This is a genomic window from Billgrantia endophytica (assembly GCF_002879615.1).
GTDB classification, from domain to species: domain Bacteria; phylum Pseudomonadota; class Gammaproteobacteria; order Pseudomonadales; family Halomonadaceae; genus Halomonas; species Halomonas endophytica.
Genome location: NZ_PNRF01000037.1, coordinates 56,864 through 113,911 on the forward strand (window position 1 = coordinate 56,864; position 57,048 = coordinate 113,911).

The 57,048-nt window shown below is 64.5% G+C and carries 52 protein-coding genes (2 of these 52 only partly in view); 18 read left to right on the forward strand and 34 right to left on the reverse strand.

The window, feature by feature from the left end:
* The 4 genes from C1H69_RS17680 to C1H69_RS17695 form a co-directional block, all read right to left on the reverse strand.
* A protein-coding gene (locus C1H69_RS17680) for an ArsR/SmtB family transcription factor (protein WP_102654699.1) crosses the window boundary here: on the reverse strand, positions 1–199 show its 5' portion. It extends 161 nt beyond the left edge of the window; only the first 199 of its 360 coding nucleotides appear in the window; the start codon lies at positions 197–199; its stop codon lies beyond the left edge, outside the window.
* Between the two features lie 166 nt (positions 200–365).
* Positions 366–557 carry a YgaP family membrane protein gene (locus C1H69_RS17685; protein WP_102654700.1) on the reverse strand — a complete coding sequence of 64 codons (192 nt, stop codon included), beginning with the start codon at positions 555–557 and terminating at the stop codon, positions 366–368.
* Positions 558–582: 25 nt separating this feature from the next.
* Positions 583–1,056 (reverse strand): DsrE family protein, encoded by a 474-nt coding sequence (locus C1H69_RS17690; protein WP_240609992.1) that lies wholly within the window; start codon positions 1,054–1,056, stop codon positions 583–585.
* 248 nt (positions 1,057–1,304) lie between these two features.
* The gene (locus C1H69_RS17695) at positions 1,305–2,171 is read right to left on the reverse strand and encodes an MBL fold metallo-hydrolase (RefSeq protein ID WP_102654701.1); all 867 of its coding nucleotides are present in this window, start codon (positions 2,169–2,171) and stop codon (positions 1,305–1,307) included.
* 312 nt (positions 2,172–2,483) lie between these two features.
* Here C1H69_RS17695 and C1H69_RS17700 point away from each other — a divergent pair, with 312 nt between their 5' ends.
* On the forward strand, positions 2,484–3,185 hold the full coding sequence (locus C1H69_RS17700; protein ID WP_102654702.1) for a hypothetical protein: 702 nt from the start codon (positions 2,484–2,486) through the stop codon (positions 3,183–3,185).
* A gap of 18 nt (positions 3,186–3,203) precedes the next feature.
* On the opposite strand, the gene C1H69_RS17705 is transcribed toward C1H69_RS17700, so the two are convergent.
* The 6 genes from C1H69_RS17705 to C1H69_RS17730 all read right to left on the reverse strand — a co-directional run bounded on the left by C1H69_RS17705 (position 3,204) and on the right by C1H69_RS17730 (position 12,294).
* Positions 3,204–4,613 (reverse strand): MBL fold metallo-hydrolase RNA specificity domain-containing protein, encoded by a 1,410-nt coding sequence (locus tag C1H69_RS17705; RefSeq protein ID WP_102654703.1) that lies wholly within the window; start codon positions 4,611–4,613, stop codon positions 3,204–3,206.
* Between the two features lie 119 nt (positions 4,614–4,732).
* Complete coding sequence (locus C1H69_RS17710; protein ID WP_338066185.1) at positions 4,733–5,602, reverse strand: HAD-IIB family hydrolase; 870 nt, start codon at positions 5,600–5,602, stop codon at positions 4,733–4,735.
* A 309-nt stretch (positions 5,603–5,911) separates the two neighbouring features.
* On the reverse strand, positions 5,912–7,177 hold the full coding sequence (gene glyA, locus C1H69_RS17715; protein WP_102654705.1) for a serine hydroxymethyltransferase: 1,266 nt from the start codon (positions 7,175–7,177) through the stop codon (positions 5,912–5,914).
* 268 nt (positions 7,178–7,445) lie between these two features.
* Positions 7,446–8,861: a hypothetical protein gene (locus C1H69_RS17720; protein ID WP_102654706.1), complete on the reverse strand. Its 1,416-nt coding sequence runs from the start codon at positions 8,859–8,861 to the stop codon at positions 7,446–7,448.
* Between the two features lie 86 nt (positions 8,862–8,947).
* Entirely contained in the window at positions 8,948–11,563 is a 2,616-nt protein-coding gene (locus C1H69_RS17725) for an ABC transporter permease (RefSeq protein WP_102654707.1), read from the reverse strand.
* Positions 11,560–12,294 (reverse strand): ABC transporter ATP-binding protein, encoded by a 735-nt coding sequence (locus C1H69_RS17730; RefSeq protein ID WP_102654708.1) that lies wholly within the window; start codon positions 12,292–12,294, stop codon positions 11,560–11,562. Before C1H69_RS17730 ends, C1H69_RS17725 begins: the two co-directional genes overlap by 4 nt.
* A gap of 85 nt (positions 12,295–12,379) precedes the next feature.
* Here C1H69_RS17730 and C1H69_RS17735 point away from each other — a divergent pair, with 85 nt between their 5' ends.
* Positions 12,380–13,009, forward strand: a complete 630-nt coding sequence (locus C1H69_RS17735; protein ID WP_102654912.1) for an arylesterase — start codon at positions 12,380–12,382, stop codon at positions 13,007–13,009.
* Here the strand turns inward: C1H69_RS17735 and C1H69_RS17740 are convergent.
* Positions 12,996–13,889, reverse strand: coding sequence for a DMT family transporter (locus C1H69_RS17740; RefSeq protein WP_102654709.1), 894 nt, complete (start codon positions 13,887–13,889; stop codon positions 12,996–12,998). The two genes, C1H69_RS17735 and C1H69_RS17740, sit on opposite strands and share 14 nt — an antisense overlap.
* Before the next feature lie 11 nt (positions 13,890–13,900).
* Entirely contained in the window at positions 13,901–14,170 is a 270-nt protein-coding gene (locus C1H69_RS17745; RefSeq protein ID WP_102654710.1) for an Rdx family protein, read from the reverse strand.
* A gap of 56 nt (positions 14,171–14,226) precedes the next feature.
* Between C1H69_RS17745 and C1H69_RS17750 the strand changes: the two genes are divergently transcribed.
* The 3 genes from C1H69_RS17750 to ettA all read left to right on the forward strand — a co-directional run bounded on the left by C1H69_RS17750 (position 14,227) and on the right by ettA (position 17,736).
* On the forward strand, positions 14,227–15,543 hold the full coding sequence (locus C1H69_RS17750; protein ID WP_102654711.1) for an MFS transporter: 1,317 nt from the start codon (positions 14,227–14,229) through the stop codon (positions 15,541–15,543).
* A gap of 206 nt (positions 15,544–15,749) precedes the next feature.
* Positions 15,750–15,965, forward strand: a complete 216-nt coding sequence (locus C1H69_RS17755) for a PA3496 family putative envelope integrity protein (protein ID WP_102654712.1) — start codon at positions 15,750–15,752, stop codon at positions 15,963–15,965.
* A 109-nt stretch (positions 15,966–16,074) separates the two neighbouring features.
* Entirely contained in the window at positions 16,075–17,736 is a 1,662-nt protein-coding gene (gene ettA / locus C1H69_RS17760; RefSeq protein ID WP_102654713.1) for an energy-dependent translational throttle protein EttA, read from the forward strand.
* 91 nt (positions 17,737–17,827) lie between these two features.
* Here the strand turns inward: ettA and C1H69_RS17765 are convergent, their stop codons facing one another.
* The 14 genes from C1H69_RS17765 to C1H69_RS17830 form a co-directional block, all read right to left on the reverse strand.
* The gene (locus C1H69_RS17765; protein ID WP_102654714.1) at positions 17,828–17,986 is read right to left on the reverse strand and encodes a DUF1328 domain-containing protein; all 159 of its coding nucleotides are present in this window, start codon (positions 17,984–17,986) and stop codon (positions 17,828–17,830) included.
* A gap of 159 nt (positions 17,987–18,145) precedes the next feature.
* Complete coding sequence (lpxL, locus tag C1H69_RS17770) at positions 18,146–19,060, reverse strand: LpxL/LpxP family Kdo(2)-lipid IV(A) lauroyl/palmitoleoyl acyltransferase (protein ID WP_102654715.1); 915 nt, start codon at positions 19,058–19,060, stop codon at positions 18,146–18,148.
* A gap of 63 nt (positions 19,061–19,123) precedes the next feature.
* Entirely contained in the window at positions 19,124–20,242 is a 1,119-nt protein-coding gene (gene alr, locus C1H69_RS17775; RefSeq protein WP_102654716.1) for an alanine racemase, read from the reverse strand.
* A 103-nt stretch (positions 20,243–20,345) separates the two neighbouring features.
* The gene (locus tag C1H69_RS17780) at positions 20,346–21,797 is read right to left on the reverse strand and encodes a TolC family outer membrane protein (protein ID WP_102654717.1); all 1,452 of its coding nucleotides are present in this window, start codon (positions 21,795–21,797) and stop codon (positions 20,346–20,348) included.
* 137 nt (positions 21,798–21,934) lie between these two features.
* Positions 21,935–22,915 (reverse strand): RNA polymerase sigma factor RpoS, encoded by a 981-nt coding sequence (gene rpoS, locus C1H69_RS17785; protein WP_102654718.1) that lies wholly within the window; start codon positions 22,913–22,915, stop codon positions 21,935–21,937.
* Positions 22,916–23,045: 130 nt separating this feature from the next.
* On the reverse strand, positions 23,046–24,122 hold the full coding sequence (locus C1H69_RS17790; RefSeq protein ID WP_102654719.1) for a peptidoglycan DD-metalloendopeptidase family protein: 1,077 nt from the start codon (positions 24,120–24,122) through the stop codon (positions 23,046–23,048).
* Complete coding sequence (locus C1H69_RS17795) at positions 24,115–25,089, reverse strand: DUF368 domain-containing protein (RefSeq protein WP_205738541.1); 975 nt, start codon at positions 25,087–25,089, stop codon at positions 24,115–24,117. The genes C1H69_RS17790 and C1H69_RS17795 overlap by 8 nt, the downstream gene beginning before the upstream one ends.
* Before the next feature lie 8 nt (positions 25,090–25,097).
* Complete coding sequence (locus tag C1H69_RS17800; protein WP_102654721.1) at positions 25,098–25,778, reverse strand: protein-L-isoaspartate(D-aspartate) O-methyltransferase; 681 nt, start codon at positions 25,776–25,778, stop codon at positions 25,098–25,100.
* Complete coding sequence (gene surE, locus C1H69_RS17805; protein ID WP_102654722.1) at positions 25,765–26,511, reverse strand: 5'/3'-nucleotidase SurE; 747 nt, start codon at positions 26,509–26,511, stop codon at positions 25,765–25,767. Before surE ends, C1H69_RS17800 begins: the two co-directional genes overlap by 14 nt.
* 27 nt (positions 26,512–26,538) lie before the next feature.
* Positions 26,539–27,627 carry a tRNA pseudouridine(13) synthase TruD gene (truD, locus tag C1H69_RS17810; protein ID WP_102654723.1) on the reverse strand — a complete coding sequence of 363 codons (1,089 nt, stop codon included), beginning with the start codon at positions 27,625–27,627 and terminating at the stop codon, positions 26,539–26,541.
* Positions 27,624–28,130, reverse strand: coding sequence for a 2-C-methyl-D-erythritol 2,4-cyclodiphosphate synthase (gene ispF, locus C1H69_RS17815; protein ID WP_102654724.1), 507 nt, complete (start codon positions 28,128–28,130; stop codon positions 27,624–27,626). Before ispF ends, truD begins: the two co-directional genes overlap by 4 nt.
* Before the next feature lies 1 nt (position 28,131).
* Positions 28,132–28,869 (reverse strand): 2-C-methyl-D-erythritol 4-phosphate cytidylyltransferase, encoded by a 738-nt coding sequence (ispD, locus tag C1H69_RS17820; RefSeq protein WP_102654725.1) that lies wholly within the window; start codon positions 28,867–28,869, stop codon positions 28,132–28,134.
* Positions 28,862–29,221, reverse strand: coding sequence for a cell division protein FtsB (gene ftsB, locus C1H69_RS17825; RefSeq protein WP_102654913.1), 360 nt, complete (start codon positions 29,219–29,221; stop codon positions 28,862–28,864). The genes ispD and ftsB overlap by 8 nt, the downstream gene beginning before the upstream one ends.
* A 56-nt stretch (positions 29,222–29,277) precedes the next feature.
* Positions 29,278–30,411, reverse strand: coding sequence for a GNAT family N-acetyltransferase (locus C1H69_RS17830; protein ID WP_102654726.1), 1,134 nt, complete (start codon positions 30,409–30,411; stop codon positions 29,278–29,280).
* A gap of 302 nt (positions 30,412–30,713) precedes the next feature.
* Here C1H69_RS17830 and edd point away from each other — a divergent pair, with 302 nt between their 5' ends.
* Genes edd through C1H69_RS17845 form a run of 3 tightly spaced genes read left to right on the forward strand, consistent with a single transcriptional unit; the run spans position 30,714 to position 34,541 of the window.
* A complete protein-coding gene (gene edd, locus C1H69_RS17835; RefSeq protein ID WP_102654727.1) occupies positions 30,714–32,603 on the forward strand; it encodes a phosphogluconate dehydratase in 1,890 nt (629 codons plus the stop codon).
* A complete protein-coding gene (glk, locus tag C1H69_RS17840; protein ID WP_102654728.1) occupies positions 32,600–33,568 on the forward strand; it encodes a glucokinase in 969 nt (322 codons plus the stop codon). Before edd ends, glk begins: the two co-directional genes overlap by 4 nt.
* A 13-nt stretch (positions 33,569–33,581) precedes the next feature.
* The gene (locus tag C1H69_RS17845; RefSeq protein ID WP_102654729.1) at positions 33,582–34,541 is read left to right on the forward strand and encodes an aldose epimerase family protein; all 960 of its coding nucleotides are present in this window, start codon (positions 33,582–33,584) and stop codon (positions 34,539–34,541) included.
* Positions 34,542–34,569: 28 nt separating this feature from the next.
* Here C1H69_RS17845 and C1H69_RS17850 read toward each other — a convergent pair whose 3' ends face one another.
* Genes C1H69_RS17850 through zwf form a run of 3 tightly spaced genes read right to left on the reverse strand, consistent with a single transcriptional unit; the run spans position 34,570 to position 37,440 of the window.
* Complete coding sequence (locus C1H69_RS17850) at positions 34,570–35,232, reverse strand: bifunctional 4-hydroxy-2-oxoglutarate aldolase/2-dehydro-3-deoxy-phosphogluconate aldolase (protein ID WP_102654730.1); 663 nt, start codon at positions 35,230–35,232, stop codon at positions 34,570–34,572.
* A gap of 20 nt (positions 35,233–35,252) precedes the next feature.
* On the reverse strand, positions 35,253–35,930 hold the full coding sequence (gene pgl, locus C1H69_RS17855; protein ID WP_102654731.1) for a 6-phosphogluconolactonase: 678 nt from the start codon (positions 35,928–35,930) through the stop codon (positions 35,253–35,255).
* A gap of 1 nt (position 35,931) precedes the next feature.
* On the reverse strand, positions 35,932–37,440 hold the full coding sequence (gene zwf, locus C1H69_RS17860; RefSeq protein WP_102654732.1) for a glucose-6-phosphate dehydrogenase: 1,509 nt from the start codon (positions 37,438–37,440) through the stop codon (positions 35,932–35,934).
* 222 nt (positions 37,441–37,662) lie between these two features.
* Here zwf and C1H69_RS17865 point away from each other — a divergent pair, with 222 nt between their 5' ends.
* The 4 genes from C1H69_RS17865 to C1H69_RS17880 all read left to right on the forward strand — a co-directional run bounded on the left by C1H69_RS17865 (position 37,663) and on the right by C1H69_RS17880 (position 41,797).
* On the forward strand, positions 37,663–38,517 hold the full coding sequence (locus tag C1H69_RS17865; protein ID WP_102654733.1) for a MurR/RpiR family transcriptional regulator: 855 nt from the start codon (positions 37,663–37,665) through the stop codon (positions 38,515–38,517).
* 123 nt (positions 38,518–38,640) lie between these two features.
* Positions 38,641–39,498, forward strand: a complete 858-nt coding sequence (locus C1H69_RS17870; protein ID WP_102654734.1) for a putative selenate ABC transporter substrate-binding protein — start codon at positions 38,641–38,643, stop codon at positions 39,496–39,498.
* Positions 39,498–40,283, forward strand: coding sequence for an ATP-binding cassette domain-containing protein (locus C1H69_RS17875; protein ID WP_102654735.1), 786 nt, complete (start codon positions 39,498–39,500; stop codon positions 40,281–40,283). The genes C1H69_RS17870 and C1H69_RS17875 overlap by 1 nt, the downstream gene beginning before the upstream one ends.
* The gene (locus tag C1H69_RS17880) at positions 40,280–41,797 is read left to right on the forward strand and encodes a PhnE/PtxC family ABC transporter permease (protein WP_102654736.1); all 1,518 of its coding nucleotides are present in this window, start codon (positions 40,280–40,282) and stop codon (positions 41,795–41,797) included. Before C1H69_RS17875 ends, C1H69_RS17880 begins: the two co-directional genes overlap by 4 nt.
* Before the next feature lie 41 nt (positions 41,798–41,838).
* Here the strand turns inward: C1H69_RS17880 and C1H69_RS17885 are convergent, their stop codons facing one another.
* The 3 genes from C1H69_RS17885 to C1H69_RS17895 form a co-directional block, all read right to left on the reverse strand.
* On the reverse strand, positions 41,839–42,213 hold the full coding sequence (locus tag C1H69_RS17885; protein WP_102654737.1) for a RidA family protein: 375 nt from the start codon (positions 42,211–42,213) through the stop codon (positions 41,839–41,841).
* Between the two features lie 284 nt (positions 42,214–42,497).
* Positions 42,498–43,301 (reverse strand): slipin family protein, encoded by an 804-nt coding sequence (locus C1H69_RS17890; RefSeq protein ID WP_102654738.1) that lies wholly within the window; start codon positions 43,299–43,301, stop codon positions 42,498–42,500.
* A 55-nt stretch (positions 43,302–43,356) separates the two neighbouring features.
* Positions 43,357–44,859, reverse strand: a complete 1,503-nt coding sequence (locus tag C1H69_RS17895; RefSeq protein WP_102654739.1) for an NfeD family protein — start codon at positions 44,857–44,859, stop codon at positions 43,357–43,359.
* Between the two features lie 294 nt (positions 44,860–45,153).
* Here C1H69_RS17895 and C1H69_RS17900 point away from each other — a divergent pair, with 294 nt between their 5' ends.
* The 3 genes from C1H69_RS17900 to C1H69_RS17910 are packed head-to-tail and all read left to right on the forward strand — an operon-like array spanning position 45,154 to position 48,730.
* The gene (locus tag C1H69_RS17900) at positions 45,154–46,368 is read left to right on the forward strand and encodes an ABC transporter substrate-binding protein (protein WP_102654740.1); all 1,215 of its coding nucleotides are present in this window, start codon (positions 45,154–45,156) and stop codon (positions 46,366–46,368) included.
* A 35-nt stretch (positions 46,369–46,403) separates the two neighbouring features.
* Positions 46,404–48,098 carry an ABC transporter permease gene (locus C1H69_RS17905; RefSeq protein WP_102654741.1) on the forward strand — a complete coding sequence of 565 codons (1,695 nt, stop codon included), beginning with the start codon at positions 46,404–46,406 and terminating at the stop codon, positions 48,096–48,098.
* Positions 48,095–48,730: an ATP-binding cassette domain-containing protein gene (locus C1H69_RS17910; protein ID WP_205738536.1), complete on the forward strand. Its 636-nt coding sequence runs from the start codon at positions 48,095–48,097 to the stop codon at positions 48,728–48,730. The genes C1H69_RS17905 and C1H69_RS17910 overlap by 4 nt, the downstream gene beginning before the upstream one ends.
* Positions 48,731–48,789: 59 nt before the next feature.
* Here the strand turns inward: C1H69_RS17910 and C1H69_RS17915 are convergent, their stop codons facing one another.
* Both C1H69_RS17915 and C1H69_RS17920 read right to left on the reverse strand, forming a co-directional pair.
* A complete protein-coding gene (locus C1H69_RS17915; protein ID WP_102654742.1) occupies positions 48,790–50,184 on the reverse strand; it encodes a hypothetical protein in 1,395 nt (464 codons plus the stop codon).
* A gap of 87 nt (positions 50,185–50,271) precedes the next feature.
* Positions 50,272–51,261 carry an SDR family oxidoreductase gene (locus C1H69_RS17920; protein ID WP_102654743.1) on the reverse strand — a complete coding sequence of 330 codons (990 nt, stop codon included), beginning with the start codon at positions 51,259–51,261 and terminating at the stop codon, positions 50,272–50,274.
* A 607-nt stretch (positions 51,262–51,868) separates the two neighbouring features.
* Between C1H69_RS17920 and glgA the strand changes: the two genes are divergently transcribed.
* The 3 genes in view from glgA to malQ are tightly spaced (each overlapping or abutting the next) and all read left to right on the forward strand, a layout consistent with a single transcriptional unit that may run on beyond the window.
* Positions 51,869–53,476, forward strand: a complete 1,608-nt coding sequence (glgA, locus tag C1H69_RS17925) for a glycogen synthase GlgA (RefSeq protein ID WP_102654744.1) — start codon at positions 51,869–51,871, stop codon at positions 53,474–53,476.
* Positions 53,473–55,287 (forward strand): malto-oligosyltrehalose trehalohydrolase, encoded by a 1,815-nt coding sequence (gene treZ / locus C1H69_RS17930; protein ID WP_102654745.1) that lies wholly within the window; start codon positions 53,473–53,475, stop codon positions 55,285–55,287. Before glgA ends, treZ begins: the two co-directional genes overlap by 4 nt.
* Positions 55,284–57,048: the 5' portion of a 4-alpha-glucanotransferase gene (malQ, locus tag C1H69_RS17935; RefSeq protein ID WP_102654746.1), read on the forward strand. The gene runs 353 nt beyond the window's last position; 1,765 of the gene's 2,118 nt are visible here — the first part of the coding sequence; it begins with the start codon at positions 55,284–55,286; its stop codon lies beyond the right edge, outside the window. Before treZ ends, malQ begins: the two co-directional genes overlap by 4 nt.

The window sequence follows — 57,048 nt, forward strand, 5'->3', positions numbered from 1 at the left end:
GCAGCACACCAAGCTGCTGGGAAAGGCTGGGTTGATGAATCCCCAGCCGCGCCTCCAGGTCGCTGACACAGAGTTCCTCCTGGCTGAGTTGGCACAGCAGCAGCAGGCGATCCTCATGGGCCAGAGCGCGCAGCAGCCCGGTGGCCGCAGCGGCGGCGTCACGCATTTCGTTGATATCCAGTTGCGAGGTATCCGGCATGGGTCGGGCTCCTTTGCGGCATGGCACCGCTCGATATGCAAAAAAAACATTATATTAAGTTATATAATATTAGATGCAAAGACACCGCTTGACCCGTGCACTCCCCCTGCCCCTACCGCCTTTCGTCTTTCGCCTTGCCGACCATCCGTTCGCCCGCTGCGTGCGGCTATTTCCTCAGCTTGCAGGTACTGACGCCCAACAGCCGGTAGGCCGGGCAGAAGTTGAACAGGCCGGTGACCAGCGGCACCACCCCGATCCAGCCCCACGGCCCGATCATGCCGGCCAGGGCGAGTAACATCAGCGTTGCCCCCACGACGATGCGCAGGATTTTATCGATTCCGCCCACGTTGCTTTGCATATCGCTTGCTCCTGAAAAAGTGACGCTAGAAACCAAAGACCGAAATGGCCGGGTCGCGCATCATCTCGGCAATGGGCCCGGGTGCGGCCACGCCGACACCCGTACGCAGATCGCTCTCGTCATGCTCGCTGTTGGGCAGGTAGATGGCGCACACATCCACGCTGGCCCCGTTGTCCATCAGCATCTGCAGGATGCCTTCGGGCTTGACCTGGCCGGCCGGGTTGCTTGGGGGCGTGGCGATCGCCCCGGCGCTGGCATAGCCCTCGACCGCCAGTTCCCCAGCCGCATCGCACAGCAGGATCGACAGTTCCGTGCCCTGCTGCTGCATGGCGTTGGAGAGAATCATGGCCATGCCCTGGGTCTGCAGCGAGTCGCTGGTCAGGATTACCAGTGCCTTGTCGCTCGCCTCGCCGCGACCATGGCTGTCCGCTACGGCGATCCCGCCCAGCGCCATGGCGCCAGCGGCCGCTGACGTGACCAGAAGCTTCTTGATTTTCATTGCCTATCTCCTCGTTTACCTGCTGCTATGGCGGTCCTTGGACACGGAAACATTATCATTATATAAATTTATATAATGATAATGCGACGCTGCCCATACGACAAGTTGTCGCAGTCGCGCGCCCGGGCAGGCGCCAGCCCAACACCATCGCCATCAGCAGGACGATCGGCGGCCGCAGCCAAGATGACCCACAAAGGCGGCTCGGCCTACTCGTGCAGGATCATGGTGCCCGGGATTCGCGGCGGCTCTCAGAACTTGTTGATTGGTACCTTGAGATAGACCTGACCGTTGTCTTCGGCCGGAGGCAGGTGGCCGGCGCGCATGTTGACCTGTACCGACGGCAGGATCAGGCGCGGCATATCGAGGGTGGCATCGCGCTCGGTGCGCATCTTGACGAACGCTTCCTCACTGATGCCTTCATGGACATGCACGTTATGCTTGCGTTGCTCGGCCACGGTGGTCTCGTGCCGGTACTCGTTCCGCTCCGGTGTCTTGTAGTCATGGCACAGGAAGACACGGGTGTCCGGGGGGAGCGCCAGCACCTTCTGGATGGAACGAAACAGGGTACGCGCGTCGCCACCGGGAAAATCACAGCGGGCGGTACCGTAGTCGGGCATGAACAGGGTGTCGCCGACGAAGGCGGCGTCACCGATCACATAGGTGAGGCAGGCCGGTGTGTGGCCCGGGGTGTGCAGCACGTACCCTTCGAGGTTGCCGATCGAAAAAGTATCGCCCTCCTCGAGCAGCCGGTCGAACTGGCTGCCGTCGCGGGCGAACTCGGTGCCGGCATTGAACGCCTTGCCGAAGATCTCCTGCACCTCGACGATCCTGGCGCCGATGCCGGTCTTGCCGCCCAGCTTTTCGTGCAGATAGGGCGCGGCGGAGAGGTGATCGGCGTGGACGTGGGTTTCGAGGATCCACGCCACCTCCAGCTCATTAACCTGTACGAAGGCGATGATCTCGTCGGCGGAGCGCACGTCGGTGCGCCCGGCGGCGTAGTCGAAGTCGAGCACCGAGTCGAGGATCGCACAGGTCTTGCTGTCCGGGTCACGCACCACGTAGCTGAAGGTGTTGGTGGGTTCGTCGAAGAAGTGGGTCACGATGGGGTTGGTCATGGGAAGCGGTCTCCGTCGGTGTCGTTGCTTCCGGATAGGGGTACAGCATAGCCAATAAAACGTTATAAGAATAGACCACTATGCTATATATGACGTTTCGCATGCCCCCCCGACTCTGTCATGAATGAAGACGCCATCCAACGAGAAATGGCGCCACCGCCGGGGAGCGGTGACACCATCCGGTGGGCGGCGCCGAAGGGCATCATGGATGGGTCATGACCAAGGGCCATGGCATCTTGGTAACCGTCGGTCAAATAGACGATACTGGATGCCTGGCTTCAAAAAACCAGCTTCAAAACATGGAATGTTGCCATGCGCTTCCCCTTACGCAGTGCCTGCTTCGTCGTCCTGTCATGCCTCGCCACCGGTTCCGTCCATGCCCACGGCAACGTCTCACTTGGTATCCAGGCGGGCACCATCGGCATCGGTCCTAGCGCCAGCTGGCGATTCAGTGACCATTTCGCGCTTTCCGGTGCCTACGGCTACTTCGATTACGACAACTACGATCACAGTAGTGGTGATTATCTCTACGAAGGCGATGTCGATATCCACACATTCGCCCTGACCCTGGACTACTACCCCTTCCCGCAGCGCGGTTTCTTCATCTCGGCCGGCATCATGCGGCCGGACTACGACTTCGACCTGCGCGCCCTGTACCGCGGTGATGGCGTCGACAATGGCGGCGGCGGCGGCCTGCCCCCCGAGGTGGTCGACAGCGTCGCCAGGCTCGAAGGCGACGCGGAACTCTCGACCCGCACCGTCCAACCCTATCTCGGCATCGGCTGGCGCAAGACCAGCGATACCGGCTTTGGCGTATTCGGCGAACTGGGCGCGGTGTATATCAACCCCAGGGTCAGTTTGACCCCCGCTGGTGACATCACCGAGACCGGCCATGGCGTGATCGACGAGATCATCGAAAGCGAACGCCGCCAGGCCGAGGAGGAGCTACGCGACGAACTCAACCGTTACAACGTCCTTCCCGTGGCACTGATCGGCATCGAATACACCTTCTAGCCGAATACATCTTCCAGGCTACAGCGTCACCCGCTCCCCATAGCCGGGAATCCCGGCCTCGATGCCACTTTCGGCCAGTGTTTCCTGCAGTCGCTGCTGTGCCCCCGGCTCGCCATGTACCAGATAGATCCGCGGCGCATTGCGAAAGGCGCCAGCCCAGGCCACCAGGTCGCGCTGGCCGGCGTGGGCGGAGAAGCCACCAATGGTGTGTATCCGTGCCTTGACGGCCAGCTCTTCGCCAAAGACCTTGACCCGCTCGGCCCCGTCGACCAACTGGCGTCCCAGAGTGCCCGCCGCCTGAAAGCCGACAATGATGACCCGGGTACTGGCCTTGGCCAGGTTGTAACGGAAATGGTGCAGGATACGGCCACCATTGCACATGCCGGCCCCAGCGATGATGATCGCCCCGCCGTGGATGCGATTGATCGCCATTGACTCCTCGACGCTGCGTGTCAGACGCAGCCCCGGGAGGTACTGGCTGGGATCGCCCTGCGCCACGACGTTGAGCGTCTTGATATCATCCCGGTTGAGCGATTTGCGCTTCTTGTTGTAGAGCTCCGTCACGCGGATCGCCATGGGGCTGTCGAGAAAGACGAGCCGCTGTTTCAGGCGCCCTTCATGGTGCAATACGCTCAGGTGGTAAAGGATTTCCTGGGTGCGCCCTACCGCGAAGGCGGGGATCAGAACGTTACCCCCGGCGGCATGGGCCTCTTCCAGGACCCGAGCGAATTCATCGATGGTGTCTTCCAGGGGACGATGGTCCCGGTCGCCATAGGTGCTTTCCATCAGAACCAGGTCGGCATCCTGGATACGCTCCGGATCTTTCATCAGCACCGAGCCTGGGTTGCCAAGGTCGCCGGAGAAGACCAGCCGACGCTGGCGGCCGCCCGAGGGTACGTTGAGCTCGACGATGGCGGAACCGAGGATATGGCCGGCGTCACGATAGATCAGGGTCACGTCGCCAGGTAGCGTTGCCGGCTGTCCATAGGCGTGGGTGCGACACAGCGCCAGGGTGCGTTCCACGTCGGCCAGCTCATAAAGTGGCTCGATCAGCGGCTTGCCGGCCTTCTTGCGCCATCTGTTTTGCCACTCGATATCCTTGGCCATCACGAAAGCGGCATCCACCAGCATGATTTCCATCAGGTCGCGGGTGTCGTTCGTGCAGTGAATCGGCCCGCTGTAGCCTTCGCGTACCAGCTTCGGCAACAGGCCCGCATGGTCCAGATGACCATGGGAGATCACGACCGCGTCGAGGGATCTGGCCAACCCGCCAAAGGGCGTGGCATTGGCCTGGTCAGCATCCGGCCCGCCCTGATGGAGGCCGCACTCCAGCAGCAATTTATGGGAACGGTCGTTACCGTCAACGTCAAGAAGATAACGTGAGCCGGTGACTTCTCCCACGGCACCCAGGAAGGTCAATGTCGACATGAAGGGCTGGATCCTTGCGCATCTATGATAGATGCCTCCAGCATACTGGAAGCCGGCGTCTCTGGCGCGGCTTCAGACAGCAGATTCGGCCCTGCCCCGCCGGCAGGCGACGGGCGCCCTCACCCCAGCCCGGAGCCTGGCACCGCCCCTTGCTTCGGCGTCATGCGGGGGGCGTCGCTTCCCCACCAGTGCGCAAGCCCTTCGGCCCAGCCCGACGGTCCGGTTGCCTGGCTGCGATAGAGCGCCGGCTGCCGTGGGGCAAGGGGGGAAACGGCACCCCCACGGATGATGACTGCCTGGTCCACCGCTTCCAGCAACGATTGATCATTGGGCCCATCTCCCAGCCCCAGGGTCAAGGGTTCACACCCACGCAGTGCCTTGAAGCGGCTGACCAGCCAAGTCACGGCGCCACCCTTGTCGGGACCGCCGGTAACGTGCCAGAAGCGTCGGCCTTGCACCAGCCTCAGGCCATCGTCCTGAAGTGCCTCGCGAAACGGCGCCAGCGCCGAGGGGTCGCTTTTCCATACCAGGGGTTCGCTACCCTGGCGGATCCGCGCCAACCGTGCATCGTCCTCATCCAGGCCGGTCAATGCCATGATCTCTTCCAGGGTCATCTCGCCCATGGTATCGAACGCGACTCCCAGCCGCTCGCGCCATACGGCTAGACGCTTGCGTATGAAAGCGATGTCCAGCCCCAGATTGCGCATGACGACGCCATCCGGGCCAGGGGGCTCACGCTCCAGATGCGCATGACTCCAGGCCGGGGGCAAGCCGACAACGCTACCGTTCTCGGCAATGAAAGGCGTATCGCTGAGACCCAGCCGTTGGCGTAATGGCAGCATTTCGGCCCTGGTACGACAGGTCACAGGGATCACCGGAACGCCCAGGGTCTTGAGGCGCAGCAGCCAGGGTCTGGCCTGCTGCCAATCATAGCTGTCGTGATCGAGGAGCGAGCCATCGAGGTCGGTAAAGACCAGGCGGGGCTGCATGGCGGAGTCCTGGAGTGGCGGAATCATCGACACGGGATCACCAACGCGTTTCGGGTAGTTGCTCTATGCGTTGCAAAAGTCGCGCCAGCCCTGTGATAAGCACGTGATCGCAAGTGGCTGCGACGAACCGATGGGTAGGCGGGATGACATACCCCGGCACCCTTCGCACCATGATTGTGCAGGCGAAGGCGCCACGGCGTGCGTCGACCGGGCGTTATCCCGCCCCGCAACGAGGTGACGGGGCGGGGCGCAGAAAGTGCTACGGGCAGTCAGCGCAGAGCCAGGTGATGCAACGCGAGACCGGCGCGATCAGCGATAGACGGGGAAACGAGCGCAGAGCGATTCGACCTTGCCCTTGACACTGCCTTCCAGGGTCGCGGTGTCTTCACCCTTGGCCATGGCATCGAGAATGTCGCAGATCCAGCCGGCCAGCTCGCCGCATTCGGCTGTACCGAAGCCACGCGTGGTCACCGCCGGCGTGCCGATGCGCAGTCCCGAGGTGACGAACGGGCTCTGGGGATCGCCCGGCACGGCATTCTTGTTGACGGTAATATGGGCGCGGCCCAGGGCGGCATCCGCATCCTTGCCGGTAAGGCCCTGCTTGATCAGCGACAGCAGGAACAGGTGGTCCTCGGTACCGCCGGAAACGATGTCGTAACCGCGCTCGATGAAAACCCCGGCCATGACCTGGGCATTCTTCACGACTTGCTGCTGGTAGGTCTTGAACCCAGGCTCCATGGCCTCCTTGAAGCAGATCGCCTTGGCCGCGATGACATGCTCCAGCGGACCACCCTGACCGCCCGGGAAGACGGCGGACTGCAGCTTCTTCTCGATGTCGGCGTCGCCCTCGGCAGAGAGGATCAGCCCACCGCGCGGTCCGCGAAGCGTCTTGTGGGTGGTGGTGGTGACCACATGGGCATGGGGCAGTGGGGTCGGGTAGACGCCGGCGGCCACCAGGCCGGCCACATGGGCCATGTCGACCAGCAGGTAGGCACCAACCTCATCAGCGATTTCACGAAACCTGGCCCAGTCGATGATCTGGGAGTAGGCGGAGAAGCCGGCAATGATCATCTTCGGCTGGTGCTCACGAGCGAGTTTCGCGACTGCCTCGTAGTCGATGCGCCCGCTGTCGTCGATGCCATACTGCACGGCGTTGTAGTGCTTGCCGGAGAAGTTCGGCTTGGCCCCGTGGGTAAGATGGCCGCCGGCGTCGAGACTCATGCCCAGCACGGTGTCGCCCGGCTTGACCAGCGCCTGGAAAACGGCGCTGTTGGCCTGCGAGCCGGAATGGGGCTGCACGTTGGCATAGCTGGCATCGAACAGCTGCTTGGCATAGTCGATGGCCAGCTGCTCGACGATATCCACGTACTCGCAGCCGCCGTAATAGCGCTTGCCGGGATAGCCTTCCGCATATTTATTGGTGAGCTGGCTGCCCTGGGCTTCCAGCACGCGGGGGCTGGCGTAGTTCTCGGAAGCGATCAGTTCGATGTGGGCTTCCTGGCGAGCGACCTCCTTCTGCATCGCATCGAACAGGACATCATCGAAACCGGCAATCTGCATGTCACGGCTGAACATCGGCGGGAAACCTCGCATCACGGGGAGAGTCTGGGCCCGCCATGATACCCCAGCCCATGACGGCTTTCACATGAAAGGCCGTCATGGGAAGTTCAGAATTTCTCATGCGGGGTTTGGACTTGGTACGAAAGGTCGACGAGCGATGGTCAGACAAGGCAAAAATCGGCAAAAAGACGGAGTTTACGTGGTGTAAATGAGTACTTTGAGCCGATTTTTAACGCTGTATGGGCGAGCGCAGACAGTGTTCGTACAAATCCTAGTCGCGGATTCAGCGGGTTTCCACGGTCATGGAGAGCTTGTCGGGCAGCCCCAGCGGATCCTCGGTATAGGTCGCCATGTTGCTTTCCGCCGGCAGGGCAAGGCTGATTTCCAGCTCATCGGCCGTGCCATCCAGCAGTTCGACCAACCCCAGGAGAACGGACTGAACCTGAGGGCCGAACATCATGCCGAAGCCCTGGGCCTGTGTGCGGGCCTGCTCGATGTACTGCGCCTCGGTCACCCCTTCCATGGCCGCTCCCAGGGTGGCCAGGCGGCCGAACAGGCCCTGGTTGGACAGGGTCAGGCGTATGTCGCCGCCCAGTAGCGTGGCGGTTTCCAGCCAGTCCACGTCGGCGAAGACATCGGCGGGTGTCACGCCGTCCGGCAGTACCACGGGCAGGTTGATGTCGAGCACCAGGCGCAGGGCATCCTGAATGGTGATCCGGCTGTCGCTCAGCAAAATGCTGCGACCGCCCTCCTCTTCCCAGTCCCCCAGGAACGCGGCATCCAGGCGCAGCTTGCCGGTGCCATCGGTCAGCACGTTGCTGACCATGCGCAGTTCGGTCCGCTCATCCGCCGGGGCCTGCTCGATCATGCGTGCCAGGTCGATATGCAACTCCTCGAGTCGCAGGCCGCCCTGTCCATCGCTGAAGTCGCCATCGACATCCAGCAGCGCCAGGCTACCCACCAGCCGGTCGGAATCGACGGTAACGTCGCGAACGACCAGCGAATCCAGCTGTTCTTCTCCCTCCACATCGAGCCCGGTCAGCCCTTCGAAACGCAGGGAAGCGAGCTTGAAGGAACCGGAACCAAACTCATCCAGGTTCTCTCCCGAGCCCGACACCCCGGTCATCTCCAGCATGCCGATGGCATCGTGGGCAAGCGACTCGCCACGGACCTGGTCGATGGTCATGTGCCCTTGGCTGGCGGTGAACGGGGTGCCGTAGAACAAGTCCTCGGCAATTTCCGAAGCCAGGTCGATGACGATATCGTCGATGGTCAGGCTGCCGATGCGGATCTCTTCCGGCGACAGGGTGTCGTCGAGGGGGAACACCGCGCGGGAGGGCTGTCCCAGAACGATGCGAGCGGCACTCATCAGCATCAGATCGGTGAGAGAGTCCTCTATCCTCACGCCTTCCAGCGTCACTTCGTCGGGGCTATCGTAATCACCGCTGACCACATAGCGGTCGATGATGAGCCGCTCTCCCTCCTCGGATTCGAAGACGACGTCTTCGGCGGTGACGCGGGAACGCAGCATGGCGCTGGAGACGTCTCCCAGTTCGACGCTGCCGTAGCCACCGAACAGGGTGCGGAGGTCGGTCTCGAGACGCTCGGCGTCGGCGACGGCTGCGCTTGAAGCCCCCATCAGCGTAGCGAAAGCCAGGACACTACCGAAGCGCAAGGCCCCCGGGCATGTTGCATTCATTCGATGTCACCTCCCCTGTGAAGAATCTTTGTAAGACAGCGGGCCGGGGACCGCCGCCTTTACATAGTGTAACCAGAAAGCCCCGCTCATGCCTCCCCGAGCAGCCCCAGGCTGGCGGCGGGGGCCTGACGGCGCAGGCTGCGTGACAAGGCATGGCCGATGGCGCCGATCAACAGCGCCCCGCCAAGAGGAAGCACGACCCATAGCCACAGGTGCAGGCGCGGCGCGAGGTCGAACCACGCCATGTAGATGCCCGCCGTCGCCAGCTCCGCCAGCAGCGCCCCCATCAAGCCACTGGCCAGCCCCAGGATGGCGAACTCGGCGCCTTGAACACGCGAAATCAGACGATTGCCGGCACCGAACACGCGCAGCAGGCCGCTCTCATGAGCGCGCATCGGGCGACTGGCGGTCAGTGCGGCATAGAGCACGCTGACTCCGGCCAACAGCACGAACGCCAGCACCAGTTCCACGGCTCGGGTGACCTGGGTCAACACCTCGCGAACCTGTGCCAGGATGGCATCGACATTGAGCAGCGATACCCCCGGAAATGCCTGGACCAATCGACGCAGCGTCTCTGTCTGGCCTCCATCCAGGTGGAAGGCGGTGATATAGCTGTGGCCGAAGCGTTCGAGCACGTCGGGCGGAAAGATCACGAAGAAATTGGGTCGGAAGCTGTCCCAGTCCAGGTTTCGCAGGCTGGCAATCTCGCCGATTATCGCTTCGCCGCCAATGGTGAAGGTAATCCGGTCGCCAAGCCCGAGCCCCAGGCGTTCGGCCAGGCCGTCCTCCACGGAAATCGGCACCATCACCTCGCCCGGCTCGGCATCCACGGCACCCAGCCAGCCAGACGCCGCATCGTCATTCGCCAACTCGTCGAACCACTCGCCGGCCACCAGGCGATTGCCTTCGGGCAGGTTCTCCTGCCAGGTCAGGTTGAGCTCCCGGCGCAGCGAGCCATCACCACGCGCCTCCACCGGCACCGCCTCACCCGGCGTCTGGTCGTTGATGGCACTGATGCGCCCACGCACCATGGGGTAGAGCGCGGTTCGGTCATCGGCCGCCTCCTCCAGGGTCTCGACGAAGGCGTCGCGCTCCCCGGGCTGGATATTGATGGCAAAGTAGTTCGGGGTGTCTTCCGGCAGCTGTGCCTCCCAGGTGGTCAGCAGGTCGCCACGCACCAGGGCGATCATTGCCATGGCGAAGAAAGTGACGGCAAACGCCAGCAACTGCCCCAGGCTGGCGCTGCGCCGGCGAGCCAGTTGCCTTCCCCCCAGGCGCACCGCCTGGGACAGTTCGGCGCCGTTGCCGCTGCCGTGAGGCAAACGCGACGCCAGGCGCAGCACCAGGGCGAGCAACAGCAGCCCCAGCCCCCACAGCACCACCAGCATCACCAGACCACCCACCAGCAGCGCGGCGGCAAGGGCCAGATCGCCGGAGTAGAGCCATAGCAGGCCACCGAAGACCAGGCTGGCGACGAGCACCACCAGCCAGGCGGAAGCCGGCAGGGGGTCAAGTTCGCGACGCAACACCTTCAAGGCACTGACCCGCTTGAGGCGAAGCAGGGTCGGCCCGGCAAAACCGACCAGCACGGCCAGGGCCGTGAGCACGCCGAGCAGAAGCGGCAGCATCCCCGGCGGCGGCAACTCCATGGGCAGGAAGGTCATCAGCAGGCGCAACAGCACGGCCTGGCCGATCAATCCGAGCAGGGCACCAAGGGCCGAGGCCACCAGCGCCAGCCACAGCAGCTGCAGGGCAAAGAGCCGGGTCAGTTCACGCTGGGTGGCGCCAAAGCAGCGCAGCAGTGCCGCGGTGTCCAAGTGGCGCTCCACATAGCGTCGGGTGGCCATGGCCACGGCGACACCGGCAAGCAATACCGCCGCCAAGCCGGCCAGGCTCAGGTATCTCTCGGCTCGCTCCAGCGCATTCCCCAGCTGGGGACGATCGCGACGGACATCACGCACCTCCACGCCATCCCGGGCCAGCTGCCGCAGTCGTGGAGCCAGGGCATCCAGGGCTCCCGCTTCGCCCGCACCCAACAGGGTATGACTGACCCGGGACCCCGCCTGGACCAGGTTGCTGGCCACCAGGTCATCCGCGTGTATCATGAGCCGCGGGTTGAAGTTGCCGAAGCCACCGGACTGGTCCGGCTCCCGCTCGACCAGCCCGGCAACGGTCAACGCGGTATCGCCCACCTGCAACCGGTCCCCCACACCGGCATCCAGCAGCAGTGCCAGGCGGGGTGCCAGCCAGGCTTCGCCAGGAGCGGGCCCACGGGCGACGGTCTCCGGCCCCTCCCCCAGGTCCACGTGCACGTTGCCATAGAGCGGATAGCGGTCATCCACCGCCTTGAGACTTGCCGGCTGGAACGCCTCCTCGTGGCTGACCATGGTGACCATGCCGACCTGGTCACTGAGAGACAGCCCGGCCTCCTCCAGCGTGCGACGCAGTTCGCCATCGAATGGTCGACTCTGCTCCAGCACCAGATCACCGCCCAGCAGCTGTCCGGCCTGGCGGGTCAGGCCCCGATCGAGTCGATCCAGAAAGAAGCCGATCATGGTGGACGCCGCCACGGCCAGCGCCAGGGCGAAAAAGAGGGCTCGCACGTCACTGGCTCGCAGATCGCGCAAGAGCCCGCGGGCGGAAAGCCGCAGCACGCGCCGGGCGCTGCCGGCTGTCGACGGCTGAGAGATGGCCTCGCTCATGCGCCCACCTCGTCACGGGACGTCTCGACCAGCCGACCCTCCTCCAGTCGCAGACAGCGGTCACAGCGGCGTGCCAGGGCGTGGTCATGGGTCACCAGCACCAGGGTGGTGCCGGCTTCCCGGTTGAGCTGGAACAGCAGGTCGATGATACGGGCGCCGGTGGCCTGGTCCAGATTGCCGGTTGGCTCGTCGGCGAAGACCAGCTCCGGCCCGGTGACGAAGGCCCGGGCCAGCGCCACCCGCTGCTGCTCGCCACCGGAAAGCTGCTTGGGCAGGTGCTCCAGGCGTTCGGCCAGGCCTACCCGAGTCAGCCAGTCGCGCGCCCGCGTTGCGGTATCGCTCAGCGGTGACAGCTCCAGCGGCAACAGCACGTTTTCCAGCGCGGTGAGTGTCGGCAGCAGTTGGAAGTTCTGGAACACGAACCCGACTCGTCCGGCACGCAGCCGAGCACGGCCATCCTCGTCCAGGGCGCCGAGCGCCTGGCCGAACAGTTCGAGTTCACCATGGGTCGGCTGGTCGAGGCCGGCCAGCAGGCCGAGCAGCGTCGACTTGCCCACGCCGCTCTGCCCGACGATCGCCACGCTTTCGCCAGGGAACACTTGGAGGTCTAGACCACTCAGAATGGTGAGCCGCCGCTCGCCGCTCACGACCTGCTTGGCCAGGCCTGTGGCGTGTAGAATTGGCACAGCATCGCGAGTCGAAACAGCATCACGAGTCGAGGAGTGGGACATGGTGGAAGGCTTCCCCAATGGTTGGATTCATACGTATCGCGGCTGGGCTCACGCATTCCTGAGCAAGCCGCGCAGGTTCGGTACCATGCTTCTGTGCGCCCTGCTGTGGCTGACGGCCCCTCTGGCCCTGGCCGCCGAACGCCCGCTGGTCCTGGTCATGGGCGACAGTCTGAGTGCCGCCTATGGCATCGAGCAGGACGAGGGCTGGGTCAGTTTGCTGGAAGCGCGCCTCGACGGAAAGGCGCACGTGGTCAATGCCAGCATCAGTGGTGAGACGAGCAGTGGCGGCGCAAGCCGCCTCCCCGAGCTACTCGGACAGCATGAGCCGGACATTGTTCTGCTGGAACTGGGCGGCAACGACGGCTTGCGTGGCCTGCCACCCGCACAGCTCAAGACCAACCTGGCCGACATGATCGAGGCCAGCCAGCAGGCCGAAGCCGAGGTGCTGCTGCTTGGCATCGACATCCCCCCGAACTACGGCCAGACCTATCGTGATGCCTTTACCGGTGTCTTCACCCGGCTTGCCGATACCTACGATGTGGCCCTGGTTCCCTTCCTGCTCGAGGGTGTCGCACTCGAGGATGGCATGATGCAGAGCGACGGCATTCACCCGACGAGCATCGCCCAGCCGGTGCTGCTCGACAACGTCTGGCCGGAGCTCGAAGCGCTGCTGGAGCGCAACGGCGTGCAGTTGGCCGACGTCAATCATGACTGACCGCCGGTACCGGATGCTTCTGCCACTGCTGCAGCCCCAGCCCCCCGAGTATCAGGACGAGCCCGACCAGAGTGGAGGCCAGGATCGGTTCGCCCACCACCAGGAAGAGCAGGACCAGTGAGACCGGCGGCGAGAGGAAGATCAGGTTGGATATCTTGGCCGTGCGCGAAACCTTGTGCACGGCCAACTGCCACAGCACGAAGGCGATGCCCATCTCGAACAGCCCCACATAGAACCCCGAGGCAAACCCCGCCCAGCCGTACCAAGACAGGCCCGGCCCCAGCAGCATCAACGCCGTGAGCACCGGCAAGGCAACGCTGAAGTTCTGCCACTGGGCGATCAGGGGCGGGCGGGGGTCGCGTGCATTGAGCAGCCAGTAGAGTGCCCACAGCAGGGTCGAGACCAGCGCCAGCCCTACCCCGACGGGGTCGGCAAAGGCCACATCGAACACCGCCCCGCGGGTGGCGATGACCCACACGCCCGAGTATGCGATCAATCCGGCCAGTACATCGGTACGGGTCAGGCGCTGCCCGAGTACGGGCACGGCCAGGATCGCCATGGCCAGCGCCCAGGTATAGTTCAAGGCCATGGCCTCCTGTCCAGGCAACCGGTCATAGGCACCGAACAGCACCAGATAGTACGCCACCGGGTTCATCAACCCGGCCCAGGCCGCCGTTCGCCAGCCGCTCGTGAGCGCCTGGCCCAGCAGTCCCTTCCGGGCCACCAGCGCCCCCATCAACGCCCAGGAGACCAGCGAGGCGAGCCAGATCAGCTCCAGCGGCGACATGTGCGAGAGCGCCACCTTGAAGGCCGTGGCCACCGTGGACCAAAGGGCCACGGCACCCAGTCCGAACAGTATGGCCTGGCGGTCGCCGGTCATGGCGGTGGAACTCATCGATCGATATGCCCCAGGTCGCGCCCGGGGTCGAGCCGGTCGCGAACCTTCTGCTTGATCTGCTTGCTGTCGGGAAAACCGCCATCGCGCTTGCGCTCCCAGATCGAGTCATCGTCGAAGAAGATCTCGAAATAGCCGCCATGGGACGGGACCAACGCCACCTCCTCCAGGTCTTCGCCGAAGGTGGAGAGCAGTTCCTGGGCGTACCAGGCGCTGCGCAGAAGCCACTGGCACTGGGTGCAGTAATGGATACGGATACGTGACATGTCGGCCTTCCTGTCGCAACAATGAACTCCCGGATGATACCAGCCCAGGAGTTCTCATGGCCGAACGCGAGATCAGCCAGTCACGCCTGTACGAGTGGTTGACCGGCGATGAGGACAGCCGGATGTGCAGGGACATCCCCGACGAGGCGTGTGACGAGCAGCCACGCAATTTCTTCCTCCACCTGCTCGCCTCGCTGGGCAACAAGCTGGCCGACGAGCTCTCCAGCGCCCGCCTGGTGCTGCCTTGGCTGATGGGGGTGATCGGCGCGCCACTCTGGATGGTGGGCCTGCTGGTGCCGATCCGCGAATCGGGCGCCCTGCTGCCGCAGCTGTTCGTGGCGGGCCTCATCCGTCTCAAGCCCGAGCGCAAGTGGGCATGGGCGGCCGGCGGGGCGCTGCAGGCCCTGGCGGCCGCGGCGCTGGCCCTGCTCGCCCTGTTCGGCAGCGGTGGTACCGGCGGCGGCCTGGTACTGTTCGTCCTGGTGCTGCTGTCGCTGGCGAGGGGGCTCTCGTCGATCGCGACCAAGGATGTGCTGGGCAAGACCATCGCCAAGCGCCGCCGCGGCACCCTGATGGGCTGGAGCGGCAGTGTGGCCGGTGCCGTGACGTTGGCGGCGGGGGGCGTATTGATGCTGTTCGAGGACCGCCCGGGAGAGCTGGCACTGGCCGTGTTGCTGGGCGTGGCCGCGCTGGGATGGACCCTGAATGCCCTGTGCGCCGCTCGAATCACCGAAAGCCCGGGTGCCGTGGAAGGCGGCGAGAATGCCTGGGACAGCATCAAGCTGGGGCTTCGCCTGCTGCGGGACGACCGCAGTTTCCTGCATTTCAATGTGTCACGCGCCCTGCTGCTCGCCAGCGCCCTGGCACTGCCCTATGTCGCGCTGCTGGGGCAGCAGCAGAGCGGCACGGAACTGGGCGGGCTGGGCATACTGATCGTGGTGTCCGGGGTTGCCGGCATGGTGGCAAGCCCCGTCTGGGGCAAGCGGGCCGATGCCTCCAGTCGCACCGTCATGCGCGACACCGGCCTGGGCGCGGCCGTCTGCTGCCTGCTCGGCGCCACCTTCGCCTGGCTGTCGGGTGACTGGACGGCCACGGTGTGGCCCTACGCCCTGGTCTACGCCCTGCTGGTGGTCGTGCACGCCGGGGTCCGCCTGGGCCGCAAGACCTATCTCGTCGACATGGCAGGACAGGACAAGCGTGCGCTCTACGTTGCGCTCTCCAATACGATAACCGGTGTATTGATGCTGCTGGTGGGCGGCCTGGTCGGCGCCCTCGCCCAGTGGCTGGGGACCGCCTGGCTGCTGCTGGTCCTGGCCGCAATGGGCCTGGCGGCAGCGGCCAGTGCCACCCGGTTGCCGGAAGTGGAACGGTAGGCGTTCGTTCCCACCGCCAACGAAGCGATGGCTGACCACAAAAAAAGCTCGCACAGGGCTTGCTCTCCTCCTCTCCTGGATATATATAGCCGTCAGGTGCCGGCTATCGGCACCATGGCGCTTCAGGTCCGTCGCTTCGGACGCGAAGCGAACAGTGATGCGTCGATCGCCAAAGCGGTCGGCACCGGGCCATGGGAGGACGTCGCATGAGCCATGAACCCCAAGTCAGCGATTCTCACGATGAAGAACAGGACTTCCTCGAAGCCGTCAATGACGACGATTATACTCGCCCCCGTCCTGGCAGCCGTGCCGAATCACTGCGCGCCCGTCGCCGTGTGGAAGCACTGCTGGAAGATCGGCGCCTGAAACGCGCCATCGAGGACGACTGGATGCTTCTCGACGAGGAAGAAGAGGAAGAGTAGGTATCGCAAGGCCGGCCCCGGGGTGCTGCAGTCCGGCGCGACGCTGGCCTTTACCCTGTCCGGCCACTATCATCGTGGCCACTGAAACCCCTTAACCCAGTGGAATTCCATGGCGCAATACGTTTACACCATGAATCGGGTGGGCAAGGTCGTACCCCCCAAGAAACAGATTCTCAAGGATATCTCCCTGTCCTTCTTCCCGGGCGCCAAGATCGGCGTACTGGGCCTCAACGGTGCCGGCAAGTCGACCCTGCTGCGCATCATGGCGGGAGTGGATACCGAGTACGAGGGTGAAGCTCGCCCCATGCCCGGCATCAATGTCGGCTACCTGCCCCAGGAACCCCAGCTCGACGACGAGAAGAACGTCCGCGAAACCGTGGAAGAGGCGCTGGGCGAGATTCAGGAAGCACAGGCCAAGCTCGATGCGGTCTATGCCGCCTATGCCGAGCCGGATGCCGACTTCGATGCACTGGCCAGCGAGCAGGCGCGACTCGAAAACATCATCGAAGCCGCCGATGCCCACAACCTGGAACGCAAGCTGGAAGTGGCAGCCGAGGCCCTGCGGCTGCCGCCCTGGGACGCCAGGGTCGGCAATCTTTCCGGCGGTGAGCGTCGTCGTGTCGCCCTGTGCCGCCTGTTGCTGGCCGGTCCGGACATGCTGCTGCTCGACGAGCCCACCAACCACCTGGACGCCGAGTCCGTTGCCTGGCTGGAGCGCTTCCTGCACGACTATTCAGGAACCGTGGTGGCCATTACCCATGATCGCTACTTCCTCGACAACGTGGCGGGCTGGATCCTCGAGCTCGACCGTGGCCAGGGCATCCCCTTCGAGGGTAACTACTCCCAATGGCTGGAATCGAAGGAAAAGCGCCTGGAGCAGGAAGCCAAGCAGGAAGTCTCGCGCCAGAAGGCCATCAAGCATGAACTCGAGTGGGTGCGCAGCAATGCCAAGGGGCGTCAGGCCAAGAGCAAGGCTCGCCTCAATCGCTTCGAAGAGATGCAGTCCGGCGACTTCCAGAAGCGCAACGAGACCAACGAGATATACATACCCCCCGGCCCCCGGCTGGGCGACAAGGTCATCGAGTTCCACGGCGTGTCAAAGCGGTTCGATGACAAGCTGCTCTATGAAGACCTCACCTTCACCGTGCCCAAGGGAGCCATCGTCGGCATCGTCGGCGGTAACGGTGCCGGCAAGTCGACCCTGTTCAAGCTGATCGATGGCAAGGAACAGCCGGATGCCGGCGAGGTCGTGGTCGGCGAGACCGTCGACATCGCCTATGTGGAACAGCTCCGCGACGCGCTCGACGACAAGCAGACGGTGTGGGAAGCGGTGTCGGACGGTCAGGACATCCTCAACATCAACGGCTACGAAGTGTCTTCACGGGCCTATGTGGGACGTTTCAACTTCAAGGGCAACGATCAGCAGAAGTTTCTCAAGGACCTTTCCGGCGGGGAACGCGGCCGACTGCAGCTCGCCCAGACCCTGAAGCAGGGTGCCAACGTGCTGCTGCTCGATGAGCCGTCCAACGACCTGGACATCGAGACCCTGCGAGCCCTCGAAGAAGCCCTGCTGGCCTTCCCCGGCTGTGCCCTGGTGATCTCCCACGACCGCTGGTTCCTCGACCGAATCGCCACCCACGTGCTCGCTTTCGAAGGAAATTCCCAGGTGGTGTTCTTCGAAGGCAACTACACCGATTACGAGGCGGACCATCGCAAGCGGGTCGGCAACGATACGCCGCATCGCATGAAGTACAAGCGCATCGACGCATAACGGTCGCCCGCTACGCCAGACCAACGAGGCCCCGCCATTCGGCGGGGCCTCGTGCCATCGGGGCTTGTCCCCGGTTTGGTTGATGCGTCCGTCATGGTCGCCTGCCGGTGACCAGCGAGACAATGAACAACACCAGGAACAGGAAGAACAGTATCTGGGCAATCGTGGTGGCAGCACCGGCGATGCCGCTAAAGCCCAGAACCCCAGCGATAATGGCAATGATCAGGAACAACATTGCGTTGCCGAGCATAACAGACCTCCTTGACTGTCGTGGACGCGGTAGCGTCGAAATCCCTATCAGGGTACTTCCCAGCCTTGCGTGAGCTGAACGAATCGTCAAGTTACTGCCTGTGTACCGTTGTATCTCGCCGCTCGAGACCCTCTCGGCGTGCCTGGCGTCCGGTCGGCATCAATACAGCCCGGATTCGCCCTCGGGGCGCGTCTTGAAGCGGCGGTGCAGCCAGAGATACTGCTCGGGGTGTTTTCGAATGGCCGTCTCGATGAAGGCATTGACGCGAGCGGCATCGGCCACCTCATCATGGCTGGGAAAGTCCTCGAGAGGAGGGTGGCATTCGATGGTGTAGGTGCGGTTATCCGGGTTTCGATGAAACATCAGCGGTACTACCGGTGCACCGGTCATGCGCGCGATCTTGGCCGTCAGGCGGATGGATGCGGCCTCGACGCCGAAGAGGGGGGCGAACACGCTGACATCGCGCCCGAAATCCTGGTCCGGCGAATACCAGACGATATGTCCGGCCTTGAGCCGGCGCACCACGCCACGTAGATCATGGCGATCGATGGCCTGACCGAATATCCGGCTGCGTGCACGGGTCATGAAGCGCTCGAAGAGCGGGTTGTTGTGAGGCCGATAGACCACGTCGGCTGGCGTGAAGAGCGAATGCAGCGCACCACCCAGGTCCAGGGTGGAAAAATGGATACCCACCACCAGTACACCCTGACCACGAGCCCGGGCGGCGGCCAAGTGATGCAGCCCCTTGTAGCTGACCCGGTGGCGCAGATGCCGGGGGTCGCGACACCAGCCGGTCGCCGTCTCGAGAATACCGATGCCATTGGCGATGAAGGTATCGCGGACGAGCCGTCCGCGCCGTTCTTCGTCGAGCTCCGGAAAACAGAGGCGCAGGTTGGTGTCGACGATATGCCGGCGCCACGGCACCAGCCACAGGGCCAGCAGGCCAATGCCCTTGCCGATCGCCAGCTTCAGCCGCCACGGTAGCCAGGCTCCCGCCTTCATGCTGCCGATGGCCAGCCAGGCCGGCCAGTATCGGGGATGCGCGAAGGAGGCAGGCCAGTTACGCTTGGACATACGGGTTCCATTCAGTCGTCTATGTGGCAGTGGCCAGCCGAGTCGGGTCAGCCTGGCACCGGTTCAAGACCGCTCATGATAGCGCCTGGGCACTCGCGGCAGCACGCCGGTCAGCAGGGTATAGCTGATGGCACCGCAATACCGGGCCACCTCGTCCACCGACAGCACCTCGCCGTTCGAGGCGTTACCCCATAGCACCACCTCGGTCCCGGTGCCGGCCTCGGGCAGCTCCGTGATATCCACGGTCAGCATATCCATGGATACCTTGCCGGCGAGCGATACGCGCTGGCCGGCCACCAGGACCGGAGTGCCATCCACGGCATGGCGATCATAGCCATCCCCATAGCCGCACGCCACGACACCGATACGCGAAGGGCGTGGCGCCCGCCAGCGCCCGGCATAGCCCACCGGTTCCCCTGCCGCCAGCTCCTGTACGGCAATGATCCGTGAGCGCAGCGTCATGACCGGTCGCAAGCGCCGGCTTGCCTCGCTGGGGGCTTCCAGGGGATCGCTGCCGTAGAGCATGACGCCGGGGCGCACCCAGGCGCCATGGGCCTCGGGCCGGGCCAGGGTGGCAGGTGAGTTGGCCAGGCACAGTGGCGCGCCAAGGTGCTCGGCCAGTGCCCGCAGGCGTGACATCTGCTGATGGAAATACTGGCCATCGAGCGCATCGGCGGTCGCGAAGTGGCTCATGAGATGCAGGGCGGCGGCGCACTCGGAAGCCACGGCGAGACGCTGCCAGACAGTCACGGCTTCCTCTGGTGAAAAGCCCAGTCGGTGCATGCCGGAATCCACCTTCAGCCATACCGGAATCGGCCGGGTCGGACGATAGGCCAACAGCGCCGCCACCTGCCATTCGCTGTGCACGGCCATCCACAGGCCCAGGGCATCGACACGCTCCAGTTCGGAAGCCTCGAATATCCCCTCCAGCAACACGATGGGCGCCTTCACCCCGCCCCGGCGCAGCGACTCGGCCTCCTCGAGGCAGGCCACGGCGAATGCCGGAGGCCGGCTGTCGGCGGGCAAGGCCTCCAGTGCCCTGGCGCAGGCCACGGCGCCATGACCATAGGCATCGGCCTTGATTACCGCCACCGCCTGGCTGGCTGGCGCCAGTTCGCGGGCGAGCCGGTAGTTGTGACGCAGGGCATCGAGATCGATATCGGCGACCAGCGGCCTGGCCATGGCATCCTCCTCGGAAGGTACACGCTCGAGCGACCACCGGTCTTCCGGTGGCTTTACGTCGTGGCTTGTCTGAAACGCGTTGCGTGCGAAGAAAGAAACAGTGTCAGGAAGGTGCCACGGGTCGCTCGCCGATGTTCATGACGGCATCGTCACTGGTCTCGTCAGGCAGCTCCAGAGAAACCGCGCCCTCTTCGGTCAGCCAGTCGTTGATGGCCCGGATGGATTCCGGACCCAGCAGGCCCGTCTGCTGCTGAAGCTGCAGCAGGCCCAGCACATAGTCGTAGCGCGCTTCCGCATGGTCGGCAACGGCGTTGAAGAGGTTCTGCTCGGCATTGAGCACATCGACGATATTGCGCGTCCCCACTTCGTAGCCGGAACGTGTCGCTTCCAGGGCGCTCTGGTTGGAGACGATGGCTTGACGGCGCGCCTCGACGGTTTCCACATCATTGTTGATCTGGGTGAACAGCGAGCGAACCTGCTGGATGGTATCGCGCCGCTGCGCCTCGAAGTCATACTGGCTGACCTCCAGCGCGAAACCACTCTGGCGCACCTGCGCCTGGGTCGAGCCGCCGGTGTAGAGCGGAACGCTGGCCCGTACCCCAACCTGGCTCTCGGAGTTGTAGGTGCCACCGGAGCGGTCGGTATCGGACCAGCCATAGTTGGCGAATGCCGCCACGACGGGCCGCTGGCCGGCCCGGGACACTTCCAGCGTGCTTCGGGCCACTTCGATGCCCGCCTCGGCCATGCGCACCATGGGGCTGTTGTCCATGGCGAGCCGAACCCAGTCCTCGCGACTCACCGGCTCGGGCGGCACGATGGGTATCTCGTCATCCAATGCCGCGATGCTGTCGTAGCGGTGCCCCGTCAAGCGTTCCAGCGCCTCGAACCTGACCTGCATCGCACTCTCGGCGGCGATGCGCTGGGCCCGGGCCAGGTCATAGGAGGCCTGTGCCTCGTGCACGTCGGTGATGGCGATCAGCCCCACCTCGAAGCGCTCACGAGCCTGTTCCAGTTGGCGGCTGATCGCGATCTCCTGCGCTTGCCGGGCGCCCAGCACATCATGGGCACGCAATATCTCGAAGTAGGCGTCGGCCACGGCGAAAAGCAGCTGTTGCTCGGATACCGCCAATGACAGGGCATCACGATCGATCTCCCGCTCGGCCCGGGCCAGTTGGGCACGCCGGGTCGGGTCATAGAGAGCCTGCTCCGCCTCCAGGCTCAAGCCGACGCTGTTGATCGTGTCGTCGTTCTCGATGATTGGACCGGGAGCCAGGGCTGGGTCCCGCTGTGTCTGTCCAGGGCTCGAATAGACGCGGGAATGGCTGACATTGCCACCTGCCGAAATCTGGGGCAGCAGCGTGCCGCGTTGGATATCCCGCCCCGCTTCGGTGACCTGGAAGCCGGCACGGGCAGACGCCAGGTCGGCATCGTTTTCCAGGGCGTCCTGGGCAATGGTCCAAAGATCGGCACCGTGCACGGAGCCGGCCAGAGAAAGCCCCGCCAGCGCGCTGATCCAGCGTAGACGGAAACAAAGAGACAAGGCTGGTCGAGACATGTTCTGCTGATTTCCTTGGCGCCTGGCGAGGCTCGTTGATTCGTTTGTCGCACCAGTTCTATCACACCAGCATGCACGAAATGTGCAGCTGGCACGGCGTTCCAGGCCAGCTGCACATCCCGGCAAGGCCGGGGGTTCTATTCGAAGATGGAATCCATCGACAGGCCCTGCTTTTCCAGTACCCGGCGCAGCTTCTTGAGCGCCTCGACCTGAATCTGACGCACCCGTTCGCGCGTCAGCCCGATCTCGTCGCCGACTTCTTCCAGCGTGGCGGCCTCGTGCCCTCGCAGGCCGAAGCGGCGGATCACCACTTCCGTCTGTTTCTCGGTCAACTCCGCCAGCCAGTCGTCCACGTGCTGCTTGACATCGACATCGACCAGCGACGACTCGGGCCCCTGGTCGTTGTCGTCGGCCAGGGTTTCGATGAGCGGCTTGTCGCTCTCGCCCCCCATGGGATAATCGACCGACGAGACCCGTTCGTTGAGGCCCATCATCTTCTTGACCGATGCCACCGGCTTGTCGAGATAGTCGGCGATCTCTTCGGCGGTGGCTTCATGATCCAGTTTCTGGGTCAGTTCACGGGCCGCCCGCAGGTAGATGTTGAGCTCCTTGACCACATGGATGGGCAAGCGGATGGTGCGCGTCTGGTTCATCAGCGCCCGTTCGATCGTCTGGCGGATCCACCAGGTGGCATAGGTGGAGAAGCGGAAACCGCGCTCGGGGTCGAACTTCTCCACGGCACGGATCAGGCCGAGGTTGCCCTCTTCGATGAGATCGAGCAGGGTCAGCCCTCGATTGAGATAGCGACGGGCGATCTTGACCACCAGTCGCAGGTTGGACTCGATCATCCGTGATCGGCCGGCGGGGTCGCCCTTTTGAGCAAGGCGGCCGTAGAAGACCTCCTCCTCGGGCGTCAGTAAGGGAGAAAAGCCGATCTCGTTGAGATAGATCTGAGTGGCGTCGAGACTGTGATGGTAGTGTTTATCCTCACGGCTCAGCGCCTTCTCGAATGCTTCCTCGTCATTGGCTGAACTCTCCTCGTCGGCCTCGACCTCTTCCTCGGCCTCGGTGACTTCCTCGAGATTCACGTCCTGAAGGTCCTGTTCAAGCATGCTCATCGGTTGCTACCCCGTTTTTTTCGTCCTTAAAGGTGCCGGTAAACACCTGGCATCGTCATTCGGCACGCGCTGTTATTATTGTGACCCCCGCTGCCATTACGAATGACGAAACATTCCGCAGATGGCTCAGTTATCGCTCCGGTAGATAGTTCAAGGGGTCCTGAGGCTGGCCATCCTTGCGCACCTCGAAATGCAACCTGACGGTTTCGGCGTCGCTATCGCCCATGGTAGCGATCACTTCACCCGCCTCGACCACATCGTTCTCCGTCACGCGGAGGCTGTCGTTGTGGGCGTAGGCGCTCAGATACTGGTCGTTGTGCTTGAGCAGAATGAGATTGCCGTAGCCTCTCACGCCACTGCCCGCGTAGACCACGATACCAGGTCCGGCTGCCTTGACAGGTTGCCCCTTTTGTCCGGCGATATCAATGCCGGCGGTGATGCTTCCACCTTCGCCAAAACGGCCAACCAGTTCGCCATCGACAGGCCACTGCCAGGCGACCTCGTCCACGGGGGTGTAGGTTCGACCATCGCGCTCGGGTTCGCGTTCCGGAGCACCTGCCACTTCGGTGCCGGCATCCGGCTCGGGCTCAGCGACGGGCTCGGGCTCGGGCTCGATGGCGGGCTCGGGTGTCACTGCCAGCTCGGGCTGTACGTCGGGTTCCGGCTCACTGGGTGGCCCGGGCTGTCGTTCGGGCTCACGCTCCACCGCCGCCTCGGCCCCGGCGACTTGCTCGGCGCTCATCATGGCCGACTCACTGGGCCCTGCCCGTTCGGGATCCAGTGGTTCAGCCGTCAGGCGTCGACTGCGCTCGATGGCTTCATCGTCCGGCAGCAGCCAGTCGCTGTCGCCGGCCTCGGCCATGCCGCCGCCCAGCGCGGTGGCCGTTGCCACCTCGGAACCAGCCGCGTCACGGCTCTCGGCGGGCCGGGAGGGTGCCGCGGCATCGTCACCCAGCCTCAACTGCTGACCCGGCTGGATACTGTAGGGTGGGCTGATCCGGTTGAGCCGGGCCAGGTCCCGATAATCCATTTCATGGCGCCAGGCGATACCATAGAGCGTATCGCCCGCCTCCACGGTGTACTGGCTGGAAGGAGTCAGTTCGCGGCTCACGGAGAGGTCACGAACCTGAGGAGCCGAACCCTCCTGTTGAGCGGCACAGCCGGTCATCGCCAGGGCAATGGCCGACACCAGAAACAGCTTACGCATTGGAGCCATCCTTCTTGTCAGGCGAAGTGGTAGAACCAGCCGCCGCCTCGTCGGGTGAATCCGCCCGATGATAGCGGCCAAGGGCAAGAACCAGTACGGCTCCCGCCAGCATAGTGCCCAGTACCGGAAACAGGAGACCGGGCTCACCGGTGAGGTTCGCATAGTCCCCAGGCGCCAGGTAACGGTAACCAAGAGGTATCATCTGACCTTCCGGGCCCAGCTGGTAGCTCACCAGCTCTCGCCAGGGCCAGATCACGGGGAGCGAACCCACGATGAAACCGATCAGGAGCTGCAGCGTGGCGGTGTGATAGTGGCGCAGCAGCCAGGACAGCAGCCGGGAGAAGCCGGACAGGCCGATCAGGCACCCCACCGCAAAGACGGACAGCAGTCCCAGATCAAAGCTGCGGATTGCCTGCATGACGGTGCCATAGAGCCCCATGGTCAGCAGCAGGAAACTCCCTGACACACCGGGCAGCAGCAGTGCGCTGATGGCGATGGCCCCTCCCACGATCAGCATGAGCGACTGGCTCCCCAGCAGGGTGATCAGCGGCATCAGTGACGGCAGACCATGGGCCATCAGCAGGCCGCAGGCAAAAGGAAGCATATGCCAGAGCTTCCAGTCACTGGGGTGACGGCTGACCACAACGGCCGAGGCCGCCACCAGGCCGAAGAAAAAGCCATTGAGCAACAGCGGATATTCGTCCAGGAGCCATACCACCAGATGCGCCACACTGAAGAGGCTGGTGGCGATTCCCAGCAACAGCGGGATCGCAAATGCTAGGTTGAGATGCACGGCCAGCATCGGCAGCCCGCCGCGGCGCCAGGCAACGAAAGCGCTGGGGCCGAACTGCTTGATGGTGTGAAGGAGCTCCTCGTAAATGCCGGTGACGAAGGCGATGGTACCGCCGGAGACACCGGGTACCGCATCGGCCGCCCCCATTCCGGCCCCCTTGAGGAAGACACTCATATAACGCTTCAACGAATCACTCCTTGCAGCAGCGGCACGAAACGAACCCGCTCCAGCCGCTGAACGTGAGATTGGTTGCCGTCACGGCGCACCCGGGTCAGCCATTGCTCGCCGTCGATGTCGGCCAGCGGCAGGATCATCACCCCGCCATCGGCAAGCTGTGACACCAGGACTTCGGGCAGCTCGTGGGCGCAGGCGGTCAGCAAAATGACGTCGAAGGGTGCCGACTCGGGCCAGCCGTGACCACCATCGGCCAGGCGTAGCCGTACGTTGTGCGCCTGCAGCAGACGCAGCCTCGCCGAGGCACGATGGTGCAAGCCATTGATCCTCTCCACGGACCAGAGTTCCGGTATCAGTCGCGAGAGTATCAACGTCTGGTAGCCGGAACCCGTCCCTATCTCCAGCACCCGCCGGGGCGACTCGCTCAGCACCAGCTCCGTCATGCGCGCCACCATCCAGGGCTGGGAGAGGGTCTGGCCATGGCCAATGGGCAACGAGGTGTCCTCGTAGGCACGATGAGCCAAGGCTTCGTCCAGAAAGAGATGACGCGGTTCGCCGGCCATGACCTGCAACACCCGATCGTCCTCGATGCCCTGGGCAGCCAGACGCGCCGTCATGCGATCACGGGTTCGTTGCGATGTCATGCCGACGCCGCGCAGCAGCTCGGGCAGTTGTTCAGGTGAATGCATCCAGCCAGCCTTGCACGTCCTCGATGGCCGCATGACGCGTCAGATCGGTCTGCAGCGGCGTGATCGAAACATAGCCCGCCTCCACGGCGGCGAAGTCGGTATCCGGCCCATCATCGGCATTCTGCCCGACGGCCGCAATCCAGTAACGCACTCTTCCCCGGGGATCACGAACTTCCATGGGTTTCTCCGCGGGACCGCGATACCCCATGCGGGTAACGCGGAAACCCTGTATCTCGTTCCAGGGCAGGTCCGGCACGTTGACATTGAGCAGGCTGCGCGGCGGTAGCGACAGTTGATCCGCCGCCCCCACCAGGCTTGCCGCGACACGCCCGGCCGTGTCGAAATGGTGCGAGCCCACCAGCGACATGGCGATGGCCGTCATGCCCAGGTTCCGCCCCTCCATGGCGGCAGCCACGGTGCCGGAATAGAGCACGTCGTCGCCCAGGTTGCCGCCATGGTTGATGCCTGAGATGACCAGGTCGGGCTTCTCGTCCCAGACGCCGTTGACCCCCAGGTAGACGCAATCGGCCGGCGTGCCGTCCACGCTGTGAAAACCATTTTCCAGCGCCGTCAGCGACAGGGGGCGGCTCAGGGTCAGGGAGTTGCTGGCACCGCTGCGATCGCGGTCGGGCGCTACCACACGCAGCCGGGCATGAGCCTCCAGCGCATCATACAGGGCACGCAGCCCAGGGGCATGAACCCCGTCATCATTGGATAGCAAGAGTCGGCGCATCGGTCTTGTCTCTCTGGGCCTCGTGGTTCAGGGTCGCTCGTTCGAGAGCGAAAACCCCAGCGTCGGGTGGTCGATCAATTCACGCAATACGGCCGTGGCAAAGCTCCCCCGAGGGAGGTGAAAATCGAGCCGCAGGTGGTCTTCCCCACGCACCAGCCGGGCGTCGCTCAGGCGCATTCGCAGAGGGCGACGAGCCACCTTCACGCCCGCTCGCTCCAGGCCTTCACATAGCCCGGGATGCCGGTCACGCAGCGTCTGCTCATAGCCTGCGGCGACATCCGCGGCAAGCGATTCCCCGACTCCCCACAAGATTCCGCTCGGGTGCAGGTCGAGCCGTGCGGCGCGCTCGGCCAGCTCCGCATCGACGTCGATGATGGAAAACTGACTGGCGGTGCCGTCAAGCGTCACCACGTCTCCCGGAAGCAGGCGGCTCCAGTTGCCGTCCGCCATTCGCATGGCCAGCAGCTCGTTGAACAGGTAGCTGCGTGCCGTGGACAGCAGCATGCCTTCGCGGTCATCCCTCTTGCGCCAGCCACGGGACAGCACCCCGCAGGCCCGGCTCAGGTTGCGTCCTTGCGGGCCAAATCGCTGCGGCCCGAAGGCATTGGGTACGCCATGGAGGCAGAGCCGGTTCCAGCGCTCCTCGAAGTCGGACGCCTGGACGGCCGCTCCGGTAATGACCAGCGAGAAGCGGTTGGCACGATGAACGCCCCGCTTGAGCTTGCGGGGGTGGCGAACCTGCTCGAGGACCTGGATGCCGGACGCGGCCAGCCGCTCAGCCAGGTCGTGGGGGCCTTCCCGGCCGGGAAGGTGCACCGACAGCCACTGCCGGGTCACGGCGATGCGGTCCTTCATGCCGGCATAACCCACCGCGCGTGAAGCCACGTCGCAGGCACGGGCCAGGTGGCGCACCACGTCCAGCGTAGTGAGCCCGCGCTTCTCGATCCAGAGCCAGAGATGTTCACCCTGCCCTTCCGGGACGAAGTCCAGGCACTCCTCGACCAGGAAGTCCTCGGGCGTGGCGCGGTAGTCACCGGCGGGGGGCGGGCCCAACTCCGCATCCAGCGCACGGGGCCAGGCGGGTGGCCAGGGGCCCGCACTCGACGTCTCGTTCACTCGAGACCCCCTCCCGTCGCGTTCCTGCCCATCGGCATCAGCAGAGCCACCGCCTCGGCGGCGATACCCTCGCCACGGCCGGTGAACCCCAGCCGTTCGGTGGTGGTGGCCTTCACGTTGACGGCGCCCGGCTCAACGCCGAGGTCGGCGGCGATATTGGCAACCATGCCACCGATGTGTGGCGCCATCTTCGGCACCTGGGCGACCACGGTGGCATCCACATTACCGACCCGATAGCCCGCCTCGCCGACCAGCCCATGCACATGCCGCAGCAGGGCGCGGCTATCGGCGCCCGCCCAGGCCGCGTCGGTATCGGGAAAGTGGCGGCCGATATCGCCCAGTGCGCAGGCGCCAAGCAGCGCATCGGAAATGGCATGCAGCAGCACATCACCATCGGAGTGCGCCACGAACCCTCGCTCGAACGGAATGGCAACGCCCCCGATCATCAGGTGGTTGCCGTCACCGAAGCGGTGCACATCGAACCCATGGCCGATTCTGAACATGTCAGCCGTTCTCCCCGTGCAGTAGCGGCGTGGTAAGCGGATTTTCAGCCTGCTGGGCCGCGAGCACCCGCTCGGCCAGGGCCAGGTCTTCCGGATGGGTGATCTTCACGTTGTCGCGCCGGCCGGCTACCAGGCGAGGCGCCATGCCCAGGGCCTCTATGGCAGACGCCTCGTCGGTCACCGCCACGCCGTCATGGCGAGCGGCCGCCAAGGCCCGGCACAGCAGACCATAGCGAAACCCCTGTGGCGTCAGGGCGTGCCACAGGCCCTGGCGCGGTTCGGTGCATGCCACCCTGCCGTTGCCGTCGTCGCGCTTCATGGTATCGGCCGCCGGCGCCGCCAGCAGAGCGCCAACCGCGTCCTGGCGCAGGGCCATGACCAGGCGCTGCAGGTCTTCCACGGTGACACAGGGACGGGCCACATCGTGCACCAGCACCAGGTCCTCCACCCCGGCCTCGCCGGCCAGGGCATCCAGGGCACCGCCTACCGAATCCGCACGCTCGGCCCCGCCGCTGACTCGCTGCCAATGGGTGAAGGGCACCCAGGCCGGGTCGAAGAAACGATCGTCAGGATCCAGGCAAAGACACAGCCTCGCCGTGGGAAAGGCCTGATGCAGCCGAGCCAGCGTGTGTGCCATGACAGGACGCCCCGCCAGCGTCAGGTACTGCTTGGGCCGCTCGGCCCCCATGCGCCGCCCTCGACCGGCGGCGGGCACCACGAGCCATAGGGTGTCACTCACGGGCGGCCTCCGCGTCAGCCGCCAGGTCCGGCTGACCCGCCTGGCCGGTATCGGCTCCCTGTATGCCGGCCTCGATCACCACGCCGGGGACCCAGTAGAAATGCTCGTCGGTACGAACCATGCCGATATCGCTGCGGGCCCGCTCCTCGATGGCATCCAGGCCGGTCTTGAGGTCCACCACTTCGGCACCAAGGCGTGCGTTACGGTCGCGCAACGGCTTGTTGGCGGCATTCAGCACCGCGACGCGATCCCGAATCTCACGCAGTTCCTGCACGCCACCGTCGCCGAACCACAGCCGGTACTGCAGCAACGCCAGAAGCACTGCCAGAGCGATGGCGAGCCACTTGAGCATCGGGCCTTCCTCACTGTTCGAAACGGCCGCCATTATGCCACCTTAGTCCCGCTGGCTCACGCCTTGAAAGGCAGCGCCTGCTCGGCGGCGCGGCAATACGCTTCGACATGGCGGCCTTCCTCGGCGCAGAAGCGGGTGACCGCGGCACGCAGCCCCGGGTCGGCGATATGGTGAAGCGAACGAAGTCGGCGCGGTGCAAAGCCACGGCTGAGCTTGTGCTCCCCCTGGGTGCCGGGGTCGAAACGGGTCAGCCCGCGTTCCAGGCAATGTTCGATACCCTGGTAATAGCAAGCTTCGAAGTGCAGGCAGTCGGCGACTATCTCACTGCCCCAGTAACGCCCGTAAAGGGTGTGACGGCCCTGCAGGCAGAGCGCGGCGGCCACCGGTCGGCCGTCCAGGCGCGCCTGGATGAGCACCATGGCGTCGGGCATGGTGCGGTGCAGCCGCCGGAAGAAGTCCAGGTTCAGGTAGCCATGCCGGCCCCGTTCGAGATAGGTGATCTCGTAGCAGCGAAAGAAGTGGGCCAGGTCCGCCTCGCGGATCGCCCCGCCTTCCAACCGGTGAAGCGTCACCCCCTGCTCGGCTACCAGGCGCCGCTCGCGACGAATCGCCTTGCGCCGCTTCGATGTCAGGCTCTCGAGAAAGCCCGGGAAACCGCCGAAGCCCCGGTCCCGCCACTGAAACTGTACCCCATGGCGCGTCACCAGGTCCGGCCTTGCCGTCAGCCATTGCGCCACGTCATCCTCCTCGGCGAACAGCAGATGCCAACTCGAGAGCGAGCTGCGCTCCCAGGTGCCGGCCAGCAGATGCCTGGCGGCCAACGGGTCCACGCCATCCGCAAGGGCCAGGCGTGGACCCGGCGCGGGCGTATAGGGTATTGCCGAGAGCCACTTGGGATAGTAGCGCCCACCCGCGTTCTCCCAGGCATCCGCCCAGCTCCAGTCGAAGACATATTCCCCATAGGAGTGATGCTTGTGGTAACAGGGCAACACCCCGACCAGGGCATTTTCGCGCCACAGCGTCAGGTGGTGCGGCTCCCAGCCGGTGGCTGCGCCGACCGCCCCACTGGCCTCCAGGGCATGCAGGAACTCGTGACGCAGGAAAGGGTGGTCGTCACCGACCAGGGCGTTCCAGCTTTCGGGCTCCACCGCCTCGATGGCGGACAGCTCATTCAACACCAGATCGGACATGAGACTCCTGACTTCGGTGAAGACCGACAGCGCCGGCTGACAAGCAGCCGACAAACCGCCTACATTGTGCCCATACCCACGGACGCATTCCATCGCCCGCTTCACCCCATCCACTGCGCCCTGGCCGGTCGGGCTGCTTGGCCAGATGGCACGGCGATGATGACGGCTCAAGCGGCCGGGAAAGACACATATAGGTAATAAAACTACCCACAAAACCAAAATCACGGATAATTTCGGCTATCTTTGCATAGTAATTTTGTAAACTTACAGCATTTCCATCTCAACGACGCGAGGTGTTTGGCATGGCCCGCCCATCCATCGTTCTCAACGATACCGTACAGCAAGTCACCGAGCGTATCCGCGAGCGCTCTCGAGAGCGCCGTCGCCTGTACGAGGCTCACATGGCGGCCCAGCACAGGCATGGCGTTCACCGTGGCGAGCTCTCCTGTGGCAACCTGGCCCATGGATTCGCCGGCTGCGACGTGGCCACCGACAAGGATCGGCTCAAACTGACGAACAGCGTCAACCTGGGGATCGTTTCGTCGTATAACGACATGCTGTCCGCCCATCGCCCCTTCGAGGACTATCCCACCACGATCAAGGAAGCGGCACGCGGCATGGGTTCTACGGCCCAGTTCGCCGGCGGCGTACCGGCGATGTGCGATGGCGTGACCCAAGGGCAGCCGGGCATGGAACTGTCGCTCTTCTCCCGCGATGTGATCGCCATGGCCACGGCGGTGGCGCTATCCCACAACATGTTCGACGCCGCGCTCTACCTGGGCATCTGCGACAAGATCGTGCCGGGGCTGTTCATCGGCGCCGCCCGCTTCGGTCATCTGCCGGCGATGTTCGTGCCCGGCGGCCCCATGACCAGCGGGCTCCCCAATAACGAAAAGGCCCGTATCCGGCAGCTCTATGCCGAAGGCAAGGCGGGGCGCGAAGAGCTGCTCGAAGCCGAGTCCCAGTCGTATCACAGCCCGGGCACCTGCACCTTCTATGGCACGGCCAATTCCAACCAGCTGATGATGGAGATGATGGGGTTGCACCTGCCGGGCGCCTCGTTCGTCAATCCCGGCACGCCGCTGCGGGAAGCCCTGACCCGCTACGCCGCCGAGCAGGCCATTCGAAACACCGAGCAGAGCGGCGACTACCGGCCCTTCTACAGACAGATCGATGAACGCGCCATCGTCAACGCCATGGTCGGCCTGCTGGCTTCCGGCGGCTCCACCAACCATACGCTTCACCTGGTGGCCATGGCCGCCGCCGCCGGCATCACCATCAACTGGAATGATTTCACCAAGCTCTCGGCGGTAGTGCCCAGCATGACCCGCATCTATCCCAACGGCCAGGCCGACGTGAATCACTTCCAGGCCGCCGGCGGCATGAGCCTGCTGATTCGGGAACTGCTCGGAGCCGGGTTGATCCATGGCGATATACCGACGGTGTTCGGCACCGGTCTCGACGCCTATACCCGGGAGCCCTTCCTCGAAGGCGGCAAGCTGGTGTGGCGGGAAGGCCCGCGGCAGAGCCATGACCTCGACGTGCTGCGCCCGGTGGCAGAGCCCTTCTCCCCCACCGGCGGCCTTACCGTACTCGACGGCAATCTCGGCCGTGGCGTGATAAAGATCTCCGCGGTCAAGCAGGAACACCGCGCCATCGAGGCCCCGGTGAAGATTTTCGATGACCAGAACCAGGTCAAGGCCGCCTTCGAATCCGGCGAACTCGACCGTGATGTGGTAGTGGTGGTGCGCTTCCAGGGGCCCAAGGCCAACGGCATGCCCGAACTGCACAAGCTCACGCCATTCCTCGGCGTGCTGCAGGATCGCGGCTTCAAGGTCGCCCTGGTCACCGACGGCCGCATGTCGGGTGCATCGGGCAAGGTCCCGGCGGCCATCCATGTCACGCCGGAAGCCGTCGACCGGGGTCCACTGGCCAAGCTGCAGGATGGTGACGTGATACGCCTGGACGCCAACAGCGGCGAACTGCGGGTGTTGGTGGATGCCGGGGAATTGGCAAGCCGCCCTTTCATGGCCATCAACCTGGAGCGCTACCACTACGGCATGGGGCGGGAACTGTTCGGCGGTTTCCGCCACCTGGCGGCCGGAGCCGAGGAAGGTGCCGGGGTCTTCGGCGGCTTCGAGGCGGAGGTGCTGTCGCGTGAACTCGAAATGATGGAGCAAGAGGATCAATGACCCGCCCTGCGCTGGTCGGTGACATCGGTGGTACCAATGCGCGCTTCGCATTGGTGAGCCCCGGTGCCTTCGAAGCCCATGATGTCCTGACCCTGCCCTGCGCCGATTACCCCGGCGTGGTGGAGGCCGCACGCGATTACCTCGACAAGGCAGGCCGGACGAAGAGCGATGCCCCGCAGGAAGCCTGCCTGGCCTTCGCCTGTCCCATCGATGGTGACCAGGTCCGCATGACCAACAACCACTGGGCCTTCTCCCGGCGCGAAGCCCAGTCGGCGCTGGGTCTGACGCGGCTCAAGGTCATCAACGACTTTACCGCCCAGGCGCTGGGCGTCCTTCACCTTCGCCCCGATGAATTGATGGAGCTGCAGCCGGGAGAGCCTCGCGAGCACGCCATGCGCCTGGTGATCGGGCCCGGCACCGGACTGGGTGTGGCCGGCGTCTTCCCGGGACGTCGCGCCTGGATTCCCCTGCCCACCGAAGGCGGCCATGCCACCTTCGCCCCCACCGATGAGCGCGAACAGAACCTGCTGCGACACTTCCGCAACCGCTATGAGCGTGTCTCGGTGGAACGAGTCCTGTGCGGCCAGGGGCTGCTGGAGCTCTACCTGGCCCACTGCTCCCTGAAAGGCGCCCCGCCACGTTACGGCAGCCCGGCCGACGTCACCGAGGCAGCCACCAGCGGGGACGCCATCGCTCGTGATACCCTGCTGCGCTTTCTGAAGATTCTCGGCGACGTCTGTGGTGACACCGCCCTGACCATGGGCGCACGCGGCGGCGTCTACCTCTGCGGTGGCATCCTGCCACGCCTGCTCGACTGGCTGCCGCAAAGCCGCTTCCGCGAGGCCTTCAACGCCAAGGGCCGCATGAGTCGCTACACCGAGGCGATTCCGATCCAGGTGGTCACCGCCCCGTGGCCGGGATTACTAGGCGCCGCGGAGGCCCTGCACAACGAAGAAGTGGAGTGACGGAGGAGTTCGAATGATACCCGCCAGCTTGAGAACGCTGCTCGATGAGACCGCTGGACAACGCCAGTGTGAATGGATCGGTCGCAAGGTGTGGCTGGCCAATGAGCCCTGGGGTGAGCTCGCCGTCTCGCTACAGGGCGCCCAGGTGCTTCACTATCTTCCTTGCGCGCCCGAAGCCGCGTGCACGTCCGGCGATATGCGCGCTGGCACTGGCGGTGCCGGCTGGGTCGAGCAAGAAGAGGCGCTGGTGCCCGGCGGCTGGCTATGGGTGACGCCGACGCCGCAATCGCTGCCCGGCGCCATTCGCGGCGGCATTCCACTGTGCTGGCCCTGGTTCGCGGACGACCGCTATGCCGATGAGTCACCGGACCGCTCGGGGCCCTTTCACGGCCTGGCGCGCAAGGCAGCGTGGCGGCTGGACGCCACCGATGAGCATGAAGAGGGGATTGAGCTCCATCTTTCTCCCCTTGAGCGGCTCCACACCCAGCTCATCCCGCGGGTGGTGATACAGGCCAACGCCCGGCGCCTGCACGTGGAGCTGATCACCGAACACGCCGGGGAGACACCGGTGAAGATCAGCGGCGCACTGCATACCTACCTGGCTGTGGCCGACAGCTTCAACGCCCGTATCGAAGGCCTTGTCGGAGCCCGCTACCTGGACAAGCTGGCGGGCTTCGCCGAACGCGACCAGCAGGGTGAACTGGCGGTACGTGGCGGCCTCGACCGTATCTACCACAGCAACGCCGAACTGGTGCTCGACGATGGCCACCGTCGTCTGCGCATTGCCCGCCAGGGGAGCGACTCCGCCGTCATCTGGCATCCCGGTGACGCCCTGCCCGACGACACGCCCGCGGCAACCGGCCGCCGTTTTCTCTGCGTGGAAGCCGCCAATACCCGCCTCGACCCGGTATGGCTGGTGCCGGGTGCCCAGCATCTATTGGGGACCACGCTGAGTCTGGAGCCGACCCCATGAGAGCGCGCTGAAAACCGATCGGGACCGATCAGTGATGAAAACGCGCCGCCGCTTCACGGGCCAACTGGTGAATACCGTTCCAATCCTCGGCGTCGACCAGCGATCCGGGCGTCAGCCAGGAGCCGCCCACACACATCACGTTATTCAGCGCCAGGTAGTCATCCGCATTTTCCAAGCTGATACCGCCGGTGGGACAGAAACGCGCTTCGGGAATGGGGCCGGCAAAGGCCTTCAGCGCCTTCACGCCGCCGCTGGCTTCGGCCGGGAAGAACTTGAAGCGCCGGTAGCCGTATTGCCAGCCGGTCATCAGTTCCGACACGGTGGCCACCCCGGGCAGCATGGGGACCGAACTGCTCACACCGTAGCGATACAGCGCCTCGGTGGTTCCTGGCGTCACCACGAAGTCGGCGCCGGCCTGCTCGGCCTGGCGATATTGAGCCGGCGTCAGGACGGTGCCCACGCCAATGCTGGCTTGCGGCAACGCCTCGCTCAGACGTCGAACCGCCTCCAGCGCACAGTCGGTACGCAGGGTCACTTCCAGCACCGTCAGGCCACCCTCGACCAGCGCACGTCCCAGAGGGATGGCATCCTCGATACGCTCGATGGCCAATACCGGAATGACCTCGGCCTTGAGGCAGATGCTGTCGAGTTCGGTGATGCGGGTGGATGGCAGCTGTTTTTCGATGGTCATGCGCAAGACTCCAGAAACAGTCAGGGGGCCCAGTAGACGGCCAACGGGCAGGAAAGAAAGGCGCGGATCGGCAGCTCGCGGAGGTCGTCTCCCGACAGCGCGCGCGCCAGCACGCTGCGCTTGTCGCCACCGGTGATATGTAGCGCATGGCGGCGAGCCTGGTGCAAGCGATCGGCACTCAGGGTGATGCGCGCCTGGGGCTGGCTCGGCGATCGTACCGCGACCACCGCGTCGGCGGTGGAGAGCGCCAGGTCAAGCTCCCTGCTGTCCGGAAACAGCGAGGCGGTATGGCCGTCACCACCCATGCCCAGCACCACCATGCTCGCCGGCCAGGGTAGCGCGACGATACGCCGGGCAACGGCCTCCGCGCCCTGCTCCGGTGTCGCGTCATCGGTAATCAGGGAGACGAAGTTGGCTGACGAGGCGGGCCCCACCAGGAGGTGCTCCCTTACCAGTCGGGCGTTGCTTGCCTCGGCGGCTTCGGGGACCCAGCGCTCGTCCGCCAGGGTCACGTCGACACGCGACCAGGGCAGATCCCGACTGGACAGCGCCCGGAAGAACGGTACCGGCGTGGAGCCTCCCGATAGCACCAGCAGGGCACGCTCCCGCCCGGCCAGGTCCTGCCGCAGGGCCTCGACCGTCGCTTCGGCCAGTTGCTCGGCAAGTTGTACCCGAGGCGTTGCATCAGGGGTCGGCATATCAGTAATCCTCATACCAGCTGCGGCCATCCTGGGTGATCATGGCAATGGAGGCCACTGGCCCCCAGGAACCGGCGGGATAACGGCGAGGCGGCTCACCCAAGTCCTGCCATGCCGCAATCAGACTGTCACACCAGTGCCAGGCATGCTCGATTTCGTCACGGCGAACGAAGAGGTACTGCCGCCCCTTCATCACCTCGAGCAGCAGGCGCTCATAGGCATCCGGGATCCGGGCCTTGGGAAAGGCGCTGCCGAAATCGAGATGCAGTGGGCCGCGGCGCAGGCGCATCCCCCTGTCCAGGCCACTATCCTTGGTCAACACTTCCAGGGCGATGCCTTCGTCGGGCTGCAGGCGAATGATCAGCTTGTTGGTGGCCAGACCACGCTGATCCGGGTCGAAGATATAATGGGGCTGCTGGCGAAAGTGAATGACGATCTGCGAGAGTTTCTCCGGCAGGCGCTTGCCGGTGCGCAGGTAGAAGGGAACACCAGCCCAGCGCCAGTTGGAGACGCCCGTTTTCATCGCCACGAAGGTTTCGGTCTCGCTTTCGAGATTGGCGCCCTCCTCCTCGAGATAGCCGGGCACGCCATCGCCTTCGATGTTGCCGGCAATATACTGGCCACGCACCACGTCGCGCCCCAGGGTATTCTCTCTGAAGGGTTCCAGCGCCTTGAGCACCTTGACCTTTTCATCGCGTATGGCATCGGCATCCAGGTTGGCGGGCGGGTCCATGGCGATCAGGCAGACCAGTTGAAGCAGGTGGTTCTGTACCATGTCGCGCAGTTGGCCGGCTCGGTCGAAATAGCCCCAGCGGCCTTCGATACCCACCTGCTCGGCCACGGTGATCTCGACGTGAGACACGTGGTTCTGGTTCCACTGGGTGCCGAACAACGGATTGGCGAAGCGCAGGGCGATCAGGTTCTGGACGGTTTCCTTGCCCAGATAGTGGTCGATGCGATACACCCGCGACTCGGGGAAGACCGCGCCGATGGCATCATTGATCTCGCAGGACGTTTCGTAGTCATGGCCGATGGGCTTCTCGACCACGACACGAGACAGCTCGTCGAGACAACCGCAGTCCTGCAGGTGCCGGCAAATTCCACCATAGAGGCTAGCCGGCACGGCCAGATACACGACGAGCGGGCAGATCACCGTCTCGTGGCGGGCGGACATGCGCCACTCAGTGATGGCCCGATAGCCTTCGGCAGTCTCAAAGTCCAGCTGCAGGTAGTCGAGGCGCGCCGTGAAGCGCTTGACCACGGCCCTGTCGAGCTCACTGGCCTTGACGTAGATCTGCAGCGCGTCGGTCACCCGCTTGCGGAAACCCTCGCCCTTCAGCTCCTGGCGCGCCAGGCCGAGAATCCTGGTGTCGTCATGCAACAAGCCCTCACGATCCAGATGGTAGAGCGCAGGATAGAGCTTGCGTAGCGACAGGTCGCCCAACGCGCCGAACAGAACCAGGTCGATGACTGCCCGGCTGTCGTCTTCCGGCCGCTTGTGTGAGTTCATGTCCGCCCCTATCTGGTTAACTTACTAAAAAATACGTCACTTTCCCTTCAATCAGCAAGTCCATCTTGTAATATTACATCAAGACAAACATTTCCCGGCCCATGGTTCGCGCCGACACGACGGTTCGCGCTAGGATGACGATCCCAATGTTGTAAAATCACCACATCAGACGCGTTGCCTCGGCACTTCGCGTGCCACCGTCGTCATGGAGAGAACGTCTTAATGGCCAATCACGACCTGCTCCAGCGTATTCGCCAGCGACTCGAGGAACTCAACCGGTCCGAGCGCAAGGTCGCTGACGTCATCCTTGCGGATCCCTCCCGGGCCACCGGCCTGAGCATCGCCAGCCTGGCCCAGGCAGCCTCGGTCAGCGAGCCTACCGTCAACCGCTTCTGTCGCAGCTTCGATGCCAAGGGTTATCCCGACTTCAAGATCAAGCTAGCCCAGAGCCTGGCCGGAGGCACACCCTATGTCAGCCAGGCGGTGGAACCCGGCGATGATGTCACGGGCTATACCCGCAAGATCTTCGGGGCCACCATCGCCGCCCTGGACGAAGCCAGCCGCGAGATCGACACGACCCGTATCGAGCGAGTGGTGGACTACCTGATCCAGGCCAAGCAGATCCATTTCTTCGGCCTCGGCGCCTCCGGCGCGGTGGCCCAGGACGCCCAGCACAAGTTCTTTCGATTCAACCTGCCGGTCACATCCTATGTGGACGTATTGATGCAGCGCATGGTGGCATCCGCCTGCCATACCGGCGATGTGGTCGTGGTGATCTCCTGGACCGGACGCACCCGCGAGCTGGTCGATATCGCCCGCCTCGCCCGTGAGAGCGGCGCCGTGGTATTGGGAATCACGGCTCCCGGCTCCCCGCTGGCCAAGGAGTGCACCGAAACGCTGGAGGTCGCCACCCCCGAGGACACCGATCTCTACATGCCGATGACGTCACGCATGATCCAGCTGACCCTGATCGATGTATTGGCCACCGGCGTGACCCTGCGACGTGGAGAAGACTTCCTGCCGCACTTGAAGAAGATAAAGGATAGCCTGCAGGAAACCCGCTACCCGGTCGGCTAGGAAAGAGCTGATTTATGTCGCGAGCGATGAAGTGTGCCGCTCGCAGCAGGCTTGCCATCACCGCGTCCTGCCACAACAATGGCGGCTTCGTTCACAGCCCAGTCTCCCCGAGGAGCCGCTTCAATGCGACGGTTAGTCTACTCCGCAGTCGTCCTGGCCATGTTTCCCCTTGCCGCCTCCGGTGAAACCTTCCGTTTCACCGCCATTCCCGACGAGGACCAGGCGCGCCTGGTGGAGCGCTTCTCCCTGGTTGCCGACTACCTGGAAGAGCGCCTGGGCGTCGAGGTAGAGTACGTGCCGGTGAAATCCTACAGCGCGGCGGTCACCGCCTTTCGCAACGACCAGGTACAACTGGCCTGGTTCGGCGGCCTCTCCGGCGTTCAGGCTCGCCGCCTGGTTCCAGGCTCCCAGGCCCTGGCCCAGGGTAGTGAGGACAACGCCTTCATGAGCTACATCATCGCCCATGAGTCCACCGGCCTGGAAGCCGCCGACGAACTGCCCGACGGGCTCGAGGGGATGACGCTGACCTTCGGCTCGCGCACCTCCACCTCCGGCCGCCTGATGCCTGAACATTTCTTCCGCCAGCGCTTCGACAATATCGACCCGGAACGTTTCTTCTCGCGGGTGGGCTACTCCGGGGACCACTCGCGCACCATCGCACTGGTGGAAGCCGGTACCTATGATATCGGTGCCGTGAACTACACGGTCTGGGAGGCCGCCGTCGAAGATGGCCGAGTCGATACCGACAAGGTCGGTGTGATCTGGGCCACCCCGCCCTACCCGGACTACAACTGGACCCTGCGTGGCGACGCCGACGAGCGCTTCGGCGAAGGCTTTACCGACAAGGTTCGCGCGGCGATGCTGGAGATGGACGACCCCGGCCTGCTGGCCACCTTTCCACGCGAGGCGTTCATTCCCGCCGACAACGACCTGTATGCGCCGATCGAGGAAGTGGCCGAGGACCTCGGCCTGCTGCGCTGATGGCGGAGGGTAAACGCCAACCGCTCATCGCCTTCCATGGCGAGGACCTCGGCTACGGCCTGGAGCGGGGCCAGGGAGGGCGGGCGAGACCCGCCCGGGTAGTGCTGCCGGGCCTGTCCCTCACCCTGCATAGGGGGGATCGTGTCGCCCTGCTCGGCCAGAGCGGGGCCGGCAAATCGACCTTGCTTGCCGAATTGCGCAGGAGGCTGGGGCCCCAGGCCGCCTGGTGCCCCCAGCATCATGGCCTGGTGGCGCAGCTGGCGGTCTATCACAACGTCTACATGGGGCGGCTCCCCGAGCATTCGGCACTGGCCAACCTGTGGAACCTGCTGCGGCCACTGAAGCGGCCATGGCAGGCGGTAGCGGAGCTGTGCGAACTGCTGGGCCTCGAGGGGCTGATGCGACGCCCAGTGGGCCAGCTCTCCGGTGGCCAGCGCCAGCGGGTTGCCATCGCCCGGGCCCTCTATCAGCAGCGGGATCTGTTCCTGGGCGACGAGCCAGTGGCAAGTGTCGACCCCCACCAGGCACTGCGCCTGCTAGCGCTGATCGAGGAGCGTCATCACACCTCGGTGGTGGCACTGCATCAGCGCGAACTCGCCCTGTCGCACTTCGACCGGGTCTGGGGGCTACGCGACGGCCGACTGGTGATCGACGCCCCGGCCGGTGAGCTCACGCTCGCCGAACTGGATACGCTTTACCCGGACGCCGATGCCGCGCCGGCGCCCATCACCTCGACACCACCCCTCGACCCCGAAGCATTGCCCTGTTCGCGAGGCCGCCCGTGAGCGAGGCAACCCCGAGCCGACAACCCCGGCCCGGCTTGCTGGCCGGGGCATCCACAGGTCTGCGCCTGACGCGTCACAGCCTGGTGCTGATCGCCCTTTGCGTACTCCTCCTGCCGCTGGCCGATCTGGCCATCCTTACCCGCGACCCCTGGGCAGAGCTGGGTCGCATGGCCCGGGGCATGGCCTGGCCCGCCTGGGGCTCGCTGGAGTCACCCGTCTCGGCCATCGGCCTGACCGTGGCAGTGGCGATCTGGGGTACTCTCGCCGGGGTGATCCTGGGCTTTCCCCTGGCGCTGCTGTTTGCCCGCTCGCGCCTGGTGCGCGCCGGTTGCGCCTTCGTGAGAGCCATCCACGAACTGTTCTGGGCGCTGCTGTTCCTGCAGGTGTTCGGGCTGTCGGCGTTGACCGCCCTGATGGCACTGGCGATCCCCTATGCCGGTATCTTCGCCAAGGTCTACGCGGAAATACTCGAGCAGACGCCCCGCGCCCCCCGCGAGGCCCTGCCGCCGGGCAGCGGGCGACTCTCGCGTTTCCTCTATACCGAGCTTCCCCTGGCCTGGGCGCAGCTCGCTGCCTATACCCGCTACCGCTTCGAGTGCGCCCTGCGCGCCAGCGTACTGCTGGGCTTCGTCGGTCTGCCGACCCTGGGCTTCCATCTGGAGACCGCCTTTCGCGAAGGACGCTACCCCGAAGCCGGCGCCCTGCTATGGCTCTTCTATCTGCTGATCGCCACCCTCCCCTGGTGGGGTCACAAGCGACTGGTCCCGATGCTGCTCATCGGTGGCGCGCTTCTGCTCGGCCCCTGGCCGGAGGTGGACGGCGGCCTGCTGTGGCGGTTCGTCAGTGACGACCTGTGGCCGGCGCCCTTGCTGGCCGGCGACCCGACAGGACTGTTGAACTGGCTGGCACGCATTCCCGACCTGGGCCCGGCAATCGGCAACACCCTGCTGCTGGGGTTGATGGGCACCGTGGGCGCACTGTTGGTGGCACTCGCGCTGTGGCCGCTGGCCTGCCGCCACTTCGGCAACCGTGGAACCCGCCTGGCCGGTCACGGCCTGCTGGTGATACTGCGCTCCACCCCCGAGCTGATGCTGGCCTTCATCTTCCTGCTGTTGCTGGGGCCATCCCTTCTGCCCGCCTGGCTGGCACTGTCGCTGCACAACGGCGCGCTGATCGCCTTCCTGGTCGCTCGCCATGCCGACGCCCTTGCCCCGGGCATGACGGGCTTGAGCGCCTCGGGGCGATTCGCCTATGAGCTGCTGCCGCGGGTCTATCCGGGGATGTTGGCACTGCTCTACTACCGTGCGGAGGTGATCCTTCGCGAAACGGCAATACTCGGCATGCTGGGGGTGGCAACGCTGGGTTTCTATATCGAGGAAGGGTTCGACTACCTGATGTTCGACGTGGCCTTCTTCCTGCTGCTGATCACGGCGACACTCAACATCGCCGTGGACTCCCTCTCGCGACGCCTGCGGCCGCGAGAAGCACCTGTCGAGGGTTCTTGTACACGCTAGGCCCCGGGCTTCCGCTGCGCTCGATATCCTGGCTGGCCGGTTTATCCGACGCCGTGGTCGGAGACGACGGCAGCGGTAACGGTGATCTCCACCTTCAGGTCATCGGCGGGCATGGGCGCACAGACGCAGGTACGGGCCGGGGCATGGCCGGTGGGTACCCAGGCATCCCACACCGCATTCATGGCAGCGAAATCGTGTCCGTCCTTGAGGTAGATCGTGGCCGTCAGCAGGTGCTCCCGGTCGGAGCCGATCTCCTTGAGCAACTCATCGACCCGGGCGAGCATGCTCCCGGTCTGAGCGGTGATGTCCCCCTGGCGCGCCTCGGGGCCGGCGACCTGGCCACAGAGGTAGGCGATGCCGTTGTGAATGACGGAGCGGCTCATGCGAGCCTTGGTATCGTGTCGAATGATGGCCATGAATATCTCTCCCGATTCTGGATCCGAAGGCCCCATGATACCTTCCCATTGAGCGAATCACGCCATGATCGACCGTATGCCGGCACAGCCACAATACCGTGTACCGGTTGCCCGGCACGAAACCGAAGGTCGAGAAGCTGAACAGCGGCGCCTCGGGCGCAATGATCAGGGCGCCGCCGGTCAGTAACAGCCCCTGCCGGCGATGCGATAGAGACTGGATCAAGGCGACCCCACCATCCGGTGGGTCGCTCCGGCATGCGCAACGTGTGCCCGTGGCAGAGATATCAGGTGGCGTCACCACCGTTCTGCTCATTGCGCTCGGCGCGCGCCTGTGCCGCCGGCGAGGCCTTCAAGTGCCGGAAGGCCTCCATGATGTCCATGGGCAGCGGGAAGAAGATGGTGGAGGCGTTCTTGTTGCTCATGTCGCTCATGGTCTGAAGGTAGCGCAGCTGCAGTGCTGCCGAGTTCTCGGCCATGACATTGGCCGCCTCGACCAGCTTCCTGGAAGCCTGCAGCTCGCCTTCGGCGTGGATCACCTTGGCACGCCGCTCACGCTCGGCCTCGGCCTGACGGGCGATGGCACGGATCATGGTCTCGTTGAGATCGACATGCTTGATCTCGACGTTGACCACCTTGATCCCCCACCCCTCGGTCTGGGCATCGATGATCTCCTGGATGTCGGCATTGAGCTTGTCGCGCTCGGAGAGCATCTCGTCGAGATCATGCTTGCCGAGTACGGAGCGCAGCGTGGTCTGGGCCAGTTGGCTGGTGGCTATGGTGAAGTTCTCGACCTGGATGATCGCCCTCTCCGGGTCGACGACACGGAAGTAGAGCACCGCATTGACCTTGACGGTGACGTTGTCCTGGGAAATGACGTCCTGCTCCGGCACGTCCATGGTGATCACACGCAGGTCGACCACGCTCATCTGTTGGATACCGGGGATCACGATGATCAGCCCCGGCCCCTTCACCGCCTGGAAGCGGCCCAGGAAGAAGACCACCCCGCGCTTGTACTCGGGCAGGATGCGAATCGATGCCGCGATCAGCATGAACAGCAGCACGACCGGGACGAGATAGGTAATCATCATGAGCGACCTCCTTGAATGTAAGGCTATGTGGTATCCGATACGTCAAGCAGCCAGCTCAGGTATCGATGGGCTGGACCACCAGGGTCAACCCCTCGACGGCCACTACCCTGACGACCTGATTCTTGTGCAGCGGGCCGGTACCGCGGGCATTCCATCTCTCCCCCATCACGAGAACATGGCCGTGGCCTTCGAAATTCTCGAGCACTCGCCCTTGGCTCCCGACCAATTGCTCGTGGCCGGTCCTGGCCGGCCGTCGGCGCAACCCCATGAAGCGCGTCAATGTCCACAGCATGAAGCCCGCCGCCAAGGCTGCGATACCGCCGATCATCGGCAGCGATATTCTCAGGTTGTCCGCATCCATCAGCATCACCGATCCGATGACGAAGGCAACGATGCCGCCCATGCCCAGGATGCCGAAACTGGGCATGAAGGCTTCACCCACGATCAGCGCCAACCCCACCAGAATCAATGCCAGACCCGCATAATTGATCGGCAGCAACTGGAAGGCGAAGAGTGCCAGCAATAGCGAGATGACCCCGATCGTGCCGGGTATCAGGCTGCCCGGGTTGGACAATTCGAAGATCAACCCATAGAACCCGATGATCATCAGGAAGTAGGCGACATTCGGGTTGGTGATCACCTGGAGGAACTGGGTCCGCCAATCGGGATCGAAGCGTTCGATCACCAGGTCCGCCGTGTCCAGGGTTCGCTCGCCGCGCTCCATGACCACCTCACGGCCATCGATCTGTGCCAATAGATCCTCGACATCGGTGGCCACCACATCGATCACGTTTATTTCCAGCGCTTCACGGGCGGTCAGATTGACGGCCTCGCGCACGGCTTCCTCGGCCCAGTCGGCGTTGCGACCGTGGCGCTCGGCGAGCCCGCGGATATAGTAGACGGCATCCTCGAGAACCTTGCGCTCCATGGCGGTCTCGCCGCGTCGGCGCGTGTCGGCCTCCTCGCGAGGCGGCTCATCATCGGCCGCCTCGCCGTTGCCGTTGCCGTTGCCGTTGCCGTTGCCAGTTTCTTCTCCGTTGGCATCGTCTGCGCCACCATGGGATTCGTCCCCCTCCTCGGCCCTGGCGTCTTCGTTATCCTCATCGGGATCGTCCATGCCCGGGAAACCGCCGCCCATCTGGACCGGCGTGGCCGACCCCAGATGGGTGGCGGGCGCCATGGCGGCAACGTGGCTGGCATAAAGCAGGTAGGTGCCCGCACTGGCGGCCCGGGAGCCGCTGGGAGACACATAGATCGCTATGGGCACGGGCGACGTGAGCATGGCGCGGATCATGCTGCGCATGGAAGCATCCAGCCCGCCCGGTGTGTCCATCTGCACCACGACGATCTCCGCCTCCTGTTCGGCGGCACTTCGCAAGCCACGCTGGAAGTAATCACCGGTAGCCGGCCCAATCGCACCATCTATGGTCATCACTATTGCGATGCGTTCGTCCTGCTGGGCGTTGGCCTGCCATGCCAACAGCCCGCCCAGGACCAGACACAGCAGGCTCGACAGCAGCAAGAAGCGATGAAAGAGGGCGACACGACGTACGCTCATGATGACCTTTCCTTCCGAAGCGGCAGCTATCCCAGGAGCATCGCCGCTGCTGTTGGTTCAGCATTGTCTTATCCCAGCCTAGCAGGCTCGGCGTCCTGATGCCGTTCTATCCCGCGATCCCCTGACTATCCAGACACTTCGCTGGCCCGGCAATTCCAAAAGCCTGTCTCGCTCGAACGCCGCCTTGGCGCAGCCGGGTATCGGCATTCCGGCTCGGTGCGAACTGGTGATCGACAGCGTTTGTCATCATGCTGTGAGAGGGTATTTACAAATTACTGCGCAAGGAAACTGCCGATGCCGGCCCGACCATTTGCTGTCGTCATCCCTTTCGCCCTGCTGCTTGCCGCACCGTTGCAGGCGACACCCAGGCCTGGCGACTGGGAAGGCGTGCTGGACGAGGCGCGTGGTCAGACCGTCTATTGGAGCGCCTGGGCCGGGGACACACGTACCAACCGTTATATCGAGTGGATCAATCACCGCATGCGGGAGCTGCATGACGTGGAAGTGGTCCATGTGAAGCTGGACGACACCGGTACGGCGGTTTCGCGGGTCCTGGCCGAGAGACAGGCAGGCAATCTCGACGACGGCAGCATCGACCTGATCTGGCTCAACGGCGAGAATTTCGCCGCCATGCGGGCCAATGACCTTCTGTTCGGTCCCTTCGCCGACTCCCTGCCCCACTTCGCCCTGACTTTCCCCGACCATAACCCGGAAGTGCTGACGGACTTCACCCTGCCCACCGAGGGCTACGAGTCTCCCTGGGGAAAGGCACAGATCACGTTCTACTATGACAGTGCCGATATCGAGGATACGCCTCCGGAAAGCATCGAGGCGCTCCTCGGCTGGGCCAAGGCCAATCCGGGACGCTTCACCTATCCTCGTATTCCCGATTTCACCGGCAGCACCTTTCTCAAGCAGGCCCTGATCGCCCTGGCCGAGGATACCGATGCGCTCTATTCGCACGCGGAGGAGAGTGACTTCGAGGCAGTCACCGAGCCGCTTTGGAATTATCTGGACGAGCTGCACCCGCACCTTTGGCGGCGCGGCAGGCAGTTTCCCGCCAATGGCCCGGGCATGCTAAGGCTGGTCGGCGACGGCGAACTCTCCCTGGCCTTCACCTTCAACCCCTCGGAACCCGCCGCCGCCGTGGCCGATTTCGAACTGCCGGCGAGCACACGCAGCTATGTACTCGATGGCGGTACTCTGGGGAACGTGCATTTCGTGGCCATTCCCTTCAACTCGCCCAACAAGGCCGGCGCCCTGGTGGTCGCCGATTTCCTGCTTTCTCCCGAGGCACAGGCCCACAAGCAGGACCTGGCCGTGTGGGGCGACCCGACGGTTCTCGACCTGACCCGCGTCGACGAAGCGACCCGCGCCCTGTTCACCCCGGAGGAAGAGAACCCCGCCATGCTGCCGCCCGGCGCCCTGGAGACCACCCTGGCCGAACCCCACCCCAGTTGGATGGGCGCCCTGCAGCGGGCGTGGCAAGTTCGGTATGTGGGTAACTGAGCCATGGCGCCCCGTCCCGAACGTGGCCTGGCGTGATGTTGCGCCTCGCCCCGGTCCTGATCGTCACACTGCTGGTCGGCCCCATCCTCGCCGGCCTGGCCATGGCCGTGCTGCCCGCCTTCGGCTACCTGCCGGCCCTGGGTGGGACCGGGTTCGGCCTGGAGCCCTGGCGCGATCTGTTCAGCCAGCCCGGGCTGGCGCGTTCGGTCACCGTCAGTTTCGCCAGCGGCCTGTTCACCACGGCGGTATCGCTGTCAGTGGTACTGCTGTTTCTGGCGGGAGCCTCGGGGAGCCGGCTGGATCGCTGGATTCTCCGCATGGTCTCGCCGCTGTTGTCGATCCCGCACGCGGCGGCCGCCTTCGGCCTGGCCTTCCTGATCGCTCCGTCGGGCCTGCTCTCTCGACTGATCTCGCCTGGGCTGACCGGGTGGGAGCGCCCGCCCGATGCGTTGACCGTTCAGGACCCCTGGGGCCTGTCCCTGATGGCCGGGCTGATCGTCAAGGAGATCCCTTTTCTGCTGCTGATGAGCCTGGCCGCCCTGCCCCAGCTCGACCCCGACCGACGCGTGGCCATGGCCCGCTCGCTGGGCTACCGGCCGGCCATCGCCTGGCTCAAGGTGGTGGCACCGGCGCTCTACCCCCTGATTCGCCTGCCGGTGTATGCGGTGATCGCCTATGCCACCTCGGTGGTCGACGTGGCGCTGATCCTCGGCCCTACCCTACCGCCGACACTCGGCGTATCGATCCTGACCTGGTTCAACGACCCTGACTTGAGCCGGCGCTTCATGGCCTCGGCCGGTGCCGTGCTGCAGCTCGGGGTGACCGCATCGGCATTGGTGGCCTGGTGGTGTGTGGAGCGTCTCGCCGCCCGGCTGGGGAGAGGCTGGATCGATCGTGGCGGGCGCCGGCAGGGCGAGTCATCGCTGCGCCTGGCTGGCCAGGGGCTGATCCTTGTGGCATGCCTGACAGCCTTCGTGGGCCTCGGTGCCCTGGCACTCAACTCCATGGCCGGCTTCTGGCGCTTTCCCGATGCCCTGCCCCAGGGCTTCACCACGATACACTGGATGCGCGCCCTGCCCTCACTGACAGGCCCTGTGGCCTCGACAGCCGTTATCGCCGTGATCTCGACGTCGATCGCCCTGGCCCTGGTGTTGGCGGCCCTGGAAAACGAACAGCGTACACGCCGCCACCCGACCCGGGGGCGGCTGTTTTCCGCGCTGGGGCTGCTCTACCTGCCGCTGATCGTGCCGCAGATCGCCTTCCTGTCCGGCCTGGTAGTGGTCATGGAGTCCCTGGGCGGCCGCCCCCGGCTCGGTCTTGTCGTCTTCGGCCACCTGCTGTTCGTGCTGCCCTATGTGTTCCTGTCGCTGTCGGAAGCGTACCGGCGCCTCGATCCACGCTGGTCGCAGCTGGCACTCACGCTGGGCACCTCGCGCCACGCCGCCTTCTGGCGCATGCGGCTACCGATGCTGCTGGCGCCGATCCTGACCGCCATGGCGGTGGGCCTGGCAGTGAGTGTCGGACAGTACCTTCCCACCCAGTTGCTTGGCGCCGGGCGCGTATCCACGGTGACCACCGAGGCAGTGGCCCTGGCTTCCGGTGGCAACCGACGGGTCATCGGGGTCTGGGCGCTGGTTCAGGCCGGCCTGCCGTTGCTGGGGTTCATCATTGCCGTTGGGTTGCCCCGGCTGATCTGGTCCAGACGACGTGGCATGCGGGGAGCGTCATGACACAACACCATCTCGAGATCGACGATCTGCGTATCACCCTGGAAGACGCGCCGCTGCTGGAACTCGATGCGCATATCGGTCCCGGGGAGGTGCTGGCCGTGATGGGGCCGTCGGGTTCGGGCAAGTCGACCCTCCTGGCCTGGCTGGCGGGTTTCCTGACGCCCGACTTCCAGGCCAGCGGCCGGATCCTGCTCGATGGACGGGACATTACCCTCCTCCCGGCGGAGCGAAGAGGTATCGGGCTGCTGTTCCAGGATCCGCTGCTGTTTCCGCATTTGTCGGTGGCCGGCAACCTGCGCTTCGGTATTCCCCGCGCCATTCCCGACAAACTGGAGCGGGCCGAAGCAGCATTGAAGCAAGTCGGGCTATCGGGTTTCGGCCATCGCGACCCGGCAACGCTTTCCGGCGGGCAGAAGGCCCGCGTCGCGCTGATGCGGCTGCTGCTCTCGGAACCCCGTGCCGTCCTGCTCGACGAGCCCTTCTCCAGGCTCGATATCCACTTGCGCCAGGAGATGCGTCAACTGGTCTTCGATCGCTTGTACGAGGCCGGCCTGCCCAGCCTGCTCGTCACCCATGACCGGGAGGACGCCGAGGCTGCCGGCGGCCCGATCATCGACCTGACAGGACAGTGACTCGCGTCCCGAGTCACTGCTCCGACACCGGGAAGGCCTCTCGAGGAGAGCCACCAGCGCTATGCGTCCAGCAGCTCGGCTTCGTACTTGCCACGATGCCGATACGTGTAGTCGATCAGCCGCTGCAGCGGCAGCGGCCCCGGCAAGGGATAGCGCGCCTTGATCTTCTGCCTGGTCTCGATGTAGTAGCGGCCCAGCGAGCCGAAATCCCGCGGGTGCAGGTCCTCACTGACGCCGATGAACTGACCCTGTTTGCGGGCCCGCTCCAGCACCTGCTTCCAGCGGTCGATCTGAGGAAAGCCCACCGCCTCGACGCCGTTGTTGAACAGCATCAGGTTGATCTCGTCGAAGGGATCGCGGGAGTCGAGATAGGACTCGATGGTATCCACCGAGGGGTCCATGTTGAATTTCATCCAGAACGGCACCGAGCCCGTGCGCAGGGCCCAATAGGGCTCGAGCATGATGAAGGATTCGACCAGTACGCGGTTGGCTTTCAGGCCGCGCTCGCGGTACCAGTCACGGTAGAAATCGGCCACCAGTGGACTGATGTCATCGGGCTCGGTGAATACCAGGCGCTTGACCTTGTAGCCGCGCCGAGCGGCGAAGCGAAGGATATCGTCCCGCAGCGCCTCTTCGAAGCCCCATTCGGCTTCGGGACTTTCACCATCGGGCTCTGGCGAGGGCCAGCGCCGAACCGACGAGTCATAGCGCTCGAGGTACTCCTCGACCCGCTCACTGCCATGCAGGAACTCCTCCTCGGTGGCGCCCCCCAGCGCTCCGTGCTGGAAGAAGTGGCGCTCGCCAATGCGGGTCGTCGGCCATTTGCGCTGACACTCCGTGACCAGGATGGTGCCCCCCGCCTCCAGGTTCGCCTCGAGAAAGCGCTCGTAGGCTCTGCCCAGCGTCAGCCGCTTGACCCGGAAATAGTCCATGTACTCCACCATGAGGCGGTCCTGATTGCCGTCGTGCATGTGGTGCAGTTGAAGATCCGGATTGGCCTCCAGTAGCCTGGGGCCGTAGCGCCGCCCGAACTCCATGGCATCCACCGGATCGTCGTTGTCACCGGACAGGTGGCGTACGGGAACGAAGAAGGTCTGCGGCAGCCAAGGGATGTCGAAGGCTGCCGAGAGATGGGTCAGGGCACCGCTGGCCGAGCCGATCATGACAGCCTGGTAGCGGCGCTGGGGATAGCGTGCCGTGATCCATTCCGCGACCTTTTCGGCATCGACCTGGTCGAGCTTTCCGGGCGCGTGCCCCTCTGTCACGCCGCCAATGGCATACACTTGCTCGCGGGCCGCTTGCGGCAACAGGTTGGCACTCTGCACGAACCAGCCCATGGCATGTCCCTTGCCCAGGGCAGGAAAGTCCTGGCCGTGCAGATAGTTGGATGTGGCACGCAGCATGCCGGTAGCGGAATCGAAGTCGGCAATGTAGGAAGGGGAACTTGGTCGCATGAGAGACTCCTATCTCCAGTCGTGTTCCGGGCTCCAGTCGTGTTCCGGGGCGAGCGACCTCCTGTCGCTCGCAGGTGCGAGTCGATGTCAGGCTCGTCGGTGGCAAGCGTACAAGGCCAGCGGCAACGCCACCGCAAGACCCAGAACCAGAGCCAGCCCCTTCCTGCCACCGCTCGGGCTACCATACCCGCGCTCGATCCAGCCGCCATGAACGGCGCCATCGCCGCGGGAGTCGAACAGGTTGCCCGAACCGGGCTCGATGGGGAGTTCCTGGATGAAGTGGTCGCTGTTTACCTTGCGCTCCATCATCTTCTCACCAAGCGGCGGTGCCAGCGTGCGTATCGCGGCCACCAGGCGCCCCGAGTTGCCGACGAAGTGCTCGCGCATGCGATACCTGGCCGCATGCACGATGGCGGCCGCCACCTTTTCGGGCGGATAGATGGGGGTCATCGCCTTGGCTGACTGCCCCACATAATTGGCCGCTCGTTGGAACAGCGGAGTATCGATCGAGGCCGGCAGGATGGTGGAGACATGGATGTCCGGCGCGTCGGCAAGCTCCATGCGCAGGCACTCCGACAGGCCGCGGATGCCCCATTTGGAGGTCACGTAGGCGCTGGTGAAGGGCTGACCGGCATGCGCCACCATCGAGGAGACATTGATCAACCGTCCGTGGCCCTGATCGCGAAACTGGCGAATCGCCGCCCGGGCACCGTTGACACAGCCCAGCAGGTTGGTCTGGATCACCTTTTCGTAGGCGTCGCGAGGCGTTTCCTCCAGCCGTCCGAACAGCGTCACGGCGGCATTGTTGACCCAGATGTCAAGACGACCGTAGCGCTCCACCGCCGTGTCGCAGAGCCGATCGACCTGCTCGGCTTCGCCGACATCGGTGGGCACGACGATACCGCAACCCCCGAGCCGCTCGCACTCCTGCAACGCATCCTTCAACGCCTCCTCTCGCCTTGCGGCCAACACCAGCGTGGCCCCCGCACGGGCAAAGGCGTGCGCCGTGGCTCGGCCGATACCACTCGAGGCACCGGTTACCACCACGACGGCGTCGCGCAACTGATTGCGCATCATGACCTACCTCCTTGGAAAGATTCCTTCAAGGCCTTTTGAAGCTGCCTGATGCAGCCCATGCGTTCACGACAACCCTTCTCTTTATTATAAAAATTTCACATAAACATGCCCTTGATTAGAAATACCCATCTTCTTACGATTTCCTGCCCAACTTAATTCCTATCCATCATCAGCCCGTTTCTGCTAGAGCAGAAAAGCACGGCGCCGATTAGCTCCATGATTCATCGTTTCACTGGCACATTTTGTAACTGAAACCCTCCGAACCAGCAGCCAACATGCAAGTCAATATGGCACAGCCCATGCCGGACGACAGTGACGATGGGTTAAGGAACCCTTCATTTGAGTAAGCCCGTCACGACAACCGGTTACGTTGAGGACGTAGTGGGTATCGGCTTCGCTGCGTGGAGTTTACGCAGGTTATGTAAGCGACTTTCTTCACCGTAGTAGCCTCAATCGTCTATACCTTATTGCAGTGCCGTATTTTAGTGCTCCGTCCTATGCATTTTCTTTTGAAGTCAGGAAAGCTACGCAGGGTTCGTTATAGAAAGGACAGAAAATTGCGACATAAAGCATTGTTAACAATGCCATTACAGGGAGGTCTTATGCCATGGGAAATGTGGCATTAAAGGGTATCGATTCTGATACGACGACTGACAGTCCAGGCCGGGCGATCACGATTCCAACTGACAGCCTGACGCTCGACAAGCCTGACCATGACACCCGTGAGCCACCCGCACCGGCCTCTTCGGGATATCCGTCTCAGCGCATTCTGTTCGTGACCGCCGAGATCGCCGACTTCGTCAAGGTCGGTGGGCTCGGTGACGTTTCTTCAGCGCTTCCTCGGGCGTTGGCGGCCCATCACGACATTCGTGTCCTCATCCCGGCCTATCGGGAGGTGCGTGATTCGGCGCTCAAGATCCGCCGCGTCGGCCATCTACCGGCGTATGCCGATCTGCCGGCCTGCGAGATCGGCGAGGTGACCTGCGCCGATGGTCTGGTGATCTACGTGCTGCTCTGCTCCGAGCTTTACGAACGCGCGGGCGGCCCCTACGGCACCGGCCCCGGGGGCTATGGCAGCGATGGCTGGGAAGACAACGATATCCGTTTCGCCCGGCTGTCACTGGCCGCAGCCGAGATTGCCGCCGGTCACGCCGGGCTCGAATGGTGTCCGCAGTTGCTGCATCTCAACGATTGGGCCTGTGGCCTGGCACCGGCCTACCTGCATTGGCAGGGACACAACGTGCCCAGCGTCTTCACCATCCATAACCTGGCCTACCAGGGTCTGTACGATGCGTCACGCTGCGCTGCCCTGGGTATCCTCGATTCGGCGTTCCACATCGAAGGGGTCGAATACTATGGCAAGCTCTCCTTCATGAAGGCGGGTATCACCTACGCCTCCCACGTCACCACTGTCAGCGCGACCTATGCCCAGGAAATCACCACGCCGGAGTTCGGCTGTGGCCTCGACGGCCTGCTACGCTGCAAGGCGCAGCAGGGCCGGCTGAGCGGCATCCCCAATGGCATCGACGACTCCTGGGACCCGCGTACCGACGCCCATCTGGTTCAGGCCTTCTCGGCCAACGACTGGCGCGGCAAACGGGCCAACGCCGAGTACGTACGCCATCGTTTCGGCCTTGCCACAAGCGCTGGCCCGCTGTTCGCCATGGTCTCGCGCATGGTGCACCAGAAGGGAGTGGACCTGGTCATCGAGGCGGCAGCGAGCATTGTCCAGGCCGGTGGGCAGCTGGTTTTCATCGGCAGCGGCGAACGCCGCGTGGAGATTCAACTGGACCGGCTGGCAGAGCGGTATCCCGGCGCCGTGGGCGTGTATGTCGGGTTCGATGAGGACGAAGCCCGCTGCATCTACGCCGGCAGTGACTTCCTGCTGATGCCGTCGCGCTTCGAGCCATGCGGCCTCAGCCAGATGTACGCCCAGCGTTTCGGTTCGCTGCCCATCGCCCACCGCACCGGGGGTCTAGCCGATACCATCGAGGATGGCGTTACCGGCTTCCTGTTCGATGAGGTCCACCTGGCCAGCTTCATGCAGGCGATCCAGCAGGCCTTTCTGGTCTACCGCTCCACCGAGCTGTTCCATGCCATGCGCCGGGCAGCCATGACCGGGCGCTACCACTGGCGCCAATCGATTGCGCCCTATACGCAGCTCTATCAGCGTATCAGCGAAGAGGCTGGGATCGAGGCCCAGGCAGCAGGATGAACGAAGCTCGGCGTTTCCAGTACAGCTTCGGGGCCCAGGTGATCGGCCCCGAATGGACCCGCTTCTCGCTGTGGGCGCCGAGCGCCGGCCGAGTCGACCTCGAGGTGGAAGGGTTGGCACCCGGTATCATGACCCATGTAGGCGAAGGACACTTCATCGGTGAGGCGGCATGCGATCACGGTGCCCGCTACCGCTATCGCGTATTCCTCGATGACGCTCCCGGGGGCGTCGCCATTCCCGACCCCGCCTCCCGTGCTCAGGCGGAAGGCATCGAGGGGCCGAGTCTGGTCGTCGACCCCAGTCGTCACACCTGGCGGCATACCGACTGGCGGGGCCGGCCCTGGCACGAAACGGTACTCTACGAGCTGCACCTGGGCACCCTGGGCGGCCTGGATGCGGCACGCCAGCATCTGTCCTACCTGGCCGAACTCGGCGTCACGGCAGTCGAACTGATGCCGGTGGCGGCATTTCCCGGCACGCGCAACTGGGGTTACGACGGCGTGTTGCCCTATGCCGTGGATGAGGCTTACGGCGGCCCGGACGCGCTCAAGGCGTTCATCGATGCCGCCCATGGCCTGGGGCTGATGGTCTTTCTCGATGTGGTCTACAACCACTTCGGGCCGGATGGCAACCATCTGCCACGCTACGCCCAGGCATTCTTCCGCCACGACCAGCACACGCCCTGGGGGGCGGCCATTGATTTCCGCCACACCAGGGTGCGCCGCTTCTTCATCGAGAACGCCCTGATGTGGCTCGATGAGTACCGCCTGGACGGCCTGCGCTTCGATGCGGTCCACGCTATCAGCGAGCGCGACTTCCTGGTCGAGCTGGCCGAAACGCTGCGCAGCCACATCGATTCGCGGCGCTACGTTCATTTGGTACTGGAAAACGAGCACAACGACGCCGGGCTGCTCGACTCCGGGCACTTCACCGCCCAGTGGAACGACGACTGGCACAACGTGATGCATGTGCTGCTCACCGACGAGAGCGAAGGCTATTACGCTGACTTCGCCCTCGCCCCGACACAAAAGCTGGTGCGCTGCCTTGGAGAAGGGTTCATCTACCAGGGTGAAGCCACCCGCCAGGGCACCCCGCGCGGTACACCGAGCTCACACCTGCCGCCGAGCGCCTTCGTCGCTTTCCTGCAGAACCACGACCAGGTGGGCAACCGCGCGCTCGGCGAGCGTCTGAGCCTGCTGGCCGAGCCCGACACCTTGAAGGCTGCCACGCTGTTGCTGCTGCTCTCGCCCATGGTGCCGCTGCTGTTCATGGGCGAGGAGTGGGCCAGCGAGCGTCCCTTTCTGTTCTTCACCGACCATCGCGACGAACTGGCCGAAGCGGTGCGCAAGGGTCGCCGCGCGGAGTTCGCCGAATTCCATGCTTTCCAGAACCCGGCCAGGCGCGAGGCCATTCCCGACCCCAATGCGGCGGCGACCTTCGAGGCTTCGCGGCCCGACTTCGAGGCCCGCACCAGGCCTCACCACGCCGACTGGTTGGCAGACGTACGTCGCCTGCTGGCGATTCGCCACGCCGAGATCATGCCACGCCTCGACGGTGCCATCGCCCTTGGTGCCGAGGCGCTGGGCGAGCGGGCCGTCGTGGCCCGCTGGCGCATGAACGACGACACCTGGTTGGTCATCGCCATGAACCTGAGCGGGCAGCCGGCTCCCACCCAAGCTTTCGGCGTCGGCCGCTGCCTGTACCAGACCGGCAAGGGTGCCGCGGTATCGACCGAGAGCGGCAACCTGCCGGCACGCAGTGCCGTGGCCTGGCTGAGAGGCAAATCCGGCGACGAGGAGCTTTGCGCATGAGCGAGGCACGCCTGGAACGGCTGGCCGACGCCGTCGGTGTCATCACCGAGTGGGAAGACAGCGAAAGCCGCCCCTGTCGGCTCTCGGATGCCACCCTGCGCGATCTGCTGGCACGCCTCGGCTACCCGGCCGCCAGCGAGACCGAAATAGCCACCAGCCTGCAGCAGTTGAGCGGGCCAGCCACGCCGAGCGAATGGCCGCCGCTGGTCACCGCCGAACAGGGTACGAGCACGCCCATGCCATCGCCACTTCCCGCCGGAACCCGCTATGCACTGATCCGGGAAGACGGCGAACGCCAGGAGGGCGAGCTGGACGGCCTGGGTGAGCTGCCTCCCATTGCCGAGGCCGGTTATCACCGCCTGCATATCGAAGGCAGTGAAGTGACCCTGGCCGTTGCCCCACCGCGCTGCTACACCCTGGCCGATGCCCAGGGGAGCGAGACACCGCGTCTGTGGGGGCTGGCGGTACAGCTATACGCCCTGCGTCGCCCCGGTGACGGCGGCATCGGCGATACCCTGGCCCTGGCGCAATTCGCCCGGCATGCCGCACAGGCCGGCGCCGCTGCCCTGGCCGTGAGTCCAGTGCATGCCATGTTCAGCGCCGACGTCCATCAGTACAGCCCCTACTCGCCCTCGAGCCGTTTGCTTTACCACGTACTGCACTCAGCCCCCGAAGCGCTGCTCGGCGAGACGGCAGTGAACGCAGCCATCGCGCGCTGCCAGCTGGACGAGACGCTCACGCAGCTGGAGACGGACGAGTTGCTCGATTGGCCCCGTGCGGCACGCACGAAACTCACCTGGCTACGCGCACTCTACGACGATCTGAAACAGCGTAAAGACGACGAGTCGGCCGAGGCGCATCGCGCGTTGGCGACATTTCGTGAAGCCCGGGGGAACGTGCTGGAAACCCACTGCCGCTGCGAGGCGCTGCAGTCGCACCGGGGGGAGCGCGACTGGCGGCAGTGGCCCGCAGCGCTGCGCGACCCGAGCAGCCTCGAGGTGGCACGCTTCGCCGAGGCGCATGCGGATGACGTCGATTTCCACGTCTTCCTGCAGTGGCTGGCAAGTGAGGGGCTCGCCCGCGCCCAGGCCTCGGCCAGACACGCCGGCATGTCCGTCGGGCTGATCGCCGACCTGGCCGTGGGGGCCGATGCGGCAGGCAGCCAGGCCTGGAGCCGTCAGGCCGAGATGCTCGAAGGCCTGTCGATCGGCGCCCCGCCGGATACTTTCAACGTGCTGGGTCAGGATTGGGGGCTCATACCCTTCTCGCCCCAGGGCCTGGTGCGTTCGGGATTTCGCAGCTTCATCGACATGCTGCGTGCCGCTTTCGCTCACGCGGGGGGGGTACGCATCGACCACGTGCTCGGCCTGATGCGCCTGTGGCTGGTGCCCCACGGCGCCGCACCCACCGAAGGGGGCTACGTACGCTATCCGCTCGACGACCTGCTGAGGCTGGTGGCACTGGAATCCTGGCGCCACCGCGCTATCGTCATCGGTGAGGATTTGGGCACCGTCGCTCCCGGCTTTCGCGAACGCCTGGCCCATCACGGTATCCTCGGCATGCGTGTGCTGTGGTTCGAGCGCGACGACGGCGGCGACTTCCTGCCGCCAGCGCTATGGTCGCCCACTGCCATTGCCACGAGCTCGACCCACGACCTGCCCACGCTGGCCGGCTGGTGGGCCGGGCGCGATATCGTATGGCGCAGCCACCTCGGCCTGCTCGCCGAAGACCAGGATGCCGACAGCGAGCAGGCCGAGCGCC

Coding starts and splice junctions, on each gene's coding strand:
- C1H69_RS17700 (WP_102654702.1), top strand. CDS start 2,484: ATGCGCTTCCCCTTACGCAGTGCCTGCTTCGTCGTCCTGTCATGCCTC.
- C1H69_RS17695 (WP_102654701.1), bottom strand. CDS start 2,171: ATGACCAACCCCATCGTGACCCACTTCTTCGACGAACCCACCAACACC.
- C1H69_RS17890 (WP_102654738.1), bottom strand. CDS start 43,301: ATGATGATTACCTATCTCGTCCCGGTCGTGCTGCTGTTCATGCTGATC.
- C1H69_RS17705 (WP_102654703.1), bottom strand. CDS start 4,613: ATGTCGACATTGACCTTCCTGGGTGCCGTGGGAGAAGTCACCGGCTCA.
- C1H69_RS17920 (WP_102654743.1), bottom strand. CDS start 51,261: ATGATGCGCAATCAGTTGCGCGACGCCGTCGTGGTGGTAACCGGTGCC.
- C1H69_RS17730 (WP_102654708.1), bottom strand. CDS start 12,294: ATGTCCCACTCCTCGACTCGTGATGCTGTTTCGACTCGCGATGCTGTG.
- pgl (WP_102654731.1), bottom strand. CDS start 35,930: ATGCCGACCCCTGATGCAACGCCTCGGGTACAACTTGCCGAGCAACTG.
- C1H69_RS17910 (WP_205738536.1), top strand. CDS start 48,095: ATGACACAACACCATCTCGAGATCGACGATCTGCGTATCACCCTGGAA.
- C1H69_RS17750 (WP_102654711.1), top strand. CDS start 14,227: ATGGCCGAACGCGAGATCAGCCAGTCACGCCTGTACGAGTGGTTGACC.
- zwf (WP_102654732.1), bottom strand. CDS start 37,440: ATGAACTCACACAAGCGGCCGGAAGACGACAGCCGGGCAGTCATCGAC.
- C1H69_RS17865 (WP_102654733.1), top strand. CDS start 37,663: ATGGCCAATCACGACCTGCTCCAGCGTATTCGCCAGCGACTCGAGGAA.
- C1H69_RS17830 (WP_102654726.1), bottom strand. CDS start 30,411: ATGTCCGATCTGGTGTTGAATGAGCTGTCCGCCATCGAGGCGGTGGAG.
- C1H69_RS17720 (WP_102654706.1), bottom strand. CDS start 8,861: ATGAATGCAACATGCCCGGGGGCCTTGCGCTTCGGTAGTGTCCTGGCT.
- C1H69_RS17780 (WP_102654717.1), bottom strand. CDS start 21,797: ATGTCTCGACCAGCCTTGTCTCTTTGTTTCCGTCTACGCTGGATCAGC.
- C1H69_RS17755 (WP_102654712.1), top strand. CDS start 15,750: ATGAGCCATGAACCCCAAGTCAGCGATTCTCACGATGAAGAACAGGAC.
- C1H69_RS17765 (WP_102654714.1), bottom strand. CDS start 17,986: ATGCTCGGCAACGCAATGTTGTTCCTGATCATTGCCATTATCGCTGGG.
- glgA (WP_102654744.1), top strand. CDS start 51,869: ATGGGAAATGTGGCATTAAAGGGTATCGATTCTGATACGACGACTGAC.
- C1H69_RS17800 (WP_102654721.1), bottom strand. CDS start 25,778: ATGCATTCACCTGAACAACTGCCCGAGCTGCTGCGCGGCGTCGGCATG.
- C1H69_RS17710 (WP_338066185.1), bottom strand. CDS start 5,602: ATGCAGCCCCGCCTGGTCTTTACCGACCTCGATGGCTCGCTCCTCGAT.
- treZ (WP_102654745.1), top strand. CDS start 53,473: ATGAACGAAGCTCGGCGTTTCCAGTACAGCTTCGGGGCCCAGGTGATC.
- C1H69_RS17690 (WP_240609992.1), bottom strand. CDS start 1,056: ATGAAAATCAAGAAGCTTCTGGTCACGTCAGCGGCCGCTGGCGCCATG.
- edd (WP_102654727.1), top strand. CDS start 30,714: ATGGCCCGCCCATCCATCGTTCTCAACGATACCGTACAGCAAGTCACC.
- C1H69_RS17870 (WP_102654734.1), top strand. CDS start 38,641: ATGCGACGGTTAGTCTACTCCGCAGTCGTCCTGGCCATGTTTCCCCTT.
- ispF (WP_102654724.1), bottom strand. CDS start 28,130: ATGTTCAGAATCGGCCATGGGTTCGATGTGCACCGCTTCGGTGACGGC.
- C1H69_RS17885 (WP_102654737.1), bottom strand. CDS start 42,213: ATGGCCATCATTCGACACGATACCAAGGCTCGCATGAGCCGCTCCGTC.
- C1H69_RS17900 (WP_102654740.1), top strand. CDS start 45,154: ATGCCGGCCCGACCATTTGCTGTCGTCATCCCTTTCGCCCTGCTGCTT.
- ftsB (WP_102654913.1), bottom strand. CDS start 29,221: ATGCTCAAGTGGCTCGCCATCGCTCTGGCAGTGCTTCTGGCGTTGCTG.
- C1H69_RS17735 (WP_102654912.1), top strand. CDS start 12,380: ATGCTTCTGTGCGCCCTGCTGTGGCTGACGGCCCCTCTGGCCCTGGCC.
- C1H69_RS17795 (WP_205738541.1), bottom strand. CDS start 25,089: ATGAGTGTCTTCCTCAAGGGGGCCGGAATGGGGGCGGCCGATGCGGTA.
- C1H69_RS17685 (WP_102654700.1), bottom strand. CDS start 557: ATGCAAAGCAACGTGGGCGGAATCGATAAAATCCTGCGCATCGTCGTG.
- C1H69_RS17745 (WP_102654710.1), bottom strand. CDS start 14,170: ATGTCACGTATCCGTATCCATTACTGCACCCAGTGCCAGTGGCTTCTG.
- surE (WP_102654722.1), bottom strand. CDS start 26,511: ATGCGCCGACTCTTGCTATCCAATGATGACGGGGTTCATGCCCCTGGG.
- C1H69_RS17850 (WP_102654730.1), bottom strand. CDS start 35,232: ATGACCATCGAAAAACAGCTGCCATCCACCCGCATCACCGAACTCGAC.
- glk (WP_102654728.1), top strand. CDS start 32,600: ATGACCCGCCCTGCGCTGGTCGGTGACATCGGTGGTACCAATGCGCGC.
- rpoS (WP_102654718.1), bottom strand. CDS start 22,915: ATGAGCATGCTTGAACAGGACCTTCAGGACGTGAATCTCGAGGAAGTC.
- C1H69_RS17725 (WP_102654707.1), bottom strand. CDS start 11,563: ATGAGCGAGGCCATCTCTCAGCCGTCGACAGCCGGCAGCGCCCGGCGC.
- C1H69_RS17875 (WP_102654735.1), top strand. CDS start 39,498: ATGGCGGAGGGTAAACGCCAACCGCTCATCGCCTTCCATGGCGAGGAC.
- C1H69_RS17845 (WP_102654729.1), top strand. CDS start 33,582: ATGATACCCGCCAGCTTGAGAACGCTGCTCGATGAGACCGCTGGACAA.
- C1H69_RS17905 (WP_102654741.1), top strand. CDS start 46,404: ATGTTGCGCCTCGCCCCGGTCCTGATCGTCACACTGCTGGTCGGCCCC.
- lpxL (WP_102654715.1), bottom strand. CDS start 19,060: ATGTCCAAGCGTAACTGGCCTGCCTCCTTCGCGCATCCCCGATACTGG.
- glyA (WP_102654705.1), bottom strand. CDS start 7,177: ATGTTCAGCCGTGACATGCAGATTGCCGGTTTCGATGATGTCCTGTTC.
- C1H69_RS17740 (WP_102654709.1), bottom strand. CDS start 13,889: ATGACCGGCGACCGCCAGGCCATACTGTTCGGACTGGGTGCCGTGGCC.
- alr (WP_102654716.1), bottom strand. CDS start 20,242: ATGGCCAGGCCGCTGGTCGCCGATATCGATCTCGATGCCCTGCGTCAC.
- ettA (WP_102654713.1), top strand. CDS start 16,075: ATGGCGCAATACGTTTACACCATGAATCGGGTGGGCAAGGTCGTACCC.
- C1H69_RS17915 (WP_102654742.1), bottom strand. CDS start 50,184: ATGCGACCAAGTTCCCCTTCCTACATTGCCGACTTCGATTCCGCTACC.
- C1H69_RS17895 (WP_102654739.1), bottom strand. CDS start 44,859: ATGAGCGTACGTCGTGTCGCCCTCTTTCATCGCTTCTTGCTGCTGTCG.
- C1H69_RS17790 (WP_102654719.1), bottom strand. CDS start 24,122: ATGCGTAAGCTGTTTCTGGTGTCGGCCATTGCCCTGGCGATGACCGGC.